This window comes from Streptomyces sp. Pv4-95 (genome assembly GCF_045782725.1).
Classification (GTDB): Bacteria; Actinomycetota; Actinomycetes; order Streptomycetales; family Streptomycetaceae; genus Streptomyces.
The window spans coordinates 7385458-7440880 of sequence record NZ_CP127172.1; the positions used below are offsets into that span (position 1 = coordinate 7385458).

The 55423-nt window shown below is 72.0% G+C and carries 55 protein-coding genes and 1 pseudogene (2 of these 56 running past the window's edge); 28 read left to right on the forward strand and 28 right to left on the reverse strand.

Features of this window, described 5'->3' with window-relative positions:
• On the forward strand, positions 1–526 hold the 3' portion of the coding sequence (locus QOM21_RS32390) for a chloride channel protein (protein ID WP_407554558.1). It extends 830 nt beyond the left edge of the window; the window shows 526 of its 1356 coding nt (coding positions 831–1356); its start codon lies off the left edge, out of view; it ends in the stop codon at positions 524–526.
• A gap of 88 nt (positions 527–614) precedes the next feature.
• Here QOM21_RS32390 and QOM21_RS32395 read toward each other — a convergent pair whose 3' ends face one another.
• Together QOM21_RS32395 and QOM21_RS32400 are read right to left on the reverse strand one after the other, a co-directional pair.
• Positions 615–1664 (reverse strand): PHP domain-containing protein, encoded by a 1050-nt coding sequence (locus QOM21_RS32395; protein WP_407554559.1) that lies wholly within the window; start codon positions 1662–1664, stop codon positions 615–617.
• A 71-nt stretch (positions 1665–1735) separates the two neighbouring features.
• Positions 1736–3028, reverse strand: a complete 1293-nt coding sequence (locus QOM21_RS32400) for a YeeE/YedE family protein (RefSeq protein WP_407554560.1) — start codon at positions 3026–3028, stop codon at positions 1736–1738.
• Positions 3029–4089: 1061 nt separating this feature from the next.
• Here QOM21_RS32400 and QOM21_RS32405 point away from each other — a divergent pair.
• The 4 genes from QOM21_RS32405 (at position 4090) to QOM21_RS32420 (ending at position 10508) form a co-directional block, all read left to right on the forward strand.
• Positions 4090–4296, forward strand: coding sequence for a type A2 lantipeptide (locus QOM21_RS32405; protein ID WP_393895107.1), 207 nt, complete (start codon positions 4090–4092; stop codon positions 4294–4296).
• Positions 4297–4529: 233 nt separating this feature from the next.
• Entirely contained in the window at positions 4530–5336 is an 807-nt protein-coding gene (locus QOM21_RS32410; protein ID WP_393895108.1) for an HlyD family efflux transporter periplasmic adaptor subunit, read from the forward strand.
• Positions 5333–7627, forward strand: coding sequence for an NHLP family bacteriocin export ABC transporter peptidase/permease/ATPase subunit (locus QOM21_RS32415; protein ID WP_407554561.1), 2295 nt, complete (start codon positions 5333–5335; stop codon positions 7625–7627). The genes QOM21_RS32410 and QOM21_RS32415 overlap by 4 nt, the downstream gene beginning before the upstream one ends.
• Before the next feature lies 1 nt (position 7628).
• Positions 7629–10508, forward strand: a complete 2880-nt coding sequence (locus QOM21_RS32420) for an NHLP bacteriocin export ABC transporter permease/ATPase subunit (RefSeq protein WP_407554562.1) — start codon at positions 7629–7631, stop codon at positions 10506–10508.
• A gap of 49 nt (positions 10509–10557) precedes the next feature.
• On the opposite strand, the gene QOM21_RS32425 is transcribed toward QOM21_RS32420, so the two are convergent.
• Together QOM21_RS32425 and QOM21_RS32430 are read right to left on the reverse strand one after the other, a co-directional pair.
• Positions 10558–11835 carry an extracellular solute-binding protein gene (locus QOM21_RS32425; RefSeq protein ID WP_407554563.1) on the reverse strand — a complete coding sequence of 426 codons (1278 nt, stop codon included), beginning with the start codon at positions 11833–11835 and terminating at the stop codon, positions 10558–10560.
• A gap of 156 nt (positions 11836–11991) precedes the next feature.
• Complete coding sequence (locus tag QOM21_RS32430) at positions 11992–12894, reverse strand: universal stress protein (protein WP_407554564.1); 903 nt, start codon at positions 12892–12894, stop codon at positions 11992–11994.
• A gap of 253 nt (positions 12895–13147) precedes the next feature.
• Here QOM21_RS32430 and QOM21_RS32435 point away from each other — a divergent pair, with 253 nt between their 5' ends.
• Positions 13148–13834 (forward strand): CBS domain-containing protein, encoded by a 687-nt coding sequence (locus QOM21_RS32435; RefSeq protein WP_407554565.1) that lies wholly within the window; start codon positions 13148–13150, stop codon positions 13832–13834.
• An 85-nt stretch (positions 13835–13919) separates the two neighbouring features.
• Here QOM21_RS32435 and QOM21_RS32440 read toward each other — a convergent pair whose 3' ends face one another.
• Positions 13920–14330, reverse strand: coding sequence for an STAS domain-containing protein (locus QOM21_RS32440; protein WP_407554566.1), 411 nt, complete (start codon positions 14328–14330; stop codon positions 13920–13922).
• Positions 14331–14728: 398 nt separating this feature from the next.
• Here QOM21_RS32440 and QOM21_RS32445 point away from each other — a divergent pair, with 398 nt between their 5' ends.
• The 3 genes from QOM21_RS32445 (at position 14729) to QOM21_RS32455 (ending at position 16606) form a co-directional block, all read left to right on the forward strand.
• Positions 14729–15388, forward strand: coding sequence for a CBS domain-containing protein (locus tag QOM21_RS32445; RefSeq protein ID WP_407554567.1), 660 nt, complete (start codon positions 14729–14731; stop codon positions 15386–15388).
• Between the two features lie 30 nt (positions 15389–15418).
• Positions 15419–15949, forward strand: a complete 531-nt coding sequence (locus QOM21_RS32450; RefSeq protein WP_407554568.1) for a flavodoxin domain-containing protein — start codon at positions 15419–15421, stop codon at positions 15947–15949.
• A 198-nt stretch (positions 15950–16147) separates the two neighbouring features.
• Positions 16148–16606 carry a Crp/Fnr family transcriptional regulator gene (locus QOM21_RS32455; RefSeq protein ID WP_407554569.1) on the forward strand — a complete coding sequence of 153 codons (459 nt, stop codon included), beginning with the start codon at positions 16148–16150 and terminating at the stop codon, positions 16604–16606.
• Between the two features lie 41 nt (positions 16607–16647).
• Here the strand turns inward: QOM21_RS32455 and QOM21_RS32460 are convergent, their stop codons facing one another.
• On the reverse strand, positions 16648–17223 hold the full coding sequence (locus QOM21_RS32460) for a hypothetical protein (RefSeq protein WP_407554570.1): 576 nt from the start codon (positions 17221–17223) through the stop codon (positions 16648–16650).
• Between the two features lie 194 nt (positions 17224–17417).
• Here QOM21_RS32460 and QOM21_RS32465 point away from each other — a divergent pair, with 194 nt between their 5' ends.
• On the forward strand, positions 17418–18122 hold the full coding sequence (locus QOM21_RS32465; RefSeq protein WP_407554571.1) for a response regulator: 705 nt from the start codon (positions 17418–17420) through the stop codon (positions 18120–18122).
• Positions 18123–18192: 70 nt separating this feature from the next.
• Here QOM21_RS32465 and QOM21_RS32470 read toward each other — a convergent pair whose 3' ends face one another.
• Positions 18193–19914 (reverse strand): GAF domain-containing protein, encoded by a 1722-nt coding sequence (locus QOM21_RS32470; RefSeq protein ID WP_407554572.1) that lies wholly within the window; start codon positions 19912–19914, stop codon positions 18193–18195.
• Positions 19915–20114: 200 nt separating this feature from the next.
• On the opposite strand from QOM21_RS32470, the gene QOM21_RS32475 reads away from it, so the two are divergent.
• Positions 20115–20993, forward strand: a complete 879-nt coding sequence (locus QOM21_RS32475; protein ID WP_407554573.1) for a universal stress protein — start codon at positions 20115–20117, stop codon at positions 20991–20993.
• A gap of 12 nt (positions 20994–21005) precedes the next feature.
• Here QOM21_RS32475 and ppk2 read toward each other — a convergent pair whose 3' ends face one another.
• From ppk2 to QOM21_RS32510, 7 genes are all read right to left on the reverse strand, one after another.
• Positions 21006–21827: a polyphosphate kinase 2 gene (gene ppk2, locus QOM21_RS32480; protein ID WP_407554574.1), complete on the reverse strand. Its 822-nt coding sequence runs from the start codon at positions 21825–21827 to the stop codon at positions 21006–21008.
• A gap of 9 nt (positions 21828–21836) precedes the next feature.
• Positions 21837–23207, reverse strand: a complete 1371-nt coding sequence (locus QOM21_RS32485) for a nicotinate phosphoribosyltransferase (RefSeq protein ID WP_407554575.1) — start codon at positions 23205–23207, stop codon at positions 21837–21839.
• Between the two features lie 56 nt (positions 23208–23263).
• On the reverse strand, positions 23264–23560 hold the full coding sequence (locus QOM21_RS32490; protein WP_407554576.1) for a DUF1876 domain-containing protein: 297 nt from the start codon (positions 23558–23560) through the stop codon (positions 23264–23266).
• 191 nt (positions 23561–23751) lie between these two features.
• Positions 23752–24495: a helix-turn-helix domain-containing protein gene (locus tag QOM21_RS32495; protein ID WP_407554577.1), complete on the reverse strand. Its 744-nt coding sequence runs from the start codon at positions 24493–24495 to the stop codon at positions 23752–23754.
• 130 nt (positions 24496–24625) lie between these two features.
• A complete protein-coding gene (locus QOM21_RS32500; RefSeq protein WP_407554578.1) occupies positions 24626–25513 on the reverse strand; it encodes a universal stress protein in 888 nt (295 codons plus the stop codon).
• A gap of 236 nt (positions 25514–25749) precedes the next feature.
• Positions 25750–27009, reverse strand: coding sequence for an NAD(P)/FAD-dependent oxidoreductase (locus QOM21_RS32505; protein WP_407555956.1), 1260 nt, complete (start codon positions 27007–27009; stop codon positions 25750–25752).
• Between the two features lie 291 nt (positions 27010–27300).
• Positions 27301–27534, reverse strand: a complete 234-nt coding sequence (locus QOM21_RS32510; RefSeq protein ID WP_393895126.1) for a hypothetical protein — start codon at positions 27532–27534, stop codon at positions 27301–27303.
• Between the two features lie 219 nt (positions 27535–27753).
• Between QOM21_RS32510 and QOM21_RS32515 the strand changes: the two genes are divergently transcribed.
• Both QOM21_RS32515 and QOM21_RS32520 read left to right on the forward strand, forming a co-directional pair.
• A complete protein-coding gene (locus QOM21_RS32515) occupies positions 27754–28380 on the forward strand; it encodes a DNA polymerase ligase N-terminal domain-containing protein (protein ID WP_407555957.1) in 627 nt (208 codons plus the stop codon).
• Between the two features lie 161 nt (positions 28381–28541).
• Positions 28542–29078, forward strand: a complete 537-nt coding sequence (locus tag QOM21_RS32520; RefSeq protein ID WP_407554579.1) for an isochorismatase family cysteine hydrolase — start codon at positions 28542–28544, stop codon at positions 29076–29078.
• An 82-nt stretch (positions 29079–29160) separates the two neighbouring features.
• On the opposite strand, the gene QOM21_RS32525 is transcribed toward QOM21_RS32520, so the two are convergent.
• Both QOM21_RS32525 and QOM21_RS32530 read right to left on the reverse strand, forming a co-directional pair.
• Positions 29161–29319: a hydrophobic protein gene (locus QOM21_RS32525; RefSeq protein WP_407554580.1), complete on the reverse strand. Its 159-nt coding sequence runs from the start codon at positions 29317–29319 to the stop codon at positions 29161–29163.
• A 187-nt stretch (positions 29320–29506) separates the two neighbouring features.
• On the reverse strand, positions 29507–29869 hold the full coding sequence (locus tag QOM21_RS32530; RefSeq protein ID WP_407554581.1) for a DUF6479 family protein: 363 nt from the start codon (positions 29867–29869) through the stop codon (positions 29507–29509).
• Between the two features lie 523 nt (positions 29870–30392).
• Here QOM21_RS32530 and QOM21_RS32535 point away from each other — a divergent pair.
• A complete protein-coding gene (locus tag QOM21_RS32535) occupies positions 30393–31208 on the forward strand; it encodes a VOC family protein (protein WP_407554582.1) in 816 nt (271 codons plus the stop codon).
• A 176-nt stretch (positions 31209–31384) separates the two neighbouring features.
• On the forward strand, positions 31385–32254 hold the full coding sequence (locus QOM21_RS32540; protein ID WP_407554583.1) for a SigB/SigF/SigG family RNA polymerase sigma factor: 870 nt from the start codon (positions 31385–31387) through the stop codon (positions 32252–32254).
• 240 nt (positions 32255–32494) lie between these two features.
• Here QOM21_RS32540 and QOM21_RS32545 read toward each other — a convergent pair whose 3' ends face one another.
• The 3 genes from QOM21_RS32545 to QOM21_RS32555 all read right to left on the reverse strand — a co-directional run bounded on the left by QOM21_RS32545 (position 32495) and on the right by QOM21_RS32555 (position 34174).
• Complete coding sequence (locus QOM21_RS32545) at positions 32495–32977, reverse strand: DUF5709 domain-containing protein (RefSeq protein ID WP_407554584.1); 483 nt, start codon at positions 32975–32977, stop codon at positions 32495–32497.
• Positions 32978–33027: 50 nt separating this feature from the next.
• Positions 33028–33681: a phosphoribosyltransferase gene (locus QOM21_RS32550; protein WP_407554585.1), complete on the reverse strand. Its 654-nt coding sequence runs from the start codon at positions 33679–33681 to the stop codon at positions 33028–33030.
• Positions 33682–33757: 76 nt separating this feature from the next.
• Complete coding sequence (locus QOM21_RS32555) at positions 33758–34174, reverse strand: DUF2795 domain-containing protein (RefSeq protein ID WP_407555959.1); 417 nt, start codon at positions 34172–34174, stop codon at positions 33758–33760.
• 310 nt (positions 34175–34484) lie between these two features.
• Here QOM21_RS32555 and QOM21_RS32560 point away from each other — a divergent pair, with 310 nt between their 5' ends.
• A complete protein-coding gene (locus QOM21_RS32560; RefSeq protein WP_407554586.1) occupies positions 34485–35621 on the forward strand; it encodes a Vms1/Ankzf1 family peptidyl-tRNA hydrolase in 1137 nt (378 codons plus the stop codon).
• Between the two features lie 349 nt (positions 35622–35970).
• On the forward strand, positions 35971–36963 hold the full coding sequence (locus QOM21_RS32565; RefSeq protein ID WP_407554587.1) for an SDR family NAD(P)-dependent oxidoreductase: 993 nt from the start codon (positions 35971–35973) through the stop codon (positions 36961–36963).
• Between the two features lie 67 nt (positions 36964–37030).
• Here QOM21_RS32565 and QOM21_RS32570 read toward each other — a convergent pair whose 3' ends face one another.
• Positions 37031–37606 carry a Dps family protein gene (locus tag QOM21_RS32570; RefSeq protein ID WP_407554588.1) on the reverse strand — a complete coding sequence of 192 codons (576 nt, stop codon included), beginning with the start codon at positions 37604–37606 and terminating at the stop codon, positions 37031–37033.
• A 263-nt stretch (positions 37607–37869) separates the two neighbouring features.
• On the opposite strand from QOM21_RS32570, the gene QOM21_RS32575 reads away from it, so the two are divergent.
• On the forward strand, positions 37870–38712 hold the full coding sequence (locus tag QOM21_RS32575) for a DUF4389 domain-containing protein (RefSeq protein ID WP_407554589.1): 843 nt from the start codon (positions 37870–37872) through the stop codon (positions 38710–38712).
• Between the two features lie 39 nt (positions 38713–38751).
• Here the strand turns inward: QOM21_RS32575 and QOM21_RS32580 are convergent, their stop codons facing one another.
• Positions 38752–39156: an ArsR/SmtB family transcription factor gene (locus tag QOM21_RS32580; RefSeq protein ID WP_407554590.1), complete on the reverse strand. Its 405-nt coding sequence runs from the start codon at positions 39154–39156 to the stop codon at positions 38752–38754.
• 96 nt (positions 39157–39252) lie between these two features.
• Between QOM21_RS32580 and QOM21_RS32585 the strand changes: the two genes are divergently transcribed.
• Positions 39253–41250: a heavy metal translocating P-type ATPase gene (locus tag QOM21_RS32585; protein WP_407554591.1), complete on the forward strand. Its 1998-nt coding sequence runs from the start codon at positions 39253–39255 to the stop codon at positions 41248–41250.
• A gap of 225 nt (positions 41251–41475) precedes the next feature.
• A complete protein-coding gene (locus QOM21_RS32590; RefSeq protein WP_393895145.1) occupies positions 41476–41757 on the forward strand; it encodes a hypothetical protein in 282 nt (93 codons plus the stop codon).
• A gap of 216 nt (positions 41758–41973) precedes the next feature.
• Here the strand turns inward: QOM21_RS32590 and QOM21_RS32595 are convergent, their stop codons facing one another.
• Entirely contained in the window at positions 41974–42189 is a 216-nt protein-coding gene (locus QOM21_RS32595; RefSeq protein WP_407554592.1) for a ferredoxin, read from the reverse strand.
• 4 nt (positions 42190–42193) lie between these two features.
• Complete coding sequence (locus QOM21_RS32600) at positions 42194–43384, reverse strand: cytochrome P450 (protein ID WP_407554593.1); 1191 nt, start codon at positions 43382–43384, stop codon at positions 42194–42196.
• 113 nt (positions 43385–43497) lie between these two features.
• On the opposite strand from QOM21_RS32600, the gene QOM21_RS32605 reads away from it, so the two are divergent.
• From QOM21_RS32605 to QOM21_RS32620, 4 genes are all read left to right on the forward strand, one after another.
• Positions 43498–44094, forward strand: coding sequence for a TetR family transcriptional regulator (locus QOM21_RS32605; protein ID WP_407554594.1), 597 nt, complete (start codon positions 43498–43500; stop codon positions 44092–44094).
• Positions 44095–44369: 275 nt separating this feature from the next.
• On the forward strand, positions 44370–44834 hold the full coding sequence (gene crcB / locus QOM21_RS32610) for a fluoride efflux transporter CrcB (RefSeq protein ID WP_407554595.1): 465 nt from the start codon (positions 44370–44372) through the stop codon (positions 44832–44834).
• A gap of 37 nt (positions 44835–44871) precedes the next feature.
• The gene (gene crcB / locus QOM21_RS32615; RefSeq protein WP_407554596.1) at positions 44872–45249 is read left to right on the forward strand and encodes a fluoride efflux transporter CrcB; all 378 of its coding nucleotides are present in this window, start codon (positions 44872–44874) and stop codon (positions 45247–45249) included.
• 189 nt (positions 45250–45438) lie between these two features.
• On the forward strand, positions 45439–46626 hold the full coding sequence (locus QOM21_RS32620) for a PP2C family protein-serine/threonine phosphatase (protein WP_407554597.1): 1188 nt from the start codon (positions 45439–45441) through the stop codon (positions 46624–46626).
• Positions 46627–46635: 9 nt separating this feature from the next.
• On the opposite strand, the gene QOM21_RS32625 is transcribed toward QOM21_RS32620, so the two are convergent.
• Both QOM21_RS32625 and QOM21_RS32630 read right to left on the reverse strand, forming a co-directional pair.
• On the reverse strand, positions 46636–46971 hold the full coding sequence (locus tag QOM21_RS32625) for a hypothetical protein (RefSeq protein WP_407554598.1): 336 nt from the start codon (positions 46969–46971) through the stop codon (positions 46636–46638).
• Between the two features lie 68 nt (positions 46972–47039).
• Positions 47040–48074, reverse strand: coding sequence for a methyltransferase (locus QOM21_RS32630; protein WP_407554599.1), 1035 nt, complete (start codon positions 48072–48074; stop codon positions 47040–47042).
• A gap of 454 nt (positions 48075–48528) precedes the next feature.
• Here QOM21_RS32630 and QOM21_RS32635 point away from each other — a divergent pair, with 454 nt between their 5' ends.
• From QOM21_RS32635 to QOM21_RS32650, 4 genes are all read left to right on the forward strand, one after another.
• Positions 48529–49086 (forward strand): hemerythrin domain-containing protein, encoded by a 558-nt coding sequence (locus tag QOM21_RS32635; RefSeq protein ID WP_407554600.1) that lies wholly within the window; start codon positions 48529–48531, stop codon positions 49084–49086.
• Between the two features lie 118 nt (positions 49087–49204).
• On the forward strand, positions 49205–49621 hold the full coding sequence (locus QOM21_RS32640; protein ID WP_407554601.1) for a CBS domain-containing protein: 417 nt from the start codon (positions 49205–49207) through the stop codon (positions 49619–49621).
• Between the two features lie 284 nt (positions 49622–49905).
• Positions 49906–51720 (forward strand): thiamine pyrophosphate-requiring protein, encoded by a 1815-nt coding sequence (locus QOM21_RS32645; RefSeq protein WP_407554602.1) that lies wholly within the window; start codon positions 49906–49908, stop codon positions 51718–51720.
• Positions 51717–52796 (forward strand): SDR family oxidoreductase, encoded by a 1080-nt coding sequence (locus QOM21_RS32650; protein WP_407555961.1) that lies wholly within the window; start codon positions 51717–51719, stop codon positions 52794–52796. The genes QOM21_RS32645 and QOM21_RS32650 overlap by 4 nt, the downstream gene beginning before the upstream one ends.
• Here QOM21_RS32650 and QOM21_RS32655 read toward each other — a convergent pair.
• The 3 genes and pseudogenes from QOM21_RS32655 to QOM21_RS32665 all read right to left on the reverse strand — a co-directional run.
• Positions 52726–53327 (reverse strand): annotated as a pseudogene (locus QOM21_RS32655) (flavodoxin family protein). The gene QOM21_RS32650 and the pseudogene QOM21_RS32655 sit on opposite strands and share 71 nt — an antisense overlap.
• Positions 53328–53377: 50 nt before the next feature.
• Complete coding sequence (locus QOM21_RS32660) at positions 53378–54358, reverse strand: iron-containing redox enzyme family protein (protein WP_407554603.1); 981 nt, start codon at positions 54356–54358, stop codon at positions 53378–53380.
• Positions 54359–54493: 135 nt separating this feature from the next.
• Positions 54494–55423, reverse strand: partial view of a glycosyltransferase gene (locus QOM21_RS32665; protein WP_407554604.1) — the 3' portion only. Its footprint extends 309 nt past the window's final position; only the last 930 of its 1239 coding nucleotides appear in the window; the start codon falls outside the window, past its right edge; the stop codon is at positions 54494–54496.

Here is a 55423-nt window from a genome sequence, read left to right on the forward strand (position 1 = left end):
CGCCCGTAACCGGGTGCCGGCCAGCGTGGCGATGGGACTGGTGGTGGGTGCGCTCGCGGTGCTCTTCGCGGCGGTGACCGACAAGCCGTCGTCCGAGGTGCTGTATTCGGGGCAGACCGCGTTGGGCGCCCTCTTCGGCAAGAGCGGCGACTATTCGGCAGGCGTGCTGGTACTGCTGGTCGCGTGCAAGGGGCTGGCGTACTCCGTGTCGCTGAGCGCTTTCCGGGGCGGCCCCATCTTCCCGTCGCTGTTCCTCGGCGCGGCCGGCGGCATGGCTCTCTCGCACCTCCCCGGACTGCCGCTCACCTCGGGCTTCGCCATGGGCGTCGGGGCGATGTGTGTCGCCATGCTCAAACTGCCGATGACGTCGGTGCTGTTGGCCACCCTGCTGCTCGGCCACTCCGGGCTGACCGTCATGCCGCTGGTGATCGTCGCCGTGGTGGTCGCCTACGTCACCATCCTGCGGCTCACCCCGGGCCCGGCTCCGCAGCCCGCTCCGCAGCCCGCTCCGCAGCCCACCGGGTGAGCGGAGGCGAAGGGGGGCGGAGGCGGCCTGCCGCCGGACCATGGAAGCGGCCCACTGCCGGACAGCGGGCGCGCCGGGCGCCTGGAGGTCAGCCCGCGCTCGGTGTCGTCGCGCGCGGTGTCCTTCCGGTGCGGGTCCAGGTCGCGAGTTCCGGGGCCGTCCAGGTGTTGATGATCCGGTCCGCCGGGACCCCGCACTCCTCGGCGCGGGCGCATCCGTAGATCTGCCAGTCCAGTTGGCCCGGGGCGTGCGCGTCGGTGTCGATCGAGAACAGCGTCCCCGCGTCGAGTGCCTGCCGCAGCAGCCTGCGCGGCGGGTCGAACCGGTCGGGACGACAGTTGATCTCCACCGCGGTGTGGTGCTCCGCACAGGCCGCGAAGACCGCCCCCGCGTCGAACTGCGACTCCGGCCGCCGCCTGCCGGTGATCTGCCGGCCCGTGCAGTGGCCCAGCACATCGACGAGCGGGTTGCGTACCGCCGCGAGCATCCGCCGCGTCATCGGCTCGGCGTCCATCCGGAGCTTGGAGTGCACCGAGGCCACCACCACGTCCAGCTCTTCGAGCAGTTCCGGTTCCTGGTCGAGTTCGCCGTCGGTGAGGATGTCGCACTCGATGCCCGTCAGCAGCCGGAAGGGTGCCAGCCGCTCGTTCACCTCCGCCACCAGCGCCAGCTGCTCGCGCAGCCGCTCCGGGCTCAGACCGCGGGCGATGGTGAGCCGGGGGGAGTGGTCGGTCAGTACGCACCACTCGTGTCCGAGGTCGCGGGCGGCCTCGGCCATCGCCGCCACCGGACTGCCCCCGTCCGACCAGTCCGAGTGCAGATGGCAGTCGCCGCGCAGCGCGCTTCGCAGCCGCTGCCCCAGCTCGCCGTCGACGAGTGGCCCGCCCGCTTCCTCCTCCAGACGGGTCAGGTAGGCGGGCACCGAACCCGACAGCGCTTCTTCGATCACCCGGACGGTCTTGGGGCCCAGCCCTTTGACGCGGCCGAGCGAGCCGTTCCGCGCGCGCTGCCCCAGCTCCTCGCCGTCCAGCGTGCCGACCGCCGCAGCGGCGTTGCGGAACGCCTGTACGCGGTAGGTCACCGCCCCCTGCCGCTCCAGCAGGAAGGCGATCCGCTCCAGCGCCTCGACCGGCTCCACCTGCCGCTCCTTCCGGGCGTCGGGCAGCTCCCTCCCACCGTGCACCGATCCGTGGCCGGCTGCCACCGGCGTCAGCAGATGCCGTCGCCCGCCTTGGGGTTGGCCAGCCCGAACAGCGGACGCAGCTTCAGGCCCGCCCAGGTGCCGAGCAGGGCGGTCGCGCCCCAGATCCAGCCGTGCAGGCTGCCCGAGGCGATACCGGCGAGGTACGCGCCGATGTTGCAGCCCCCGGCGAGACGGGCGCCGATGCCCATCAGGACGCCGCCCGCGACGGCGGCGACAGCGGTACGCCAGGGCGTGCCCCGGTGCAGCGCCCAGGTCCCGCCGAGGGCCGCGGCGACCGCCGCGCCGATCATGATGCCGATGTCGGTGAGGCTCGTCTTGTCGGCCAGGACCGGCCCGGCGAGCATCCGGGCGTTGTCCGGCTGCTGCCAGAACGTCCAGTTCTCGGGGTGCCCGCCGAACAGCCGGACCAGCTCCGACCCCCACAGGCTGAAGGCGCTGGTGACGCCCCAGGCGCCGCCGGAGACGAGCAGTACCCCGCCGCCGAGCAGCGCCAGGGCCGGCGCGCCGACCGCCAAGGGCCAGGAGCCGCGCAGGACACGAGCCACCGCGCTCCTGGCGGAGGGGACCGGGCCCATCGGCGGGGGATTGCGGCGGGCCTGGACGGCCCGGCTGACGACCACGACGACCGCCAGCGCGAGGATCGTCACGGCCCAGGACCCGAACCAGCCCAGGTGGTCGGAGAGGAGCACCGGGTCGAGCGCCGGGAGGTCCTTCCACAGGTCGAACTGCCAGGCGGCCAGCGTGGCGCCGGCCACGAATCCGCCGAGGGTGAGCGCGATGGAGGTCTGGCCCGCTCCCACCGCGAAGAGGGTGCCCGAGGCGCACGCGCCACCGAGCTGCATGCCGATGGCGAACAGGAACGAGCCGAGGAGCAGCCCGATCCCCAACGGTCCGCCCGAAGGCGCGGGCACCGCGCCGAAGAGACCGGTTCCGCTGCCGATGACGAGGGCGAACAGCGTGGCGGTGGTGCCGAGCAGCAGGGCGTGCGCGCGCAGGCCGGCGCCGTTGCCGACGGCGACGAGCTGCCGCCAGGCAGAGGTGAAGCCGAAGCGCGAGTGGAACAGGGCGATGCCAAGACCGAGTCCCAGCAGGAGGAGCACGCCCGGCCGGGGGCCGTGGGCGGCCCACACGAAACCGGTCAGGGCCACCGCGAGGCCGGTGCCGACGGCGAGGGGCAGCCGGCGCACGGGCGGCGCGGCGGGGGACTCCGGCCGGGGGGCTGAGGTGGGGGCGGGGGCGAGCAGGGCGGCGGACGCCCGGGGCGTCGCGGCCGTCGGATCGGGTGGTGCGGTGGTCACAGCGGCTCCGTGCAGGGGGTGAGGGAGGAAGGAGGGCTACGCGTCTTCGGGCCGGGCCCCGCGAGCGGAGCCGTCCGAGCGGGACGGGGACCTGCGCTCACGCCGAGTCAGGCGGGAGCGCGGGCAGCGTTCAGGGGCGACAGAGCCCGTTGTCGACGCACCAGGCCGAGGTCGCGAAGAGCGCGAGACCGAGGAGCCGTGCGGGTGCGGACATGCGTCCGAGGGTAATGCGTGCCGTATGCATGGGGTTTCGCCGGTCCGAAATGTGGACGTGGGCGGCTTGTGCGCGGGGCGAGTTCCGCGATGCGCCGGTCTCATGTGCGGCCGTCCGGCCGCGCGGATTTCCAAGCCGCCGCCGCGGAAACCACCCCAGTCGGTACGGCAGCCCCATCGCGGCAGGTACCGGCTCTTCAGCGAGAAATCGCCCATTTACCCTGGGTCCGGCCTCGCGGTGTTATGCAGCTATGTCCGTTCTCCGGGTGCCCAATCCGATTCCGCCGGAATGACGGACCGATTCTGCAGTGCATTACCGTCAATATCGCCCACGGCCGCCGGCTGGTTGATGTTCCGGTAATGCGGGAGCAACGTTCGCCGGGGTTCGGCGGAAACACTCACCGCAGTTCTGTGGACGCGCTGCGCTCAGAGGCCGTAAAAAATGACGGCCTTCAACGAATCTACACACCGAATGCGCAGGCGGCGCCGCGTCTCCGTGACTGCCACCAGGCTCTGACCAGCGCTTCAGCGAGTTGGTGCGGGAATGTCCAGTTCACAACTGGCAGGCTGCGGCCGCCTGCCCGGTTGAAACCGTAGATCGTGTGAAGAACCTGCCACCAATCCATGGACATGTGTCCACGTCAGGTAATTCGGCGGAGGGATGGCGTCCGGATCCGCGGTTCACGGATTAGCTGCACAACGCGCCTGCATGCTTTGATCCTTCGCACCGCGGAAGTTTCGAGGGTTCTCGCTTACGGGTACCCCCGGCTGCCGCAGCCGTGGCAGGATCGCCCTATCAGGCGGCCCAGTTGGGGCATTTCGAGTTATTCATTCCGAAGGGAAACATCATGAACGAGGTTCAGACCCAGGTAATCGCCGACGCCGAGCTCGACGCCGTGGCCGGTGGCCTCGTCGGTGAGGCGCTGGGCACCGCCACCTCCACCGTTGACTCCATCGCCCCGGTCTCCGGCGTCGTGGACACCGCCACCGGCCTGGTCGAGCAGACCACCGGTGTCAGCACCTCCGGCGTCACGGGCCTGGTCTCCGGTCTCTGAGACCCTCATGTGCCGCCACGCGGCACAGGCTTGAGCGGTGATGACGGTTCGCCGGCGGACTACCCCGCCGATGAACCGGGCCCTGTGCCCCGGACCCGCCCGGCTTCGGCCGGGTCTCCGGGGCACTCGGCCGCCGCGGCCCGGAGGTACCGACGGCCGAACGGCCCGGGTACCGGCCGGGCCCTGCCGCGTTGTCCAGACAGAGAACTTCTTGCAGTTGAGGGAAGAGTGTCGTGCAGTTCCGCCAACAGGCCCTTTCCAAGCTGCAGTCGCCCGAAGAGATCGACCTGCCGGTGCGCTTCGCCCGGCCCCAGGGCCTGCTCGTCCTGATCGTCACGGTCGCCGTCATGATCGCCGCAGCCGTATGGGCGGTGACCGGCACCGTGTCCTCCACCCTCAAGGCCCCCGGCATCCTCACCCACGGCCAGGGCAGCTACGTCCTGCAGAGCCCCGTCGCGGGACAGGTGACCGCCGTACTCGCCCAGGAGGGCAAGCGGGTCCCCGCCAACACGCCCGTACTGAAGGTGCGTACCGCGCAGGGCACCACCGTGGTCCGCACCATCGCCGCGGGCCGGCTGACGACCATGGTGGCCACCATCGGCTCCGTCGTCACCACCGGAGCGGACGTCGCCGCCGTGGAGCGCGTCCGGGGCTCCGACGACCCGCTGACCGCGACGCTCTACGTACCCGCCGACAGCGGTGCGACGGTCCCGGTCGGCGCCTCGGTGGACCTCACCGTCCAGTCCGTGCCGACCCAGCAGTACGGCGTGCTGCGCGGCAAGGTGAAGGCCGTCGGCAGGACTGCCCAGACGCGCCAGCAGATCACCGGATTCCTGGGCAGCAGCCAGCTCGGCGAGCAGTTCTCGCGCCAGGGCCAGCCCGTCGCCGTCCTCGTGGAGCTGGAGCGGGCGCCGGGCAACAAGTCCGGCTACGCCTGGTCGAACTCGGACGGCCCGCCGTACGCCGTCGACTCCATGACCCTGGCCGGCGGCTCCGTGCACCTGGCCGCGCAGCATCCGATCGATTGGCTGCTCCCGTGACCGCACCACACGACTCCGCGGCCCCGCCGCAGCAGCAACTGCCGCCGTCCGGGCGCCGGCGGCACCGCCCCGAGCCCGCGTCCGGCGGCCGCCGCCGCGCGCGCCGGGACGTCCCGCCGCCCACCAAGACCCCCAAGCGCAAGACGGTGCGCACGCCCACGGTCCTGCAGATGGAGGCCCTGGAGTGCGGCGCCGCATCGCTGGCCATGGTGCTCGCCCACTACGGCAAGCACGTCCCGCTGGAGGAACTGCGCATCGCCTGCGGCGTCTCCCGTGACGGCTCGCGCGCCAGCAACCTGCTCAAGGCCGCCCGTAGCTACGGACTGCAGGCCAAGGGCATGCAGATGGAACCCGCGGCGCTCGCCGAGGTGCAGGCCCCGGCCATCTTGTTCTGGGAGTTCAACCACTACGTCGTCTACGACGGCATGGGCCGCCGCCTCGGCCGCCGGGGCGTCCACGTCAACGACCCCGACAAGGGCCGCCGCTTCGTGGCGATGGAGGACTTCGACACCAGCTTCACCGGTGTGGCGCTGGTCTTCGAACCCTCCGACAACTTCCGCCGCGGTGGCCGCAAACCGGGCATCATGGGCGCGGTACCCGCACGGATGCGCGGCACCAAGGCCACCCTGCTGGCGGCGCTGCTCGCCAGCCTCCTGCTCGTCGCGGTCGGCGCCGCGGTGCCCGCGCTCAGCCGCACCTACATCGACATGTTCCTGATCGGACACCAGACGTCGCTGCTGGGTCCGCTGTTCGCGGCCATGGCCACCATGGTCGTGCTCACCGCCGTACTGACCGGTCTGCAACAGGCGAACCTGCTGCGCGGACGCATCATCTCCTCCACCCTCAGCAGCGCCCGGTTCCTGCGCCATCTGCTCAGACTCCCGGTAACCTTCTTCGCCCAGCGAAGTCCCGCCGACCTCGTCCAACGGCTCCAGTCCAACGACGCGGTCGCCGAGACACTGGCCCGCGACCTCGCGGCCGCCGGCGTGGACGGCATCGTCGTCATCCTCTACGCCGTCCTGCTGTGGACCTACGACCCGCAACTGACCGTCATCGGCGTGCTCATCGCGCTGCTCAACGTCGTCGCGATGCGCATCGTGATCCGGCTGCGGGCGACCCACACGCAGAAGCTGCGCGCGGACAGCGCCCGGCTGACCAACACCTCCTACACCGGCCTCCAGCTCATCGAGACCATGAAGGCCACCGGCGGCGAGAGCGGCTACTTCCGCCGATGGGCCGGGCAGCACGCCACCACGCTTGAGGTACAGCAGCGGCTCGGGGTGCCGAGCGCCGCGCTGGCCGTCGTCGCGCCCACCCTGGCCACCCTCAACAGCGCGATGATCCTCTGGATCGGCGGGCTGCGGGCGGTCGAGGGCCATATCTCGATCGGTCTGCTGGTCGCCTTCCAGGCCCTGGTCACGCGCTTCACCGCGCCGATCACCCGGCTGAACGGCGTCGCGGGCCGCATCCAGGACTTCGCGGCGGACGTGGCCCGGCTGAAGGACGTCGAGAACTTCCCCGTCGACACCCTGTACTCCCGCCGCGAGCCGGACGCGAGCACCCGCAGGCTCAAGGGCCATGTGACGCTGGAGGAGATCACCTTCGGCTACAGCCCGCTGGACAAGCCCCTGCTCACCGGCTTCTCGCTGTCGGTGGGCCCCGGCCAGCAGGTCGCCCTGGTCGGCGGATCGGGCAGCGGAAAGTCCACCGTCTCGCGCCTGATCTCCGGCCTCTACAGCCCCTGGGAAGGCACCATCCGCATCGACGGGCAGCGCCTGGAGGACATCTCCCGCAGCGCCCTTGCCGCCTCGGTCTCCTTCGTGGACCAGGACATCTTCCTCTTCGAGGGCACCGTCCGGGACAACGTGGCGCTGTGGGACCCCTCGATCCCCGACGACGCCGTCGTCACCGCCCTCCAGGACGCCGCCCTCTACGACGATGTCATCGCCCGGCGCCCCGACGGCATCCACAGCCGCGTCGAGCAGGACGGCCGCAACTTCTCCGGCGGTCAGCGGCAGCGGCTGGAGATCGCCCGCGCGCTGGTGCGACGGCCCAGCATCCTGGTCCTCGACGAGGTGACCAGCGCCCTGGACGCACAGACCGAACAGACCATCATCGACAACCTGCGGCGGCGCGGCTGCGCATGCGTCGTGATCGCCCACCGTCTGAGCACGGTGCGCGACAGCGACGAGATCGTGGTCCTCGACCACGGCGTGGTCGTCGAACGGGGGCGGCACGAGAACCTCGTCGCCGCCGGGGGACCGTACGCCGAGCTGGTCAAGGAGCACTGACGTGTCATCCGTACACCCGTCCCCGGCCGTGGGACCGGGCGAGCTCGACGCGGTGACCCACGCGCTGGGCGGCCTCGGCACGCCCGTCGACTGCACCGGTCTGCGCAGCGTGCCCCTGGAGGGCCCGCACGTGCTGTGGCTCGTCACCGGCGGAGCCCTCGACCTGTTCGCCGTCGACGCGGCGCAAGAGGGGCACTGGCACTTCCTCGGCCGTCTCGAAGTGGGCACCCTGCTGCTCGGCCCGGTCGAGGGCCCGCAGCACACCCTGCTCGGCAGGCCCACGCAGGACTGCCAACTGCGCCGCATCGCTCTGCGGGAGCTCCAGGTCCCCGCGTACAACGAGTACGACGAATACGGCGGCTACCAGAACGGCTACCAGAACGGCTACGCCGACCCCTACGGAGGTCAGGGCGAGGTCCATACGCCCCTGGAGCACGCCTTCGCGCTCGGCACCGCGCGCGGCCTGGGTGTGCTCTTCGAGGCCCCGCTGGACGGCCGGCCCGGCGACGAGGCCGTGGCGGACGACGACATCCTGTGGATGCCCGTACCGCCCGGCAGCGTGCAGTACGGCGCCACCTACAGCGCGGAGGCCGCCCTCGACCTGCTGGTCGACGGCACGCTGTGGCAGCGGATGGTCAACCAGCAGTACCGGCTGCTGTCCGCCGTCGACCGCTGGATCGAACAGCTGGAGCGGGCGCACGAGGACCGCACGGCGGCCGGCATCAAGGCGGGCGAGACCGTCCGGGCGAAGGCCGACCAGGCGCTGCTGGCCTCCATCGGCCGGCAGGGCGGCACCGGCCGGGGCGGGGCGGCGAACACCGGCGACGACACCACCTTCGCGGTCTGCCGCCGGGTCGCCGAGGCGGCCGGGATCACCCTCACCGAGCCCTCGAAGAGCGGCGCGGCCAACGACCGCATCAGCCCCGTCGAGCGGATCGCGGTCAGCTCGCGGATCCGCACCCGCGCGGTCCGGCTCATCGGCCGGTGGTGGCGGGTCAACACCGGCCCGCTGGTGGGCCACCGCTCCAAGTCCGGCGCCCCGGTCGCCCTGCTGTGGCACCGCGGCCGCTACGAAGCGGTCAACCCCGCCTCCGGGCTGCGGATGCGCATCGGCAAGGACAACGCCGACGAGTTCGAGCCGCGCGCCGTCATGTTCTACCGTCCGCTGCCCGAACGGCCCATGACCCTGTGGCGGCTGCTGCGCTTCAGCATGCGCGACGCCCGCCTGGACCTGCGCAACCTCGCCCTCAGCGGGCTGGTGACGGTCGGGCTCGGTGCCCTGGTGCCGATCGCGACCGGTCAGGTCCTCGGTGTCCTCGTGCCGACCGCGGAGCGGAGCCTGATCGTCCAGGTCTCTCTGGCAGTCATGATCACCAGCATCGTGACGGCCGCCTTCATGCTGCTGCAGAACCTCACGGTCCTGCGGATGGAGGGCCGTATCGAGAGCGCCCTGCAACCCGCCGTGTGGGACCGGCTGCTGAGGCTGCCGACGAAGTTCTTCACCGAACGCTCCACCGGCGAACTGGCCAGCGCCGCCATGGGCATCAGCAGTATCCGGCGGGTGCTGTCCGGCGTCGGCCCGGTGGCCGTGCAGTCGGTCACCGTCGGCCTCATGAACCTCGTCCTGCTCTTCTGCTTCAGCGTCCCGCTGGCGATGGCGGCGATCGGCATGCTCATCGTCATCGGCGCGGTGTTCCTCGGCATGGGGCTGTGGCAACTGCGGTGGCAGCGGCAGCTGGTCGAACTCGGCAACAAGCTCAACAACCAGGCGTTCCAGACCCTGCGCGGGCTGCCCAAACTGCGCGTCGCCGCCGCCGAGAGCTTCGCCTACGCGGCCTGGGCCCGGGAGTTCGCCCGCTCCCGCGAACTCCAGCAGCGGGCAGGTCGGATCAAGAACCTGACCACGGTCCTCGACGCGGTGTATCTGCCGCTCTGCTCGCTCACCATGTTCATGCTGCTGGCGGGCCCCGCCCGAGGCAGCATGTCGGCCGGGTCGTTCCTGACCTTCAACACCTCCGTGACCATGCTGCTCACCTCGGTCACCCAGATCTCCGGCGCGCTCGTCTCGGCCGCCGCGGCGCTGCCCATGTTCGAGCAGGTCAAGCCGGTGCTGAACGAGACGCCCGAAGTCCGCGTGGCCAGCGCCCAGCCCGGTCTGCTCTCCGGCGGCATCGAGGCGCGGAAACTCTCCTTCCGCTACAGCGACGACGGCCCCCTGGTGCTCGACGACGTCTCGCTGCAGGTCAAGCCCGGCGAGTTCGTGGCCGTCGTCGGCCCCAGCGGCTGCGGCAAGTCGACGCTCCTGCGGCTGCTCATCGGCTTCGACAAGCCGGCCTCCGGCAGCGTGCTGTACGACGGCCAGGACCTCTCCGCCCTCGACCAGGCCGCCGTAAGGCGGCAGTGCGGCGTCGTCCTGCAGAACAGCCAGCCGCTGACCGGATCGATCCTGGACTGCATCTGCGGTGCCGAGGCCTTCTCCCAGGAAGAGGCATGGGAGGCCGCCGAGATGGCCGGTCTGGCCGAGGACATCAAGCGGATGCCGATGGGGATGCACACCATGATCTCCGGTGGCGGTCAGATCTCGGGCGGGCAGCGCCAGCGTCTGATGATCGCCCAGGCGCTGGTCCGCCGCCCGCGCATCCTCTTCTTCGACGAGGCCACCAGCGCCCTCGACAACGAGACGCAGCGCATCGTCATCGAGAGCACCCGCAAGCTGAGCGCCAGCCGGCTGGTGATCGCCCACCGGCTCTCCACGGTCATGGACGCCGACCGGGTCATCGTGATGTCGGACGGCCGGGTCGTCGAGCAGGGCCCGCCCGCGACGCTGCTGGCCGACACCGCCGGTCACCTCCACGAACTCGTCCGCAGGCAGATGACCTGAGCCACCGGCAGGTGTGCGCCCGGCGCCCCGGCTCGGCGCCGCCCGCGCGTCAGGCCCCGCCGTCGGCCGCTTCCTCCGCGGCGCTCGCCGTCGCCTGCAGGGTGTCGAGCACGTGCCGGGGGTTGCCGTCCGCCGTGACCGCCTGCCCGATCCGCTTGCGGATCGCGTCCCGGACCGTCGGCCACGAACTCCTGCCCACCGGCGGGAACTCGGCCTTCGGCATCTGGTCGAGGAACTCCCACAGGGGACGCTGCGATGTCCGCGCCCGCAGGGACTCGGCCCCGGAGACCGTCACCGGCAGGGTTCCCTGGCCCGCGGCGAACCGCGTGGCCACCTGCTCGCTGTAGAGGAAGTTCAGGAACGCCCCGCACTCCGTGCGGTGCCCGTTGCGCCGGAAGGCCATCAGCCAGTCGCTGAGTCCGAGCGGCGGCGCGGCTCCGCCGCTGCGCCGGGGGAAGGCGGTGTGCCCGTACGGGAGCCGGGCGTGATCGGCGGCCTTGATCAGGACGGGGTGCGCGGTCATCATCCCGACCTCGCCCTTGAGGAAGGCCGCATAGGCAGCGGTACGGCTGAACCGTGTGGGGTCGGCGCCGGCCAGCCCGGGCTCCACGAGCCGGCTCCGCACCCAGCTCAGCGCCTCGATGTTCTCCTGCCGTACGAAGTCGTAGCCGGACGGGCTCGCGCAGCCGCCGCCGGCCGCGAGCATCCAGGCCATGGCCTCGTCCTCGGCCGCTTCGGGGCCGAATTGCAGGCCGTACGGTGTCCGCACCCCGCTCGCCTTCAGGGCGACGGCGGCGTCGCGCAGCGCGGACCACGAGGTGGGCGGGCCGCTGAGACCGGCCTGTGCGAAGAGGCGCTTGTTGTAGAAGAGCCGGGGCGTGCTGGCGAGGAAAGGTATGCCGTACTGCGTGAAGTCGACCTCGCCGGCCCGCGCGAAGGTGGTGATGAAGTCGGCCTGGGCGGGGATGCTGAACAGCTCCTCGGCGCCGTAGAGCTGCCGGGCCTCGGCGTAGTCGGCGAAGACGTACGACTGGGCGATGTCGGGCGCCTGCCCGCTCCTGACCCGCCGGGCCAGTGTCCTGTCGATCTCCCCGATGGGGACGAGTTCGAGGTCGATGGTGATGGCCGGGTGCTTCTTCTCGAAGGTGCGGATGCCCGCGTGCCACTGGTCGACGATCGAGGAGCCCACGCTCCTGCCGTAGCTCGCCGCCAGCACCTTGAGGGTGACGTTCCGTTCGGCCGCCTCCCCGGAGCCGCAGCCTGTGAGTCCGAGCGCCGCAGCGCCCGCCATACCGGCCGTGCGGGAGAGAAAGTGCCGTCGACGCACCGCAGTTGCCACCTTTGCCTGAGCTGCCCGTGGGGGGATGAGGGGCCAACGGTACGCGTCGGCTGGCACATTGTGCCAAGTGGGCGTGAACTGTCAGTCCGGTGGGGTGGGTAGCCGTGGGGGGCGTGGGCGCCCGGCCACCGCGGGCCGGGGGCTTCAGGGGTGCGGGACGACGGCGACCGGCGCGGGGCAGTGGTGCAGCACGCCGTGGGCGGTGTGGCCGATGCGTGGCGCCCCGGCCCACGAGCGTGCGGTGTGCCGGCCGATGACCACCAGCCCGGCCGTGGCCCCCGCCTCCACCAGATGATGTGCGGAGTTACCGGTCAACGATTGTTCGAGCACCTCGACACCGGGGTACCTCTCGCGCCATGGCCGCAGCGCGGTTCGCAGCTCCTCCGCCTCCTGCGCCGCCATTTCCCCCTGCCAGTTCTGCTCCGCGCCGACGCCGTAGGCGAAGAAGGCCGGCGGGCTCCAGCCGTGGATCACCTGGAGCGGAGCCGCACGCACCGCCGCCGCCTCGAAGCCGAAGCGGATCACCTCGTCACAGGGCCGGCTGAGGTCGAGGCCCAGTGCCACCGGGCGGCAGGGCATGGCCGACGCCGGCCGGTCGTCGGGGCCGGGGCGGTGCTCGTCGTCGGCCGTGGTTCCGGCGCGCACCAGGACCACCGGCCGCTCGGTGTGCGCGACGACGCTCATCGCGACGGAACCGACGAAGAACCCGGCCAGGCCGCCGATGCCCGCGGTGCCGACCGCCAGCAGCTCGGCATCCCGGGCGACATCGCACAGGACCTCCGACGGCGCACCGGTGAGGTGGTCCCCGGTGATCGTCAACTCCGGGTGGCGCCGGCGCAGTTCGGCCGCGGCCTCGCGGGCCACCCGCTCGGACCACAGCCGGGGGCCGTCCGCCCCCACCGGCGGGGCGTGCGCATACGGCTGCCACTCCCACGCGTGGACGAGGCGCAGGGGCAGTTCCCTGCGTCGCGCCTCCCGGGCGCCCCATTCCGCGGCGGCGAAGCCGGCAGCCGAGCCGTCGAGTCCGACGGTCACCGGGCGGGTCATGGCGCACCTCCGTGGAGAGAGGGGTGGTGCACTCTTCACGGTCGTCCTGTCCGGTCGGGACGGTCAGGGGCCGCAGGGCCTTTTCGCGGTCCGACCGGCCCCGCGGGGCGGAAGCCGGGCGGGCGGGAGCGGCGCCCCCTCCCCCGACCGGCCGGGGGAGGGGGCCGGACGGCCCCTGTCAGGTGCTGTCCGCCGAAACCACGCTGGGGGTGGGACAGCCTGCCGGGGAGGCGGTCCGTATCGAGGAGGCATCATGCGGCACACCCCGCACATCGTCGGCGACGTGATGACACAGACCGTGGTCGCGATCGGACAGGGCGCACGGTTCAAGGAGATCGTCGAGACCATGGAGCAGTGGCAGGTGAGTGCGCTGCCGGTCCTGGCCGGTGAGAGCCGGGTCGTGGGTGTCGTCTCCGAGACCGACCTGTTGCCCGAGGAGGAGTTCCGCGGGGCCGGCCCGAAACGCCTGGAGCGGCTGCGGCGGCTGGACGACATGCGCCAGGCAGGGGCGTTGACGGCCGGTGAGCTGATGAGCGCGCCCGCCCTCGCCGTGCATGCCGACGCCACCCTCGCCCAGGCGGCGCGGACGATGGCACGCCGGGCCGTCAAGCGGCTGCCGGTGGTGGACGGCGAGGGGATGCTGCAGGGCATCGTCAGCCGTGCCGATCTGCTGAAGGTCTACCTGCGCTCCGACGAGGACCTCGCGGAGGAGATCCGCAGGGACGTGGTCGGCCACCTCTTCGCGGTCTCCCGCGGGCAGCTGCGGGTCGCCGTCGCCGACGGCGTGGTCGCCCTCGGCGGACAGGTCAGGGACACCTCGCTGATACCGGTCGCGGCCCGTCTCATCCGGGCGGTGGAAGGGGTCGTGGACGTCGAGTTCGACGTGACGGGGCCGACGGCGGCGCGGATGGAGCCACCGGCCGCCGGCCCGCCGGTCTGACCTCCGCCGGTCCGGCGCGGGGTGTCGCGAGCGGGGTGGCACGAGGTGTGGCGAGAAGTGCGCGCGTGAGGACCGGGGGGAGGGCTCATCCGCGACGGGGCGGCGGTGCGGAAGTCCCTTGTGACGGCCGGTGCCGGACGCTGTAGCCCGCGCGGCCCGGTTCGGACGGGACCGAGTCGACAACCTCGAAGGTGTCGCCCAGGCCGACGGCGCGCAGGATCCGCAGATAGTGCGGGTCGGTGATGACCAGGACCACCCGGCCGCCACGTTCCCGTGCCCTGCGCCGGGCGCGGCACAGCACCCCGATGCCGCTGCAGTCCAGGAACGTCAGCCGCGCCAGATCGACCACCAGGTCGGGGGACGGCCCGGACGTCAGGGCGTCGAGGTGCTCGGCCGTGGAAGCGGCACTCAGAATGTCCAGCTCCCCCTGGAGCCGCACGACCATGGGCGTCGGCGGGCGGCTCTCACGCGCGCCCCTCGTCGGCTCCCTCAGCATGTCCTCACCCGTTCGTGTCGTCCGGCCTTCAGGCCGCTGGCTATATCGAAGGCTGCGGAAGGTGTCGTTACGAGTGCCGGACGGGTCCGATTGCTTGGGACTTTCGGCCCATCCACGGCGATCGCCGTTCTCGCGCCACGGTGCGGGTGCAGCTGCGCGGGCTCGGGGCCGGTCGGTCCCGGGACGGGCCCCGGACGGCCCTGTGAGCCGGCCGCGCCGTGTCCGACGGTGGGAGCACGATCCCCTGAAGGAGGGACCGCGATGCCGCCTATCGCCTCCGGCTCCCGTGCGGCCTCCGCCCGGACGGCCCGTGCTCCCGTACCTCCTGTACGGCCGGCGCGGTCGGCTGACGGCGTGTGGGGCGGAGCCGTCGGGCGTGGGCCGGGAGAAGGCGCGTGATGAAGCGACGGGTGGTGGGCAGCGTGATGACCGGCGACGTCGTGCCGGCGCGTGACTCGACCCCGCGGGCGGACCTCGAACGCTGGCTGGCCGAGTACGACATCAGCGGCCTGCCGGTGGTGGACGCCGACGACAAGGTGATCGGCGTCGTCTCCGCGACGGACCTGCGGCGCGCCGGGGAGCGTACGGGGCGCGCGGGGCCGCTGACCACCGGCGAGCTGATGTCCGCGCCGGCCATCACCATTCGCGCCGACGATTCGGTCGTCCGGGCCGCCCGCGTCCTGACCGAGCGAGGCATCGAGCGGCTGCCGGTCGTCGACGAGGAGGCCCGGCTGGTCGGCATCGTCACCCGCCGCGACCTGCTGCGGATCTTCCTCCGGCCGGACGCCGAACTCCGTGCCGAAGTGCTGGACGAAGTGCTGGTCCGGGCCCTGTGGCTCAGCCCGCAGAGCGTCGACGTCGTGGTCCGCGGCGGTCTGGTGACGCTCAGCGGGACCTTGGAGCACGGCGGGGACGTGGCCGTCGCGGTGCAGATGACGCGCCAGATCGACGGCGTGCTCGGGGTCGTCAACCGGCTCGGACACCGCCGGCAAGCGGTGCACCGGCCCGCCGGCCACGCCCTTGGCCCCGGCCCTGACCGCGCGTCCCACCACGCATGACCGCCCCGATCGAGAAAGAGGTGCACCGCGATGACCACCGACCGACGCGTGCTGATCGTCTACGGCAGCAGGAACGGTTCGACGGCCGAGATCGGCCGGTGGGTCGGCCAGGCACTGCGGGAGCGGGGCCTCGTCGTGGAGGTGCGGGACGTGGCCGACGCGCCGGCCGACCTCTCCGCGTACGAAGCGGTGGTGCTCGGCGCCGGCGTCTACATGGGCGGCTGGCACCGTGACGCCAGGCGCTTCGCCCGCCGGCACCGCAGGGAGTTGGGCAGCATGCCGGTCTGGCTGTTCAGCAGCGGGCCGCTGGACACCTCGTGCGACGAACGGGAGGTGCCGGCCGTGCCCGGTGTGGCCCGGCTCGCCCACCGGTTGGGCGTCCGCGGCCACGCCACGTTCGGCGGCAGGCTCGCCCAGGGGGCGCAGGGCTATGTCGCACGCCAGATCCTCCGCGACGGCAAGGGCGGCGACTTCCGCAACCAGGACGCCGTCCGCAACTGGGCCCGTCGCGTCGCGGCCGAGCTGACGTGGGAGCTCACCTGGGAGCCGCTGACGCTCTGACGCCGGGGCCTGCTGGGAGGGCGGCGGGTCGTCGGGCGGCCCTTCCGGGACTCGGAGCGGAGCTGCCGCGGCCACCCCGGTGGAGGATCGCCCCGTGCGGAGGGGCGGAACTCTGCTTATGGTTCACCGCAGGTGCCGTGACGACGGTCCGACGACCCGGTCTCCCGGGCCGCGGGGCGCCGGTGGACGGAGGACCGTATGCCAAGGACCAGGACCCTGCTCGACGCGCTGCCCACCGAGGCGGGCGAGCGGCTGGCCACGATCACCCGCGAGGTCTCGCTGCCGAGGGCTACCCGCCTCTTCGAGGAGGGGCGCCGCGCGGACCGGTTCTGGGTCGTCCGCAACGGCCAGGTCGCACTCGACCAGCATGTCCCCGGACGCCGTCCCGCGATCGTCGAGACCGTCGGCCGCGGCGACCTGCTGGGCTGGTCGTGGCTGTTCCCGCCGTATCTGTGGCACCTCGGAGCGGAAACCGTCGGGCCGGTGGACGCCGTGGAGTTCGACGCCGCGGCGGTCCGCTCGCTGTGCGAGACGGACCCCGAGCTGGGGCGTGCGGTCTACCGGTACGTCGCGGAAACCGTCGCGGACCGGCTGCACAGCACCCGCGTGCGCCTGATGGAGCTCTACGGTCCCCCGGGCAGCGTGGACGAGCGATGAGCCGGCGGGCCCCGCAGGGCGCCGACGCCGGGCCCGGCGCCTCACGGCTGCCGGTGGCCCCACTGCGTACCCGCTTCCGCCCACTCCCGCTCCCACTGCGCGTAACGCCTGCGGTTGAGGAGGTAGGCGCCGCCGCGCTGCGCGCCGACGAGCAGCAGGACGGTGCCGCCCCCGGCCACCGTGCCCAGCGCGATGCTCTCGAACTTGGCCTCGGTGGGGGTGAGCGGATCACGCAGCAGCGCGCCCTTCGCGTCGAGCCAGGCGGTGGTCCGGTCGCCGGCGCCGAGGCCCGGCGCCACGGCGGTCTCACCCGTGCGGTGCGTACCGTCCGGCTGGGTCCACCGCACCGTCGCATGGACCCGTCCTCCCACGCCGCCGGTGGTGTCCACGCCGATCCGGGCCGGCGGATTCTCGGTCAGCACCGCCGACACGCTGTGCCGGTCGCGGCTCTGCCCGGCGGACGCGTCGGCCACCGCGTCGGCGGTGGTCATACCGGCGATCGGGGCCGTCACGGCGATCAGTACACCGGTGGCCAGCAGCAGCCACGACTCCGCCACGTCGGACCGGCGCCGGAGCGGACTGTGCCGCCAGTGCCAGAAGAAGTTCCTGAGGGTCATCGCGCACCCCCTTTCACCTGTGCCCCCGACCGTCGCACGGCACGGGGCCGCGGAAGAGGGGCCGAACGGCCCTGCCGGTGGCCGGGTGGGCGTGCGCCCGGGGCGGGCACGGACCCGTTCGGCCCTGGTACGGCCCTGCGGCGAAGGCCACGATGGGTGGGCGGGAAGAGGCGTACGACAGGGTGGAGGGCACCATGAGCGAGGCAGGCGCATTCTCACCGCAACGGCCGATCCGGGTCTTCCTGCTGGACGACCACGAGGTGGTACGCCGTGGTGTGCAGGACCTGCTGGACGCGGAACCCGACATCGAGGTGGTCGGGGACGCGGGCACGGCCGATCACGCGCTGGCCCGGGGCCCCGCGCTGCGGCCGGATGTCGCGGTGCTCGACGTGCGGTTGCCGGACGGCGACGGCATCTCCGTCTGCCGGGAGCTGCGCTCGCGGATGCCGGAACTCGCGTGCCTGATGCTGACCTCGTTCGACGACGACGACGCGCTGCTCGACGCGATCATGGCCGGGGCCGCCGGCTATGTGCTGAAGGAGATCAAGGGGGCGGATCTGGTCGCCGCGGTGCGCACCATCGCCTCCGGCCGCTCGATGCTCGACCCGGCGACGACGGCCCGGCTGATGCACAGCCTGCGGGGCGAGGAGGCCGGGGCGCAGCCGGAGGCGGACGCGCTGGCGGGTCTGTCGCCGCGGGAGCGGGAGATCCTCGGGCTGATCGGTGAGGGCCTGACGAACCGTCAGATCGGTAAGCGGCTCTACCTGTCCGAGAAGACGGTCAAGAACCACATCTCCCGCCTGCTCGCCAAACTCGGCGTCGAGCGACGCATCCAGGCCGCCGTCCTCGCGACCCAGGCCGCCCCGCCCGCCGGGGGCCCGGGACCGCACCACGTCTGACGGCCCGGGACGGCATCACTTCCCAAGCCTCGTGCGCCCCGCGGCCCCTCGCCCGGCCGAGGAGCGATCCTCAGTCCGCGGGGAGCGGTGCGCTCCAGACCAGGCAGGTACCGCCCTGCTCCGGCACGTCGACGGTCAGGCCGCCGCCGACGCTCATGGCGCGCTTGGCGAGGTTGCTCAGGCCGCTGCGACGGCTGTCCGGCGCCATGCCCACCCCGTTGTCGGTGACGGTCAGGGCCAGTTGCCCGCCGCGCACGATCAGGGAGACGGCCGCCGCGTCGGCATGCGCGTGCCGCGCGGTGTTGCTCAGTGCCTCCACGAGCACCGCCACCACGTGCTCGGCGATCTCCGCCGGTACGTCGGTGTCGATCAACCCCTCCATGTGCAGGGAGGGGGTGAACCCCAGGACGCGGGCGGCCTGTTCCACCGCGTTGACGGTCCGCACCCGCAGTCCGCGGCCGGTCCGCTTGGTGTCGTGCGCGCGCAGCCCGAAGATCGTCGACCGGATGATTTTGATCGTCTCGTCGAGATCGTCCACCGCGCGCAGCAAACGCTCGCTCGCCTCGGGGTGATCCACGAAACGCACCGCGCTCTGCAGCGTCATACCGGTCGCGAAGAGCCGCTGGATGGCCAGGTCGTGCAGGTCGCGGGCGATCCGGTCGCGCTCCTCCAGCAACGCGAACTGCTCGGCGGCCTGGCGCTGTTCGGCCAGCTCCATCGCCAGGGCGGCCTGCCCGGCGAACGTCAGCATCGGCGCGGTCTCGGCCTCGGTGAACGGCTCGCCCCGGTGGAGGCGCGCCAGCAGCAGCACCCCGCGCACCCGCTCGCCGGTGATCATCGGCACCGCCACGGCGGGCCCCAGGCCCATCCACCGCGGCGGGCCCGCGGTGATGCGGGGGTCGTGCTCGGCGTCGAGGGTGATGACCGGCTTCCCGGCGTCCAGCGCGGCACCGACGAACGATCCCTCCCGGGGCAGGACCAGATCGCGGTGCTCGTCGGCGTCGACACCCGACGCCAGCACCACCCGCAGCGATCCGCCGTCGTCCGAGGGGACCGCGATGACGCCCATGTCCGCCGCGAGAATGCGCAGCGCATGGTCCACGATCATCCGCAGCACCTGCACCTCGTCCGCCCCGGGCAGCAGACTCGCGATGATCTCGCCGTTGGCCACCAGCCACCGCTGGCGGTAGCGGGCCTCCTCGTACAGCCGGGCGTTCTCGATGGCGACGCCCGCCGCCACGGCGAGCGTCGACAGCACCGTCTCGTCCCCGGCGTCGAAGGCACCGCCGCCCCGCTTCTCGGTGAGGTACAGATTCCCGAAGACCTTGTCGCGCACCCGGATCGGCACGCCGAGGAACGAGCGCATCGGCGGATGGTTCGGCGGGAATCCGTAGGACGAGGGATGATCGGACAGCTCCGCGAGCCGCAGCGGCTCGGGGTGGCGGATCAGCTCGCCCAGGATGCCGTGTCCGGCCGGCAGCCGGCCGATCGCCGCGTGCTGTTCGGGGCTGATGCCGACGGTGATGAACTGCGAGAGCCGGGTGCCGTCACCGACCACGCCCAGCGCGCCGTACTCCGCGTCGACCACCACCACCGCCGCCTCGACGATGCGGCGCAGTACCTGCGGCAGCTCCAGCCCCTTGCCGACCGACAGCACGGCTTCGAGGAGCAGATGGGAAGGCGCGCCGGAACCCTGCTGCACGGCGTCGAGGCGTTCTTGCAGGTCTGCCGGCAAGGCGTCCAGCCGCCGCCGTCCCACGCCGTCCCGTTCGGTGCCGCGGTCGTCGGTCACACTGCCTCCACCGTGGCCCGCGGGGAGCAGGGCACGAGCCACAATTCCCACGGTAGACGCCATGGCCGATCCGGCACCTCGGAGAGCCTCCGCGGGCACTCCCGGGGCCTTGGGCCTCTCGGGCCCGTTGCCGAGCCGGCCGGCCCCTGCCCGCCGCGCCGGCGTGCGTGCACGCTGGTGGTCGGAAGGCGGTGAGGGCGATGCAACTGCCCCTGGTCGTGGGAGTGGACGGCTCGGCCCCGGCGCTGCGCGCCCTCGACTGGGCGGTCGACGAGGCAGCGCTCCACGGGGTGCCCCTGCGCCTGGTCTTCGCGTCCAAGTGGGAACGCTACGAAGGGGTGGCCCCGGCGGGCAGCGCGGAGCGTCCCGCCGAGGAGATCTTCGCGGACAACGTCGTCGGGGCCGCCGCCGAGCACGCGCACCTGCGGAACGCCGACGTACCGGTATCGGTGCAGGTCCTGGCCGAGGACACGGTGACCGCGCTGCTGCAGGAAGGCCGCTACGCGTCGGCCCTGATCCTGGGTTCCAAGGGCCGGGGCGAGTTCGCCGACCTGCTGCTCGGATCGGTCAGTCTCGCCGTGTCGGCCCGCGCCCGCTGCCCGGTTGTCGTCGTGCGGGGCGACAAGGCCGCGCTGGCCCGGTCGCACGGCCGGATCCTTCTCGGGGTCGGTGATCCGGCCAAGGCGGCGGAGGCGGTCCACTACGCCTTCCGGGAGGCCGAGGCCCGCGGCTGCGCCCTGGACGCCGTACGGTTCTGGCGCTGCCCGGCCCACGAGGACACCGACCACCCGACGGCCGCCGACTACCCCGAGCGCTACCACGACGAGCAGGCGTCGCTCCTGCTCGACCAGGCGCTGGACGAGTTCGTCGAGATGCACCCGACGGTGCATCTGCGCCGGGTCACCGCCGAGGGGGCGGCCCACAAACTGCTGGTGCGGCGCTCCGCCGCGGCGGACCTGCTGATCGTCGGGGCGCGGCGGCGGCACGGCCATCACGGCCTCCAGCTCGGCCGGGTCGGACACGCCGTCCTGCACCATGCGGAGTGCCCCGTCGCGGTCGTCCCGCAGGCGCAGGAGTGACCGGAGGGGTCCCTACCGGCTGAGCCCGGCCGCGTGATCGGGAACGTAGGACTGCAGATCCCTGGGCGGCCGTTCGTAGCCGGTGGCCGGCGGTCGCTCGGGCAGTTCCAGCGGGGGCACGGGCAGCTCACGGTAGGGGACCGTCGACAGCAGGTGGGCGATCATGTTGATCCTGGCCCGTCGTTTGTCGTCGCTCTCGACGACGTACCACGGTGACTCGGCGACGTCGGTGTGCACGAACATCTCGTCCTTCGCCCGGGAGTACTCCTCCCAGCGCGTGATCGATTCGAGGTCCATGGCGGAGAGCTTCCACCGCCGGGTGGGGTCGTCGAGGCGGCGCCGGAACCGTTTCTCCTGCACCGCGTCGCTCACCGAGAACCAGTACTTGCGCAAAAGGATCCCGTCCTCGAACAGCATCCGCTCGAACGCCGGGCACTGGCGCAGGAACCGCTGGTGCTCCTCCCGTGTGCAAAAGCCCATGACCCGTTCGACGCCGGCCCGGTTGTACCAGCTCCGGTCGAACAGCACGATCTCACCGGCCGCCGGCAGATGCGCGGCGTAGCGCTGGAAGTACCACTGCGTACGCTCCCGTTCGGTGGGGCGCGGCAGGGCCGCGATCCGTGCGATCCGGGGGTTGAGATGCTCGGCGACGCGTTTGATCGTGCCGCCTTTGCCCGCCGCGTCGCGGCCCTCGAAGACGACCACCAGCCGCGCTCCCTCGGCGCGGATCCACTCCTGGAGCTTCACCAGCTCCGTCTGGAGCCGGAGCAGCTCCCGCTCGTACAGCGCCCGCGGCAGCTTCGCCGTCCCGCTGGTGCCCCGCTCTTCGGCCATGCGACGAGACTACGGAGAAATCGGCGAGGGAGGAGGGGGGCCTGGGCCGAACGGGGCCAGGACGGCACGTTCGATCCGGCGCCGCACGTCCACGGTCAGTGTCGTCAGCGGCTCCGAGACGCCGGCCCGCACCGGCGTCGGCGAACGCACCGACCTGGCGCTGTCCGGCAGATCCGCGACATCCGCCGCGAGACGCCGCCTGGCGTCCTCCAGCCGGTCCGGGGGCGTGCTGCGCTCCCCGTCCCGCATCAGCGTCACCAGCAGCGGCACGCTGCCCGGGAGGGGCGGCTCCTCGGCCAGCGCGATCACATCGGCGCACCCCGCGGCGCGGTGGACCTGCTTGCGCCCGGGGGCCGTCACCTTCGCCGCCGACAGCTTCATCACCGGCCGGCCGTCGTACGCGACGAGCTTGTAGGCCGTGTCCAGGTACGGCGCGTCGGCGCTGACACCGACGCGCGTGCCGACGGCGTAGTCGTCGATCGGGGCGCCCGCCCGCACGAGATCGTGCACCGCGTACTCGTCCAGCCCACCGCTGGCGATGATGCGCACCTGGGGCAGGTTCGCGCTGTCCAGCATGCCGCGCGCATGCGCCGCGAGCGCTCCGAGGTCACCGCTGTCCAGCCGGATCGCGGAACCCTCCGCACGGTCCAGCTCCTGCAGTACGCGGGCCGCCGCCGCGATCCCCGACTCGGTGTCGTAGGTGTCCACCAGCAGCGTCAGGGGGCCGGGGTGGGCGCGCGCGAAGGCGGCGAACGCCTGCTCCTCGTTCTCGAACGCCTCGATGTACGAGTGGGCCATGGTGCCGACGGCCGTGAGATGTTCGGCGTAGGCCGCAGCGACGTTGCTGGTGCCCGCGAAACCGGCCACGGCGCTCAGCCGCGCCGCCTGGAAGCCTGCCTCGGTCCCATGAGTGCGCCGCAGCGAGAAATCCACCACGGGATGCCCCTCCGCGGCGATGACACAGCGGACGCACTTGGAGGCGACGGCCGTCTGATAGCTGATCTGGTTGAGCAGATAGGTCTCCACGAGCTGCGCCTGGGGGAGCGGGGCGGTGACCTCCAGGAGAGGCTCCCCGGCCAGCACCACCCGGCCCTCGGGCACGGCCCGCACCTCGCCGGTGAAGCGCATGTCCAAGAGTGGTGCCAGGTCCTCGACGGGCCGCCGCAACGTCTCGGCGAAGGCTTCGATGTCCTCGTTGCCGATGTGGAATCCGGCGAGGTAGTCCAGTGCCGACTCGATGCCGCCGGCAACCAGGAAGCCCCGCTCCCGCGGCAGCTCGCGGACGAAGCAGCTGAAGGTGGCGGGCCGTGTCATCTCCTCACGCAGATAGGACAGGGCCATGGTCACTTCGTACAGGTCGGTGGTGGTCGCCTTCGACATCGACGGCTCCTTCCCGGACCCGTCCGATGCGGGCCCTCGACCGGTTCGCCGGCCGCTCAGGACATCGCGTCGCTCCAGCCGTAAGCGGTCCGCCGGTCGGCGGGCGCTCCGGCTCCGACGCTCTCCAGATCACGGTCGGCCACCCGCATCAACTGCCCGGCCAGATGCTCCATGGCCCGGCCTGCCGCCAACTCGTCGCCGATCTCGGGCACATCGACATCCTCGGGATTGCAGCGTGCGGTGCCGTGTCCGGTGAGGGTGTGGGTTCCGGCGTCCAGCACAGCCCGCGCCCGCGTCGTCCCGTCCTCCTCGTAGAGGTGCAGGCGGACGTCCCACTCCACGGTCCTTCTCATGATCCCTCTCCGCTCCTCCCCCCCGGTCGGTTCCCCTGATCGGTCCTCCCGGCCGCGCGCTCCCGTCCACGGTCGGGCGCCGGGCCGCACCCTCCCCTGTCCCGGCCGTCCCTTCCACTGTGTGCGCTTATCGGAGGCGACGGGCAGGGGCCAAAGGTCCCCGAAGCGGTCGGCGCGGCCCTCCGCGCCCCTCACACCGCCGATACGTGGTGACCTGCCGCCGTGGGGCCGCCGGACGGGGTGGCCATGCCCTGGACACGGATCCGGCGGCCGGTGATCCGGGCGGGCCTCATGGCGATCCACTGCTGGCGCCCGCCGCCCATCCAGGGACCCGTGAACGCGTACTCCTCCAGCGCGAGGACGTCGTCGAGATCGGTGACCACATGGGCCGGGCCCACGGCCAGCACGCTCCAGCCCTGGCTGAAGGCGTCGTCGAAGTGATCGACTTCCAGAGCGACCTCCCTGCCCGCCGCCTCGGAGGGGCCGCTCCCCGGGGCGGTGCGGTAGGCGATCCGTTCACCGGCGACCGTGTAGCTGACCGGGAACACGGCGGGTTCGCCGTCGACGGTCAGTGCCACTCTGCCCACCCCGTGGGTGGACAGCCGCTCCCGGCACTCGTCGATGCCCAGTTCCAGCAGCTGGGGGCGGTTGCCGGCCCGGCCGAAGCCCTCCGGCAGTTCCGCCGTCCCGCCGGTCAGCTCATCGACGGTGGTCTGCAGCGCATGCGCGAGGCGCAGCATGAAGCCGATTCCGGGTGCCGCCGCACGCTCCTCCACGTACTGGAGATAGCCGGGCGCCGCCGCGGCCCTGGCCGCCACCTCCTCGCGGGTCAGCCCCAGCTGCTCACGTCGGAAGGCCGCCCGGCGGCCCAGATCGGCCTGGCCCGCGGCAGCCGGGCCGGGACCGGGAGGGGAGCCGGTCTCGTGGTTGATCATCGTGGGCACATCCCTTCATGAGTGCGGGGGACAGCGGCCTTTGCACCAGACTGTGGCGGGCGAAGCAGCCCGGCACAGGGCCGGTCGGCCCACACCTGGGGGCGGCCGTCGGCCCCACCCAGGGCGCCGCTCACTCGTGGGGGATCACCGCGACCGGGCACGGGGCGTGGTGCACGGCCGCCTGCACCATGTGGCCGATGCGGGGAGCCAGCAGATGCCGCTTGTGCCGGCGGCCGACGACGAGCAGGCCGGCGCCCTCGGCGTCCCGCAGGAGCGCCTGCGCGGGGCTCACCAGCTCCACCCGCTCGTCCACCCGGACCTCCGGGTACTTCTCCCGCCACAGCGCCAGCGCCTCGCCCAGCTCCCGCTGCGCGTCCTTTGTCATTTCCTCCACCACGTACGGCTCCACGCCGCCACCGCGGTTGTACGCGTGCGCCGGGAGGTGCCTGCCATGGACCGCGCGCAGGACCGCGCCGCGCCGCTCGGCAGCGGCGAACGCGAAGTCGAGCATCGCCTCGCACGGTTCGTGCAGGCTCACCCCGACCACCACATCGCCCTCCGGGGCGGTCGCCGCGGCGTTCTGCCGGGCCCGGACCAGCACCGTGGGAGTGACGACGTGCGCCACCACCTTCAGGCCGATCTCGCCGAGGGTGTAGCGCGACATCGGCCCGAGGTCGCGTGAGCCGAGCACCAGCAGGTCCGACTGCGCGGCGGCGTCCTGAAGCGCCTTGAATGCGTCCTCGGCGACCAGTTCGTGGTCCACCGGCAGGCCGGGGTGGCGCTCCAGGATGGCCGCACGGGCGTCTTCGACGATCCGGTGCGGCCAGTAGTTGCGGTCCTCCGCGTCGGTGGGCGGCGGCTCGTCGGCGGCGTGCGGTGCCGGTTCCTGCGCGAGCATGACCCACGCGTGCAGCAGGCGCAGCCGAACCTTCCGCAGCGCGGCCTCCTGCGCCGCCCACACGGCGGCGGCCAGAGACTCGGGCGTACCGTCCAGACCGACGGTGATGACGTCCTTCATGGCGCGCTCCCTTTCTGCCGACCGGCCGTGCGCGGGTTCCCTCCACCGCCGTCGGCGCATCGCCGCTGTCTCAAGGGTGGCGGAGTACGCAGGGTCCCCGGCATGAGCCATTTGGCCCCTACCGTGGACGGCGGGCCCGACAGGGCGGTGGTGCGGCGTGGGAGCCGGGCACGAGCGTCAGGCGGGCGGGCCGCGTTTCCACGCGCACGCCCGGCCCGCCGCGATCGCGTCCGCCGTCACGAGGTCTTCTTCCGCCCCCTGGGCACCTGGGCCAGCTCCGGTGTGGCGGTGTCGATCGGCACCGACCCGGAGCGGACCAGCCCCAGCTGCACGCCCTGACGGGGCAGCGCGGCGTCCAGCAGCCAGTCCGCGGCGACACGGACGCGGTTCCCGGGCATCGCCATCAGGTGGTAGGCGCGGGTGACGGCATTGGCCACCGGGCCGGAGAGCGGCACGTGCAGCGGGTTCGCCGCGGCCTGGACGCCCCCCAGGTCGACCATGAACCCCAGGTCGTGGTGCTCGTACCGGCGCAGCTCGCCCTGCCCGCAGGACGCCGCGATGTTGCGGGCCGCGACCTTGCCCTGCCGCTGGGCGTGCTGAGCGGTCATCGGGGTCACCTGGCCCGGCCGGGTCAGGTCCGGTACGGCGGCGGCGTCCCCGCAGGCGAAGACGCCGGGCTTGCCGGGCACCTGCAGATACGCGTCCACGCACAGGCGCCCCTTGTCCGTGGGCAGTCCCATCGATTCGACGAGCGGGTCCGGGCGCACCCCCACGCACCAGATCAGTGACCGGCTGTCCACGAACTCACCGTCGTCGAGCAGCACCCCCTTCGACGTGGCCTCCTTGACCGACGTGCCGGTACGCACCTCCACGCCCCGGCCGCGCAGGACCTTGTCGGCGGTGCGCGAGAGCCGCTCGTCGAGTTCGGGCAGGACCCGGTCGGCGATGTCCAGCAGCAGCCAGCGGGGCCTGGGGCCGTCGATCAACCCGGCGTTCTGCCGGGCCAGCTCTTCGGTGAACAGCGTGCCGTGCGCGGTGACTTCGGTGCCGGTGTAGCCTGCGCCGACGACCACGAACGTGGTCCGTGCGGCCCGCTCGTCCCGGTCGTCCGTCGCACCGGCCAGCTCGATCTGGCGGGTGATGTGGTCCCGGAGATAGAGCGCCTCCGGCATACCGCGGAAGCCGTGGGCGTGTTCGGACACGCCGGGGATGGGCAGCAGCTTGTTGACGCTGCCGACGGTCAGCACGAGCCGGTCGTACTCCAGCGAGCCCTCCCGGCCCTCGGGGTCGGTGAAAAGGACCCGGCGGCCGTCGAAATCCACCTCGTCCGCCTGTCCCAGGACCAGACGGACGCCCGGGATCGTCCCGGTGATCGATACCGAGATGCGGCGGGGCTCCAGAATTCCGGCCGCCACCTCGGGCAGCAGCGGCACATACAGAAAATAGTCGTGCGGATTGACGAGGATAATTTCGGCCGCGCCCTTGGCCTGCTTCATCAGGGTGCGCGCGCATTCGTAACCGGCGAATCCGGCTCCGACGATGACGATGCGGGGACGACGTCGGGTCACAGGGGCTCCTGCGGTCGAGGCGATGCACCCTCGGAGCGGTATGGCCGCCCGAACTGCATCGGATACGGAAAGGGCAGTGATCTCCGGTACCGCACCGGGGCCGATCGTCCGGCCTCCCCGGGCGGCGGTGGTGCCGGCTTCGGCCGCTACGGCCGAAGCGCGTGGCGCGGCACCCTCGGGGCTTCGGCTCCGGGGGCGTACGCGGCCGCGGCGGCGAACTCAGGAACTGTCGGCCAGTTCTCTGACACCTCGCATACGTGCGCAGTGCGCACAGCAGAAGAACTGGCCCTCTGCCTGAAGGCCGTGCCCCAGAATGCGGCACTCGCAGTTGTCGCACACCGGCGCCATCTTTTGTGCGGCACATTCGAAGCTGTCGAAGATGTGGACCTCACCGGCAGCCTTGACCTCGAAGGCCAGCTCGTAGTCGTTTCCGCAGACTTCGCACACGGCCATGGTGTTCCCTCCTCCACACAGATCCTGTGTCCGGTGCGGGTTACCGGCGGGACAACCGCGTACACATGGATTTCCGGGTGATTTTTCGCCGCGCGGGTGGTCGAAAGCGCAACGAAAGGAATGGGCGTGCGCCGCCCTCGCAGGCACGCCACAGTGAAAGGACGGCGGGACGGGCAGGCGTCCGAACAGCAGGAGCGCCCCGACGGAAGGGAAGGTCTCGTGCAGGGCAAGGACGAGCTGACGACGTACCGCGGCAAACGGCACTTCGACCGGACCGAGGAGCCGCAGGGCAGCCCCGCGCAGCCGGGCGACACCCCGAGCTTCGTCGTGCAGATCCACGACGCGAGCACCATGCACTTCGACTTCCGCCTGGAGGTGGACGGCGTCCTGAAGTCGTGGTCGGTACCGAAGGGCCCGCCCGCCGACCCGCGCGACAAGCGGCTCGCCGTGCCCACCGAGGACCACCCGCTGGACTACCGGGAGTTCGAGGGAGTGATCCCGGCGGGGGAGTACGGGGGCGGCACCGTCATCGTCTGGGACCAGGGCACCTACCGCCCGCACACCCGGAAGAAGAAGGGCAGGACCGTCTCCTTCGGCCAGTCACTGGCGGACGGTCATGTCTCCTTCCGGCTCGACGGGCGGAAGCTCCGCGGTGGCTATGCGCTCACCCGGTTCCGTGGCGGGGGAGACGGCGGAGGGCGCGAGTACTGGCTGCTGGTGAAGGAGACGGACGACCAGGCGGGGCGGCACGCCGCCCCCGACCCCCGGCGCGCACGCTCCGCGCTCAGCGGCCGGACCCTGAAGCAGGTGGCCGCCGAGGAAGAGGCGCGGGGCGCGAAAGGATGACGGGGCTCCTGGACGCGCTGCCTCCGGAGCAGCGCAAACCGCTGACCGACGCGGACAGCCATCTCGCGGAACGGCCGCTTCGGCGCGGTCGAGGACGTCCCGGTCGGGCCAGGCCCCCGTACGCCCGCGCCGTCGGGCACCCCGTGTGGTGAACTCGCAGCATGTCCGCAAAAGCCCTCATCGTGATCGACATGCTCAACTCGTATGAGCATCAGGACGCCGAAAGGCTGCTGCCATCGGTGCGAGAGGCGCTGCCGAACATCACCCGCTTGATCGAGCAGGCGAGGGAACACGATGCCGAGGTCATTTACGTCAACGACAACTTCGGGCTCTGGCGCTCGCACCACGACGAACTCCTGGACGTCGTCCTGCGCGGGCCGCACGCGGATCTCGTCGAGCCGATCCGCCCGGACGAGGAATCACTGTTCGTCGTGAAAGCCCGGCATTCGATCTTTTTCGAGACGCCGTTGGAATACCTGCTGCGTCAGCACGGCATCGACACGATCGTCCTGTGCGGCCAGGTCACCGAACAATGCGTGCTCTATTCGGCGCTCGACGCCCACATCAGGCACCTCAACGTCATTGTCGCCGAGGACGCCTGCGCGCATATCCATGGCGATCTCGCCACGGCGGCGCTGCAGATGATGGAACGCAATATGCGGGCCCGCCTCGCGGACAGTGCCGAGGAGATCTTCTGACGGTCCCGCACGCGGCGGCCGGCACCTGTTCAGCCCGGCACACGCGCCCGCCGGGGCCGGTCGGTGATGTGCAGAGGTCCGGCTACCAGCGATACCACCGTCCGCCCCTGCTACCGCTGCCGGACGACCTCGCGACAAAGCCGATCAGCCAGACCGCCAGCAGGACCATCGCCACGATCCACAGCGCCTTCACCACGAAGCCCACGCCGAAGAGGATCAACACGAGAAGCAGAGGGACCATCGGTATCCACCTCCGAACGGGCTGCGCCCTTCGTGTCACCATCATGCGCCCGGCCCGTGCCTTGGGCCAACCGCCCCGGACGACGGACACGGCCCCGCATCCGGGTGGACGGAAGGCCGGTGTGCGGTGCGTGGGGCGCATGCCCACACTCCGCACACCGGCCTGCCCTGCCGATCGATTCGCCGCGTCAGGGGCCGGCGTCCCCGCTGCCGAAGGAACCGCCCGAGTTCTCGTCCCGCTGCTGCCGCTCCGGCGACGGGCTCGGCCGGGACCCGACCGTTCCGCTGCCCTTGAGTTCATGCGGGGTGAGCCGGTTCTCCCGCTGGGGCACGGGGTCCGGCTCGCGCTCCTCCATCACCTGGCGGACCGGTCCGTCCGCGGGCAGCCTCGGCTGCTCCTGCGGCAGCGGCGGGCCGGGTTCGCGCGCCTTCCTGCGGCGCCCCCAGATGAAGGCGGCGATGAGCACACCCACAATGACCAGGCCGACGACGGCGAAGCTCATGGCCGCCGTGTTCTGCGTCTCTGCCAGCTCCCATTTCGATGTGTCCATGGAACGGGCGTACCCGGCGAAGCAGGGGTCATTCCTCGGCCGATATCCAGAGGGCCGGTGCGGAAACCATGGCGGGGCGTGCCCTGCGTGGAGATTCACCTCGCGCATTCGACTGCGGATTCGGGGCGACCGGTAAGTCCGCGCCCGCGCTCTCGGGCCCAGCGGAAACGGAGCGGGAAAAGGTACTGAGGCGGCGGGAAATGTGGACGGAGGGCGCCGCGGATACCGTCGTCACAGGTCCTGGGAATGCCGTGCGGCCCTTATCGGGAGCAACATCACCGGTGCGCCTGGGGAGGGGATCCGGTGCTGCGCCGGGGGCAGCCCGGGAACTCAGACGCACCGGTGATGGTTGCTCCGCGAGTCCACCTCATGGACCCACCGATGCCAAGCTTCGGCGGGCCTCGGCGTGGCGGAGCCGGGAGCTCCCGGCCTGCCGGGCGACCCGTCCGGCGTCCGGCTCATGCGCGGCCCCGGCGTGGCTGGCAGAGTGAAGAGGGGTACTCGAACCAGGAGGCGGATCCCCATGTCGGCCACGGTCCCCGTCACAGGTCCCGCCGCCGCCGGTGCCGTCCCGGGCGCGCCGTGCTGGGTGAGCTTGATGACGCACGATCTCGAAGGCGCCCAGACCTTCTACGCGGACGTCCTGGGCTGGAGCTTCCGGCCGGGCGACATGGGCGAGGACTTCTCCGTCGCGCTGGCCGACGGCGAGCCGGTCGCCGGCATCGGCGCGCTGGCGCCGCGCTGGCAGGTCGCCGTCGCCTGGATGCCGTACTTCGCCGTCGAGAGCGCGGACGAGACCGCTGCGCGGGTCCGCGAGCGCGGCGCCACCGTCGCCGTGGGCCCCATGGAACTGGGCGATGGCCGGATGGCTCTCGCCGCCGACCGCGACGGCGCGGTCTTCGGCCTGTGGGCGGGACAGATCCTGGCGTGGACCATCGGACACGGCGGCGCGCCCGCCTTCCTGGAGCTGCGCACCCGGGACGCCTTCGACGCGGCCATCTTCTACGCCGAGGTCTTGGGATGGGCGTCCGGGAAGCCCGGCAGCTGCGACGTCACCTATGAGCACGAGGAGGTGATCGTGCGCGACGGCACCCAGGTCCTGGCGGCGCTGCGCGGCGGGGGCGTCGAAGCGGCGCCCGACCCGCGCGTCCGGCCGCGCTGGCACGTCCACTTCCCGGTCGACGACATCGAGAAGGTCACCGCTTCCGCGGTGGCGGCGGGCGGCGTCGTCACGCCGGTCACTCCCACGCCTGACAGCCGCGGCAGTCAGGCCGTGATCCGCGACCCGGACGGCGGACTCTTCACCGTTTCGACTTCCCGGGCGCCGCACGGTCACTGAGCGCGAGGCCCGCCGGAGGCACGGCGCAGCGGGGACGGGAATCCTCCGATGGTCCGTGGCTGACAACTTGCCGTGTACGCAAGGAGTTTGGGCGGCCGGGGGAGGGAAGGCGCCAGACAGTCGACGCTGTCGCAGCGCAACTGACCGCACGCACCGACCGCAAGGAGTGATGGCACATGTCCTCGTCGTCCACGGCCCGCGGCACGGGACGAGAGAACATCCCCGACACCGCGGCCGCGTTCGCGGAACTCGCCGACCTGCCGCAGGAAGCGCCACGGCGGCGAGAGGTCCGTGAGGGCATCGTGTGCGCGTGGCTGCCGCTGGCCCACCGGCTGGCCGGGCGCTACGGGGGGCGGGAGGAGGGGGACGACGACCTGCGGCAGGTCGCCGCCCTCGGTCTCCTGAAGGCCGTCGACCGCTACGACCCGCGCACCGGCTGTCCCTTTCCCGGCTACGCGATCCCCACCATCCGCGGGGAGATCAAGCGCTATTTCCGCAACGACCTGTGGGCCCTGCACGTCCCCCGGCGCACCCACGAACTGCGCGCGCAGGTACACCGGGCCCGCAAGGAAGTGGAGATCCGCCCGGGAGTGACGGCACCGAGCGTGCGCGACCTGGCCGAGCACACCGGACTCACAGAGAACGAAGTCCTCCAGGGAATGCAGGCGCAGGAGTCCCTCAGCACACTGTCGCTGGAGCGGCCCTTGTCCACCGAGGCGGGCCGTCCGCGCACGCTCGCCGACACCCTCGGCGCCGACGATCCGGCGTTCGGCCTCATCGAGGAACGCATCACCGCGACGCCCGCCCTGCACCGCCTGCCGCGCCGCGAGCGGACGATCCTGTACCTGCGCTACTTCCGGGACCTGTCCCAGCGCGAGATCGCCGCCGAATTGGGAATCTCGCAAATGCATGTCTCGCGGCTGCTGGAGCGCTCCTGCGCCAGGGTCCGGGCCCGGGTGCTCGTCGATGGCTGCCGGCCCGCGGACGGCGGTTCGTGGGCCGGTCGGCGAGTGGTCCCCGTGCGGCGCCGGGGCGCCCGCGCCTGACCCGTACGCCGCGCCGACGCCGTCACGAAGTTTGGCGTCCCGGCCGTCTTGGGGTGGACTCGTGGGGCGGCAATCGCCGGTGCGTCGGGGCTCCCGGCCGGCCCGGCGCGGCACCGGCCCCCAACCCCGGGCACACCGGCGATGCCGCGCCAGGCGGGCCGGGATCCGCGCACGGCAGTCAGGGAAGTCAAGGCATGCACGCCGCCGGACGATCCGCGGGGGACGGCCCGTGCACCGTGCTCAAATGTCCTCGACCGTCGTCTCCTCGCCGCTGAACGGCGTGAGGTGCACGGCGGCTTCCTCCGCCGAGGCGGCCCCGCCGTCGATGCCCACGTCCCGCGCGACGATGTCGTTGCTCGACATGCGCGGGACTCCCTCGTCCGCGCCGACGATCCGCCCGGCGCGCTGGGAGGCGGCCTCGCCGTCGATCGGCTCCCCGTCGCCGCCCGGCTGGTCGCCGATCCCGTCCCCGTCCGGTGCCGTGATGTCCGGCACCTCCTCGCTCAGCCGCTGGTCGAGGGACTCCCGGTCGTGCTGTTCGCGGGCCGTGGTTCCCACGCCGTTCACCGCGTAGGGGCGTTCGGGCGGCGAATAACCCTCGTCCAGGATTTCGTCGAGCCCCGGCTCGTCGAGGGCGTCTTCCATATCGAGGTCGTCGGGGTTGTCCTGTGGATCGGACGCGGAAGGTTGATAGACCTCGTCGCCCATCGCTGCGTCTGACATGGCTGCCCTCCTTCTCCCGTAGGCGGTGATTCCCGTAGGCGATAACAGGCTCAGACCGCGCTGCCGAGTCTGTGCAGGATGTCGATGACTTCACTGTCCTGCACCTGATCGAAATTCTCGTACCACTCGCCCACCCCGCGAAAGTCGGGCGGCTGGTGCACGGCGAGGAATTCGTCCGCCTCCTGACGCGGATCGGCGGCGGACGCGGTACCGCATACGGGGACCGCCAGGATCAGCCGGGCGGGCTGCCGGCCCCGCAGGTGCCGCAGGGCGGCGCGCGCGGTCACCCCGGTGGCGAGCCCGTCGTCGATGAGCAGGACGGTTCTGCCGTGCACGGCGATCGGGGGCATGCCCGGGCGGTAGAGGTCCTCGCGCCGCCGCAGCTCGGCCCGTTCACGGGCCACGTCGGGCGCGAGCTGTGCCTCGGTGAGCCCGATCGCCTCCAGTGCACGTGGGGCGAAGAGCGGCGGGTCCGCGCCGACCACCGCGCCGATGCCGACCTCCGGGCGACCCGGCAGGCCGATCTTGCGGGCGACGAGCACATCCAGCGGCGCGTGCAGGGCTCGTGCCACCTCGGCCGCCACCGGAACACCGCCGCGCGGCAGCGCCAGGACGAGGGGATCGACGAGCCCTCCGTCGACTTGCCGGGCGCGCAGCCGGTCGGCCAGGGCTCTCCCGGCCTCCCACCGGTCGGCGAACTTCATTCGCTCGCTCCCTTCGCCCTCGGTCCGCTCCGGCCGCGCGGCGAGTTCGGGGGCGACGCCGCCGGAAACGGACGCGTCAGTTGCGGCGGTCCTCGGTGCCGAGCCCGAGAGACTCGACGATGTTCTGGACGTTGCCGAAGCGTTCGTGTGCCGGAAGGCTCTCGGCCAGTTCGATCAGCCGGTCCGGCGCGTGGTTGGTCCGCAGGGTCCGGAGGAGGGCGCTGCGTTCGGCCGGGTACACGCTCCGGCCGAGATACTGGGCGAGTTCGGAGCGCACGCCCACGTCGGTGGCGGTCATACCGTGCGGTGTGCCGCCGGTGAGGACGGTGTCGGGGGCCCGCGTCGCCATGGGCTGGTCCTCGCCCGCCGGCTGCAGCTCCTGCTGCTCCTCGGCCCGCAGGGACCGGCCTGCGGTCAATTCGCCCCGCAGTTGCTTCTTCATCATTTCGTCCCGGGCGGGGCCGATCTTGTCCGCGCCGTGTTCCATGGCCAATTCTCTGCCCTCCAGGGTCGTGCCGACATCACCCGGCACGCCTCCCGCCGTGCAGGCCGGTGTCTGCGTACCGAGTTCCCCCTATCCCCCCGCAATAACAGCCGTACGGAGCAGATTCAACGCCGGGCACAGAGGCCGTACGGGCGTACACCGTGGGTGACCGCACATCGGTTTCGGCGAGAGCGCATACGGGTTTCGATAACGGGCACCTGGGGGCTGTCCGACGAAACCGAGAGACCCCGAACAACCCCGGGCCACTCCGAGAACCCCCGAATCCCGAGAACCCCCCGAAAACCGAGGAGGCAGCGCCATGCGACTCTCGCTCCTTCAACCGGTCATCGATCGGCCGGGCCCCTGGGCGTCCGTCTACGCCGACATGTCCCACAGCACCGCGGACGCGGCGAAACAGCAGGAGCTGACGGCGACCGCGATCGCCGACAAGCTGTTCGGGCTCGGCGCGGACGAGGCCACGGTCGGAGCCGTCCACGAGACGCTGGCCACGCTGCGCACCGGAGAGCCCGGGGCAGCGGTCGGACGTGCGCTGTTCGCCACCCATGGCGAGGTCGTCGTGGACACCGCGCTGCCCGGGCGGCCCTCCGCGCCGTTCGCGACCTGGGGCCCGCTGCCCCGGATCACTCCGCTGCTGGAGGCGTTCGGCGACGACCCGGTCTGCCTGGTCGCCTACGTCGACCGCACCGGAGCCGACTTCGTGGTGCGCAGCGACCGGGGCAGCGACGACGCGGGACGCATCGAGGGCGCCGACTGGCCGATCCACCGCACCGCGTCGGCGGACTGGTCCGAGCGCCACTTCCAGACCAAGGTGGAGAACACCTGGGAGCACAACGCCGGGGAGATCGCGGACGCGGCAAGGGAGGCGTTCGAGAGCTGCGGGGCAGAGGTCATGCTGCTGGCGGGCGATCCGCGCGAACGCCGAGCCGTGCACGACAAGATGCCGGAACCGCTGCGCGCCGTGACCTACGAGAGCGATCACGGCGGCCGGGCCCCCGGCGCGGAGAGCGAGCGTCTGGAGCGGGACATCGCCCACGTCCGCGCGGCGCACGAGCAGGAGCACGTCCACGAGGTGGCGGGCCGCTTCCGTACCGGCTCCGGGCCCGGCGGCAGCGGCGCGCCCTATGCCGCGGCCGGGGTGCCCGCCCTGGTCGAGGCGGCGCGCGAACACCGCATCGACACCCTGCTGGTCAGCCCGGAGAGCGCGGACGCCGGCCAGGAGATCTGGGTCGGGCCGGGCGCCGACCAGATCGCCGTACGCGGCTCGGAGTTGCAGTACCTGGGTGAGGTGCACCCGGCCGCTGCCCGCGCGGACGACGCCTTGGTGCGCTCGGCCGTGGCGAACGGCGCGGAGGCCGTTGTGGTGCGCGACCCCGAGGAGGTGCCGGCCGGCGGGCTCGGGGCCATCCTGCGGTGGTCGGAGCCCCGGAACGCCTGAGCACGAAGGCGGAGCGGCCCTCCCCGCGGAAGCGGCGGACGCGAGATCGTGTTCGGCGCGCGACGGGTACCCGGAGGGCCCGTTGCATGGCCACGGGCCCTCCGGGCGGAGGAACGTGTCCGCCGGCGGGCGCAGGAAGCGAAGCCTGCACCCTGGCCGTACCCGAAGGACGAGGGGAGCACGTCATGACCGTGCCGCAGCCCCCGGGGCCGCCTGCCCCCGGCCAGGGCCCGACCCCGGGGCCGCCACCCGATCCACAACCTCCGCGCACACTCCGGGCCGTGGGGGAGAGACGCCACGGCACGACCCCGGCCTGACCGCCCACGCCGGCACAGAGGGAGGGTTCGTCATGCGCATGTCTTCCAGCGCTCCGAGTATCGAAGGGCTCACCGCCGTCGTCACCGGTGGCTCCCGTGGGCTCGGGCTGCTCATGGGCCGCCAACTGGCCCGGCGGGGTTGCGATGTCGTGCTCCTCGCCCGGGACGAGCCGGAGCTCGCCAGAGCCGTCGGCCAGTTGGCGAACACCGTCGGCGGGTCGGTGCGCGGCGCGGTCTGCGACGTACGGGACAGGGCGGCGGTGCAGGAGCAGTTCGAGAGCATCGCCGGCCGCCACGGCGGGATCGACATCGTCATCGCCAACGCCGGCATCATCCAGGTCGGGCCCGCCGACGCGTTGGGCCGCGAAGGATTCGAGGACGCGGTCGACTCCATCTTCCGCGGTGCCCTCAACACCGCGCTCGAAGCCCTGCCCTACCTCCGCCGCAGCGAGGCCGGCGGCAGGCTGGGGCTGATCGGCTCCATCGGCGGCCTGATCGCGGTGCCCCACCTTCTGCCGTACTCCTGCGCGAAGGCGGCGGTCGCCGCGCTGGCCGAAGGACTGCATGCGGAGGAGTCCCCGCACGGTGTGACCGTGACCGGCGTGCATCCGGGGCTGATGCGCACGGGCTCCCATCTGCACGCGCACTTCGGGGGCGACAAGCGCCGCGAGTACGCCTGGTTCTCGGCGCTGGCCGGCGCCCCCGTGCTCTCCATGGACGCCGAACGCGCAGCGGAACGCATCGTCTCCGGACTCCAGCGGCGGCGCACCCGCATCGTTCTGACCCCGGCCGCGCGCCTCGGTGCGGTGATGCACGGGGTGGCGCCCGTGACGACGACGCGCCTGATGTCGGTGGTGGTCCGCGCGCTGCCCGGCGGTGACGGCCGGGGAACGGACGAGGGCGCCACGGTGGAAGCCCTCGACCGGCCGCCGGCCCCGCGGCTCCGCGCGGTGGTCGGCGCCCTCAACGAGCGCGCAGCCGACCGATTCAATCAGCGGGGCGGCCCGGCCACCGGCAACAGGTGAACGGTCCGCACGAGGTGACACGGCGCCATGCCCACCGGCCCGTCGGCCCGGGCATGCGCCCGCGGGCTCAGGGCTCCTTGCGTGCCTTCGCGGCGGCTGCGCGGGCCGCGCTCTTCTCGCCGGTGGCGTCCGCCGTGCTGAGCTTTCCCCCGGCACTCTCCAAGTGGGCCCGCACGAACCACTGGAACAGCTCCAGCGACCTCAAGTGCTCGATCAGCAGGTCCTGGGTGACGAGATCGGTCTCGTCGGTCGCGGCCACCGCCGCACGGTGGTCCCGGATGACGCCGGTGTAGACGATGTCCAGTGCGCCCAGATGCTCGATGGCCTGGGCCCGGCCGATGGCGTAGTCCTCCCAGGTGCGCTCCGCGACCAGCGCGCCGGGAGTGCCGGCCGGTGAGCCGCCCAGCGTCGAGATGCGCTCCGCAGTGTCGTCGATCATGCCGCGCACCGCTTCGACCTGCGGGTCGAGCATCTCGTGGACCGCGATGAAATGGGGCCCCACAACGTTCCAGTGGACGTGCTTGAGCGTGAGCGCCAAGTCGTTGAGCGCGTGCAGCCGCAGCCGCAGCCGCTCGATGACCTGGCCGCCCTCCGACTCCGTCATACCGGGGACCGTGTAAGCAGGGGTCTTGCTCGCGGCCATCGTGACCTCTCCTCTTCGCAGGCATCCGAGTCCGGACGCGTGCCACCGCGGGTGGCACGACCGCAACCCACACCAGCACCGGCAGTGGGGCCGCGCCATCGCCACTAGGCCGACTGCCGGGCGGGTTCATACCGACCGCACCGCGGGCGCCCTGCCAGGGGCCCGCCCTCTCGACGGCCCCGCCACCCCATTGGCCCCGGCCGCATGCGGGCCCGCCCGTGATGGCGCAGCATCGCAGCAACCCGACCGGAAGGAAGCGTGCGATGACAGATCGCCCGTGGGGCCCGGATCGCGCGGCGGAGAGCAGCCCCGAATGGCTGCCCGTCCTGGACGTCCCCGAGCCGGGGCGGCAGCGCAGACTGACCGTCCTGCTGCGGCTGCTCCTGCTGATCCCGCACTTCGTCGTGCTGTTCGTCCTCTACATCGCGGCCTTCTTCACGGTGATCGCCGGGTGGTTCGCCGCCCTGGTGCTCGGACGTCTGCCGGAGCCGATCTTCCGGTTCCTGGGCGGGTACCTCGGCTATCACACCCGTATCGGTGCGAGCGCGATGATGCTGGTGGACAGCTACCCGCCCTTCGCGCTGACGCCGCCCCCGGATTACCCGGTCCGGATCGCGCTGCGCCCCGAGCCCCTCAACCGCCTCGCCGTGTTCTTCCGCATCATCCTGCTGATCCCGGCCGCCATCGTGGAGAGTCTGGTCACGTGGGGCTGGTGGGCCCTGTGTCTGATCTGGTGGCTGATCACCCTGATCCTCGGGCGCATGCCGCGTCCGCTGTTCGAGGCGTCGGCCGCCACCCTGCGCTACCAAATGCGCTACTACGCCTACGTGATGATGCTGACGTCGGCGTATCCCAAGAGGCTCTTCGGCGACCAGGCGACCGCCACCGGGGAACCGGCCAGGTCCGCCACCAGGCCCCTGCTCGTCAGCGATCCCGGCAAGGCGCTGCTGGTGCTGTTCCTGGTGGCCGGCGTCGCCTGCGGCTCGTCGTCCTCCTTCGCGTCCCGCACCGAGGACGACGAGTTCAAGTACACCGATCAGCGGGCCCAGCGGCAGCTTCCGCCGCACCCCGGTTGTCCGGCCGGTACCACGTGCGCTCACAGGTGATCCGGCGCTGCCGGTGAACTGCCTTCGCGCGACGGACCGTTACGGCTCGACGGGCCCGGGGCGCCGGGCCGCCTCCGCCGCTTCGACGGGGTGGTCGCGCATGCCGAGCCGCAGATGCTCGACGTGGAACAGCGCCTGGTCGAGGAGTTCGGCGACGTGGTTGTCGTACAGGGCGTAGATGATCGAGCGGCCCCGGCGCTCGCCGGTGACGAGGCCGAGATTGCGCAGCAGCCGGAGCTGATGGGAGCAGGCGGACTGCTCCATGTCCACGGCCTCGGCGAGATCTCCGGCCGGGCAGGGGCCCTCCTGGAGGCGGGCGAGGATCCGCAGCCGGGACGGGGTGGCCAGCGCCTGGAGGGTCGCGGCGACATCGGCGGTGCCCACGGCGTCGAGACGTTCGCGCGTCGTGGCAGCGGTGCTCTTGTCGTCGACTCCATGGCCCATGGGCGTCATCCTACAAGAGACACATGAAGAGCTGTTCATTCATTCCTGTATGGTGGCCAGGTCGCGCCCGCCGTCTGCGAATGGGGCTCTCTCGTCATGTCTTCCACCGTCACCGAGCGCCCCGCACCGGCGGCGGGCGGCCGTGGGCCCTCGGCCCCCCGGCGGCGCACTCGTCTCTTCGCTCTGCCCGAAGTGCGCTGGGCCGCCGCGTCGTTGGTGCTGTTCCTGATCGCCCTGCCCCTGCAACTGGCCGGGGCTCCCGCCTGGCTGTCCGGGCCGCTCTGTGCGGCGGCCTATGTCACCGGCGGCTGGGAGCCGGCCTTGGCCGGGCTCCGGGCGCTGCGCGACAGGACGCTCGACGTGGACCTGCTGATGATCGTCGCGGCGATCGGCGCCGCCGCGATCGGGCAGGTGATGGACGGTGCGCTGCTCATCGTCATCTTCGCCACCTCCGGCGCCCTCGAAGCCCTGGCCACCGCGCGGACCGCGGACTCGGTACGCGGCCTCCTCGACCTCGCCCCGGCCACTGCCACCCGCCTCTTGGACGACGGCGGCGAGGAGACCGTGCCGACCGACGGCCTCGCGGTCGGCGATGTCATCCTCGTACGCCCCGGTGAACGCGTCGGCGCCGACGGCCGGGTGCTGGACGGCGCCGGGGAGGTCGACCAGGCCACCATCACCGGCGAACCCCTGCCGGTGGCGAAGGAAGCGGGCGACGAGGTCTTCGCCGGCACCCTGAACGGCACGGGCGCGCTGCGCGTGAAGGTCGAACGGGACGCCGCCGATTCGGTGATCGCCCGCATCGTGGCGATGGTCGAGGAGGCTTCCGAGACCAAGGCCCCCACCCAGCTCTTCATCGAGAAGGTCGAACAGCGCTACTCCGTCGGCATCGTGCTGGCGACCCTGGCCGTCTTCGCCGTCCCGCTCGGCTTCGGCGACGACCTGACGGGGAGCCTGCTGCGGGCCATGACCTTCATGATCGTCGCCTCACCGTGCGCGGTGGTGCTGGCCACCATGCCGCCACTGCTGTCCGCCATCGCCAACGCCGGACGCCACGGCGTCCTGGTCAAGTCCGCCGTCGTCATGGAGCGCCTCGGCCAGATCGACGCCGTCGCGCTCGACAAGACCGGCACGCTCACCGAAGGGACTCCGCGCGTCACCGCGATCCGATCCCTGGAGGGCGGCGCTCTGACCGAGGACGCCCTGCTGACGGCGGCGGCCGCGGCGGAGCACTCCAGCGAACACCCCCTGGCGCGCGCCATGGTGCGGGCGGCCCGCGAGCGCGGTCTTCAGCTGCCCGTCGCGGAGGGCTTCGGTTCCACACCCGGGACCGGAGTGACCGCCACCGTCCAGGGCCATGCGGTCGCCGTCGGCGCGCCGGCCCGGCTACGGCGTACGGCAGACGGTCCCTGGCCGCACCAAGTGTCCTCCCTCGTACGCGACTTGGAGGAGGATGGCCGCACCGCCGTCCTCGTCCTGCGCGACGCCGTCCCGGCCGGGGTCCTGGGGATCGCCGACCGGCTGCGCCCCGACGCGGCTGCCACCGTCACCGCGCTGCGTACGCTGACCGGCGCCGCCCCCGCCCTCCTGACCGGGGACAACCCGCGTGCCGCCGTACGCCTGGCGGCCGAGGTCGGCATCGCCGACGTACGGGCCGGGCTGCTGCCCCAGGACAAGGTGGCGGCCGTCCGGGAAATGGCGGCCACCGGGCACAAGGTGCTGGTCGTCGGCGACGGCGTCAACGACGCCCCGGCGCTGGCAGCCGCGCACACCGGCATCGCCATGGGGCAGGCCGGCTCGGACCTGGCCCTGGAAACCGCCGACGCCGTCATCGTCCGCGACGAACTGGCCACGGTCCCCGCCGTGGTGGCCCTCTCCCGCGCCGCCCGCCGCCTGGTGGTGCAGAACCTGGTCATCGCCGGGGTCTTCATCTCCGGCCTGGTCATCTGGGATCTGGCCGGCACGCTGCCCCTGCCGCTGGGTGTCCTCGGCCACGAGGGCTCCACCGTCATCGTCGGCCTCAACGGTCTGCGCCTGCTGCGGGACGCCGCCTGGCGCCGGGCCGCCGCACCGTCACCGTCCGGCACTCCCTGACGTGGCACCGGGCAGCGACGCACCGCGCGTCGCTGCCGTGGGCCGGGGCCGGGCCACGTGCCCCCTGTTCGCTCCCGGAGGGGCCTGAGGACGCCATCGCTCCCGCGCGACCGCCATCAGGGTGACGTCGCGAGCGGCCCGTTCACGTGCGGATCGGCGGTTCCCGCCCGTCGCGGTCCGGCGTTCGGGTGGGCATGTGGGGCCTCTGGTTGATAGGGAGGGGGTATGAGCGAAATACCTCCGGTTTTGACCGTGACAGCTGTCAGCACCATCGGGGCCACCGATCTCCAGGACGACGACGCCTCGGACTCGTGGATGGTGATCGAGACGGCTGAGGAGGGTCAGCTGCTGCTGAACCTTCCCGGCCCCCTCTACCGCGCCATGCGCCAGGCGACCGAGCTCCCCGCCGACGAGCCCGGCCCCGGCCGCCTGGCGCTCACCGACCGGGAGATCGCCGCCTACCGCGCCCGCATCGCCGAGCTGACCAGCGCGGAGCGCAGCAGGTAACACCTCAGGCCCGGGCCCCTTTCCGGGTACGCGGGCCGAGCGGCTCGCCGACGTGTGGAGTCGCGGGCCGGGTCGCGTATGCCCCGATCCTTCCGTCGTGTGGCTGCGCGGGCCGGCCGCCGTCGCCGAACACGACCCCGGGCCGAGGCGGTTCGGGCCCGAGACCGTTCGGGCCCGTAAGGTGCAGCTCCGGGACGGGATATCGCCGCGGGTGTTCTATGGGCGGGGCCCGATGATCGCGTCCCCCTCCCGGACGGTGATGGCCATGGCCGGGCAGACGTCGGCGGCGTCCAGCGCCCTGTCGTCGTCCGCGATCTCGGGATGCAGCGGACGTGAGTGCGGACCGTCCAGCGTGAACAGGTCGGGCGCGATCCCTGCGCACGCCCCGGACGCCATGCACTGGTGCGCGTCCACCTCCACCTTCCACGTCATGTGCTCACCACCCCACCGGCATGACGCGCGGCCCGCGCACCAGCATCTGGCTCTTCCACGCCACGTCCCCGGCGAGGTGCAGGCCGGGGAAGCGGGTGAGCAGCGCCCCGAGCGCCTCCTGGAGCTCCAGGCGCGCCAGCGGCGCCCCCAGGCAGTGGTGCACTCCGTGGCCGAAACCGAGGTGCTGGTTCGCGGCGCGGGAGATGTCCAGCGTCCCCGGGGCGCCGAAGCGCAGCGCGTCGCGGTTGGCGGCTCCCACCGCGACGAGGACGGGCGTGCCGGCGCGGACGAGTGTGCCGCCGACATCGATGTCCTCCTTGGCGTAGCGCGGCTGGCTCGCCCCGCTGCCCAGTGGGACGAACCGCAGTAACTCCTCCACGGCGCTGCCGATCAGCTCCGGTTCGGCGCGCAAGCGGGCGAGTTCGTCCGGGTGGTCCAGGAGGGCGAGCACGAAGTTGGGGATCTGGGTGGCGGTGGTCTCATGGCCCGCGACCAGGATCCCGACGCACAGATCGACGAGTTCGAGTTCCGAGAGCCGGTCGCCGACGTCCCGGGCGTCGATGAGCGCCGTCATCAGATCGTCCTGCGGGTGCTTGCGGTGCTCGGTGATCAACTGGCCCATGTACGCGCGGAGTTCTTCGAGATTGGCGTCGAACTCCTCGGCGGTCAGCGAGCTGGTCGACAGTGCCGCGTCGCTCCACACCCGGAACCGCGGCCGGTCCTCGGCCGGCACGCCGAGCAGCCGGCAGATCACGGCGACCGGGATGGGCAGGGCGTAGCGGTCCACCAGATCGGCCGGCGGGCCGGCGGCCGCCAGCTCATCGAGGAGTTCGTGGGTCAGCTCCCTGACCTGCGGCCTGAGACGCTCGACCTGACGGACGGTGAACGCCTTGGCCACCAGGGAGCGCAGGCGGGTGTGGTCCGGCGGGTCCATGCCCAGGATGCCGCTGGTGCGGCGGCCTTCGGACTGCCGCGGCTCGTCGTGCAGGGCGCTGTCGGCCCGGCTGAAGCGCTGATCGCCCAGGACGAGCCGCGCCTCGTCGTAGCGGGTGACGAGCCAGGCGGGCTCGCCGTAGGCCATCCGTACCTTCAGCAGGCCGGGGCGGCTGCGGGCCTGCTCGTACTCCTCGGACAGCTCAAGGCTCTCGGCGACGTTGAACGGGTAGGAGACGGGTGCTGCGTCGGCTGTGGTCATGGCGACCTCCCTTGTGTAAGCACCTGCTTACACAAGGTAGGACGCTCCCTCGGAGCGGTCAACGACGCATAGTGGCCGTCTGTGTGACGGCCCGTCGGAAAGGAGCTCGGCGAATGGGGCAGTCCCCGCACCACGGCTCGGCGGACGCACCCCGCCGGGACGCCCAAGGCACCCGCCTGCTGTTGCTCGACGCCGCCTCGGCACTGTTCGCCGAACGCGGCTACGAACGGGCGACGGTCCGCGACATCGCGGCGCGGGCCGGCGTCAACCAGGCCCTGCTCTTCCGCTACTTCGGTTCGAAGAAGGCCCTCTTCGGTGAGGTGATGGCACGCGGCGGCCACGAGCAGCTGCGTACCACGCCCGCGGAGCGGCTGTTCGAGGTCGCGCTGCGCGGCATGCTGGACGGCGGCGGGGGATCGGCGGACCGGGCCCTGGAGGTGTGCCTGCGCTCCATCGGCGGCAGCGACGAGATCGCGGAGGCGCTGCGGGGGCTGGGGGAGGAGTACGCCGAGGTCCTGTCGACGCTGGCCGAGAGCGATGACCGCGGTCTGCGCGGAGACCTGGCGCTGTCCTGGCTGCTGGGCATCGGCCTGATGCGGGTGGTGGTGGGGAAGGAGCCGCTGGCGAGCGCGGATCCCGACACCGTGTGCGGGCTGGTCGAGGGCGCGCTCGGACGGCTGATGGAGGGGCCGCCCGAGGAGAAGGCGTAAGGTGCCGCGTCCTGGGCGCGCACGCCGCCGGGTGGCCGGTTCCCACCCATGCGCCCCGGCCTCCCGGAGGGCGAGGCGCGTGGGAGGTCGTACGCGGCCGCGGGAGGCAACCGGGTAATCTGGATCTCTGCGGGGCCGGTCGGCCACCGCGCGGCGGTGGGGCCCGCCGTTGACGAACCGCAGCGAAGAAGCTGCCAACGGTCCCTACTTGCAAGGAAACGCGCCCGCATGCGGCGCACGGCGAGTAGGAGGCACACGGTGAAGGCCCGCAGCGCATGAGGAACGAACCCGTCGACCCCGATGTCGACCTGCACGTGCCCGCTCAGCGCCGGGAGCTGCTGCGGGACCATTGGTCGGTACCGGCCGTCATCGCGTTGGGCGGCGCGGCAGGGGCTGCCGCCCGCTACGGCGCCTCGCTCTGCTGGCCCACGGCCCGCGACGCCTTTCCCTGGACCACGCTGGGCGTCAACGTCGTCGGCTGCGCGGTGATCGGTGTGTTCATGGTCGTGATCAGCGACCTGTGGGAGGCGCACCGCCTCGTCCGCCCCTTCTTCGGCACCGGAGTCCTCGGTGGTTTCACCACCTTCTCCACCTACGCGGCGGACATCCGGCATCTGGTGGCGGCGGGCCGGGCCCGCACCGGTCTGGCCTACCTGGCCCTCACTCTGACCGCGGCCCTGCTCTCGGTGTGGATCGCCGCGACGCTGACCCGTCGCGCGGTGAAGTGGAGGCAGCGATGAGGACAACCGGGCCGGTGCTGAGCGGGGAGGAGAAGCGGTGAGCTGGCTGCTGGTCATCGTCGGGGCCGCGCTCGGTGCCCCGTTGCGCTACTTCACCGACCGGCTCGTGCAGTCCCGGCACGACACGGTCTTCCCGTGGGGCACCTGCGCGGTCAACGTCGCCGGGAGTCTCGTGCTCGGTCTGCTGACCGGCGCCGTGGCCGGCGGCGCAGCCTCCTCCTCGCTGCAACTGCTGCTGGGCACCGGCCTGTGCGGCGCCCTGACGACCTATTCGACCTTCTCGTACGAGACGCTCCGCCTGGCCGAGGACGGCGCGCGCTTCTTCGCCGTGGCGAATGTGGTGGTCAGTGTGGTGGCTGGTCTCGGCGCGGTCTTCGCGGGCGTGGCGCTGGCGGAGGCGGTGTGGGGCGGCTAGGGGCCGGCCGTCCCGTCCGGCGGCCGGCGCGTGACGCCGGCCGTGCTCCCGCGCCCGCCCAGCGGCGGCAGGGTGCGCGCTTCCGCCGGATGGTCGTTTCGGATGGCGCCCACGGGCGAACCGGGACTTGGATTTAGCCAGCATGCCTCCGGCCGGAGCCCGATTCGACACAGCAGGAGGTGAGTGCGCGTGGACGGGAGGCTCGCGGTGGACAGCGGCGAGAGTCTGCTCCAGGAGTTTCTGACGGACGTGCACACCACCGCGCCGATGAACCTGCCCGCCCTCGTCGACCGGTACGCGGCGAAGCTCGGCCTGCGACGGGTGGTGATCTACCTGGTCGACCTCCAGCAGCGACGGCTGACGCCCCTCCTGGGCGGGGACCAGCTCGCGGTGGACGCCTCGCTGGCCGGCTGGGCGTATCGCACCCTCGCGCTGCGCGTGGAGGAGACCCGCTCCGGCGCGTTGATCGTCTGGCTGCCGCTGGTCGACGGCGTGGAACGACTGGGCGTCGTCGGGATGCACATGGAGTCCCTGGACAGTGCGCGGCTTCGCCGCTGCCGGACGCTCGCCTCGGTCCTCGCGATGGCGATCACGTCCAAACGGGCCTTCAGCGACCGCTTCGTCCAGCAGGCCCGCACCGAGACGATGACGCTCCCCGCCGAGATGGTGCGCGCGCTCCTGCCGCCACGCACCATCGGAAGCGACCGGGTCGTCTCCACCGCAGTGCTGGAACCGGCCTACCGGCTGGGGGGCGACGCGTTCGACCACTCGCTGACGGAGTCGACCCTGCACGCCGTGATCCTCGACGCGATGGGGCACAACCTCGCGTCGGGCATGACCACGGCCATCGCCATGGCGGGCTGCCGCAGCGCCCGTCGCATGGGCGCAGGACTGCCCGAACTCGTCAAGACCGTGGACGACGTCCTCGCCGAATGGCTCCCCGACCAGTTCTGCACCGGCATCGCCACCCAGCTTGACCTGGCCAGCGGCGTGCTGAGCTGGTGCAACTGCGGCCACCCGCCACCGCTGCTCATCCGCGATCACAAGGTTCTGGAGAACGCCCTGGACCGGCCGGGCGAACCGCCCATGGGCACGCCGGCGAAGTTCGCCGGCACCGGGCGCGAGGTGCACCGGTCGGCGCTGGAGCCCGGGGACCGGGTCCTGCTCTACACCGACGGTGTGACCGAGGCGCGCACGGCGGGCGGGGCGCAGTTCGGGCTGGAGGGCTTCACCGACTCCATCATCCGGGCCACCGCCGCCGGTGAACTGGCCGCCGAGGCACTGCGACAACTGATGCACTCGATTCTGGAGCACCAGGACGACACCCTCAAGGACGACGCCACGATCCTGTTGATCGAGTGGTGCCCGCCGACCTGATGGGGCCGCTCACCGGCGCGACCGGGGCCCGGTGACGCCGGCCGCCCCCGTCATCCGGTGCCCGGGATGGGCGAGCAGTACGCCCGGTCCCCAGCGGAAGGTCCGCTCGCCCCCGGGAGAGTCGCCGGTCAGCAGTACCTGGAGATTCACCGCCCCGTCCGGGTACCGGTGACGTGCCCGGACGCACGCCCGGTGCCAGGCATCGTCGACCCAGATCCACGCGGCCGGTTCGTGCCCCGCCGCGTACACATCGGTGCGGACGCCGGCCGGGTCGTGCGCGGCGCGAGCCGTCACCTCGACGGGCTCGATGGCAGGGCGGTGCTGCGGACGTTCCCAATAGAACATGGGTTCGATATTAGAGTCGAGGGGTGCCCCGGGCGAGCACCGGGGGTCCGTGTCCCGGGGGAATCAGGTCAGACGGCCTCGGCTTCGAGGATCGAGGTCAGCGCCGGGGTCGGCAGGACGCGGTGGAGGCGGAACCCGGACCGGTTCAGCAGGTCCTCGAACTCACCGGCGGTGCGTTCGCGTCCCTGGAGCGTCATCAGCATCACGATGTCCGGTGCCACGGCGGGGTGCGGCGTGCCGTCCTCGGGCAGCACCGCGTCGATCACCAGCAGCCGGGCACCGGGAGCCATCGCGCGGCGGACGCCGGTCAGGATGCGCAGGCAGTCCTCGTCGGGCCAGTCGTGAAGGATGTTCTTCAGCAGGTACAGGTCACCGCCCTCGGGGACGGCGGTGAAGATGTCCCCTCCCTGGACGCGCCCGCGGTTTTTGAGGTCTTCGGTGTCGAGGAGGTGGTCGGTGACCGTCTCGGGCCGGTCGAAGAGGACGCCGGTCAGGCCGGGATTACGGGTGAGCACCTCGCGCAGCAGTCCGCCCCGGCCCCCGGCCACGTCGACGACCGTGCCGGCGTCCGGGAACCCGAAGCTGCCGATGATCTTCTCGTTCACCCCGCTGGTGAGCGAGGACATGGCCGTGTCGAAGAGGCGGCTCTCGTCGGGGGCGGATCCCAGGTGCTCGAAGAACGGGAGGCCGAAGGCGGCATCGAAGCCGGTGCGGCCGGTGCGGAGGGTGTCCTCGATGCCCTCGGCGGAGCGGCGGAACATCTCGTCGGTGAACAGCAGGACGGCGGGCCGCTGGGAGCCGGGCACGTCCGCGCGCAGGGCCTCGCCGCTGTCCGCCAGGGCGTAGGTCCCCTCGGCGTGCCGGCGGAACAGCCCGCGCATGGCGAGCAGCCGCAGTACGCGGTGCAGCGGGTCGGGCCTTGTGCCGGAGCGGGCGGCCAGCTCGTCGACGGTCAGCGGCCCGTCGGCCAGGAGGTCGGGAATGCCGTGGACCACGACGGCTCGCAGGGCGGAGGCGTGTATGTGGCCGTACATCAGGTCGTGGAGCGGCGAAGCGGGACGGTGGCTGTTCGGGGTGGTTGCGTCCGGGGTGGCGGCGGACAAGGGGGTGCTCCTGTCGTTGTGCCGGGGGATTTCCGGACCTCCGATTATCCCGTATCTGCGCAGCTCAGGGCCTGTTTGAGCGCAGGCGGGGAGCGGCTGTCGGGACGCTGGAGCGCCGGCTGGGGAGGGGGCCGCCCACCCCCCTTCGGGGGCGTTCCAAGGAGGCTCGCAGCCCCGCCCCCGGGGCGGCGCTGGGCCTTTCCCGGAAGATCCTGCGTCCCTTTCTCGGGTGCGTGCGCGACTCTCAGGTACTGACGCGACTGATCCCCGACGGCGGTTCCACGGAGGCCGGCCGGCCTCCGTGGCCGAGCGAGCAGGGGGCCAGGGGCGCACGCCGGAGCATCCGGCGTAATCCGCGCGGATGAGGCGTTAAGGGTCCGGAGGGAGGGGGCACCCGTGACGTGGCGCCCCGGACGGTCCGGTCGCGCGACATCACCGGAAGGCGGAACCATTCATGGGTCACGGCGGAGATGTCATCGCCGAGCTGACCAGCGACCACCGCGAGATGGACGGACTCTTCGCGCGCATCGAGCAGACCGTCCCGGGGCACACCGAGCGCAAGCGGCTGGCCGACCGGCTCACGATCGAACTGGTACGGCACTCCGTGGCCGAGGAGCAGTATCTGTACCCGGCCGTGCGCAGGCACCTGGCGGACGGCGACGCCCTCGCAGACAAGCAGATCGCCGACCACGTGCGGGTGGAGGAACTCCTCAAAGCCCTGGAGGGAGTTGACGCGGGCAACCCCGACTTCAACCACCTGATCGTCAAGCTGCGCACCGAGGTCTACGCACACGTCAAGGACGAAGAAGGTCGGGTGTTCACGGAGTTGCGGGCCGCCTGCCCTCAGGCGGACCTGGAGGACCTGGGGGACAAGGTCCGTACGGCGAAGAAGATCGCCCCCACCCGGCCGCACCCAGGAGCCCCCCTGACCCCGCCGGCCAACAAACTGCTCGCGCCCGGGGCCGGGTTGGTCGACCGGGCGCGTGACTTCGTCACCGGCCGGGGGAGGTAGGGCCCGTCGGCAGGGCGCCAACAGGCCCCGGAACGCACCTCCGGGGCCCAAGCAGAACCCAGTGGAGAAGCCCGGGAGGCGACCACAAGCCTCCCGGGACGAGGAAGGTGGAATACGAATGCCTACTGCTCGCGGAATCATGACGCCCGGTACGGAGTGTGTCGGGGCGGAGGACAGCGTGCTGGACGCGGCACGCAAGCTGACGTCGCTGGGCGTGGGCGCACTGCCGATCTGCGGATCGGACGACAAGCTCACCGGAGTGCTGACGGACCGGGACATCGTCACCAAGGTGCTGGGCGAGGGGAAGGATCCCGGCACGACCAAGGCCGGTGACCTCGCGCAGGGCAGGGCGGTGACGATCGGTGCCGACGACGACGCCGACGAGGTCTTCGCGACCATGGCCCGCCACCGGGTGCGCCGCCTGCCGGTGATCGACGGGCACCGGCTGGTCGGCATGATCACGCTGGCCGACGTCGCCCGCGCGCTGCCCGATCCGCAGACCGGCGACCTGCTCGAAGCCCTGTCGACGAACTGACGCACAGGGCGGTGCCGGCCGCGGCATGAGAAGCCGTTGCAGGACGCATCCGCGCCCCACCTGCACGCGGGGCGCGGATGCGGTCCGACGACCGCGACGCCCGAACCGAGCACCGCCAACTCGACCGCCACACCACACCGTTCGGGTCGGCCCGGCCGCCCGGCCGCCCGGCGGCGCACCCGCTGCCCGCCGGTCACCGGGCCGTCCGCCGCACCAGGCGGCCCAGAGTGCCGCCCCGGCTCGTGGGTGCTTCGCCCGGAGCCGGTGAAACGAGAGGACAAACCGTGTCGACCAAGGTTTCCGACCACCTTCTCCAGCGACTGCGTGAATGGGACGTGGAGCATGTCTTCGGCTATGCCGGTGACGGCATCAACGGCCTGCTCGCCGCGTGGGAACGTGCCGACAACAAGCCGGTGTTCGTCCAGGCTCGGCACGAGGAGATGGCCGCTTTCGAGGCCGTGGGATACGCCAAGTTCTCCGGCAAGGTCGGTGTGTGCGCGGCGACTTCGGGGCCCGGCGCGATCCATCTGCTCAACGGTCTGTACGACGCCAAGCTCGACCATGTACCGGTGGTGGCGATAGTCGGCCAGACCAACCGCAGTGCGATGGGCGGCTCGTACCAGCAGGAGGTCGATCTGCTGAGCCTCTACAAGGACGTCGCCTCCGACTTCTGCGAGATGGCGACGGTGCCGGAGCAGTTCCCCAACGTCCTGGACCGAGCCATCCGCACGGCCTACGCCAAGCGGACCGTGACCGCCGTCATCATCCCCGCCGATGTGCAGGAACTCGACTACTCGCCGCCCACTCACGCGTTCAAGATGGTGCCCTCCAGTCTCGGGGTCGGTTCCTACGCACCGGTCCCGGCCGACGCCGAGATCGCGCGCGCCGCCGAGGTGCTCAACGAGGGCGAGAAGGTCGCCGTCCTGATCGGGCAGGGCGCCCGCGGGGCCCGCGCGGAGGTCGAGCAGCTCGCGGACGTGCTCGGCGCCGGGGTGGCCAAGGCCCTGCTGGGCAAGGACGCGCTCCCGGACGACCTGCCCTATGTGACCGGGGCTATCGGCCTGCTCGGTACCCGGCCGTCCTACGAGCTGATGCAGGGCTGCGACACCCTGCTCGTGGTGGGATCCAGTTTCCCCTACACGCAGTTCATGCCGGAACTGGACCAGGCCCGCGCCGTGCAGATCGACATCGACCCGTTCATGGTGGGCCTGCGCTATCCCTTCGAGGTCAACCTCGTCGGCGATGCGCGCGAGACGCTCGGCCGGCTGCTGCCGCAGCTCAAGCGGAAGAAGCACGGCGCGTGGCGCAAGAAGATCGAGAAGGACACCGCCCGCTGGTGGGAGGTCATGGAGCGGCGCGCCGCCGTGGAGGCCGACCCCATCAACCCGGAGTACGTCGTGCACGCCCTCGACGCTCTCCTGCCCGACGATGTGATCCTCGCCGCCGACTCCGGTTCCGCGGCCAACTGGTACGCGCGCCACCTTCGCCTGCGCGGCTCGATGCGCGGCTCGCTCTCCGGGACGCTCGCCACCATGGGGCCGGGCGTGCCGTACGTCATCGGTGCGAAGTTCGCGCACCCCGACCGGCCGGGGCTGGCGATCGTAGGCGACGGCGCGATGCAGATGAACGGTCTGGCCGAGCTCATCACCGCGGCCAAGTACTGGCACGAGTGGCAGGACCTACGGCTGATCGTCGCCGTACTCAACAACCAGGACCTCAACCAGGTCACCTGGGAGATGCGGGCGATGTCCGGAGCCCCGCAGTTCCTGCCGTCGCAGGCGCTCCCGGACGTGCCGTACGCCGACTTCGCCCGTTCCATCGGCCTCGACGGCATTCGTGTGGAGAAGCCCGGTGAGGTGGAATCGGCATGGCGGCAGGCCCTCGCGGCCGACCGGCCGTTCGTCCTCGACTTCCGTACCGACCCGGCCGTACCGCCGATCCCCCCGCACGCCGACTTCGACCAGATCGAAGCCGCCGCCGCATCCATCGTCAAGGGTGACAGCGACCGGGCGGCCGTGATCCGGCAAGGGTTCAAGGCGAAGGTGCAGGAGATGCTGCCCGGACACCGCCACAAGGGCGAGGGGCCGGGCAAGGGCTGAGGACCGGTGGAGCGCCCGGCCGGCGCCGCGCCACGGCGCGGCTCTTCGCCCGCCGCGGTGCGCGGATCGCCCTGCTCGCACGTGGCCGGGCGGGCCTCGACACGGTCGCCGCGGAGGTGGAGGACCTGGGAGGCAGGGCACTGGTACTGCCCACCGACGTCGCCGACTTCGCACAGGTCGACGCGGCGGCCGAGGAGACAGAGCGGGCCTTCGGCCAGATCGACGTCTGGATCAATGTGGCGTTCACCTCGGTGTTCGCCCCCTTCACCGAGATCCGGCCGGAGGAATTCCGGCGCGTAACGGAGGTCACCTACCTTGGCTACGTCCACGGCACCAAGGCGGCCCTGAGCCGGATGCTGCCCCGGGACGAGGGGGTGATCGTGCAGGTCGGATCCGCACTAGGATCCCGCTCCGTCCCGCTGCAGTCGGCCTACTGCGGCGCCAAGCACGCCATCAACGGTTTCACCTCCAGCGTGCGCACCGAACTGCTGCACCGTCGTAGCCGGGTGCGCCTCACCGTGGTGCAGATGCCGGCCCTCAACACCCCGCAGTTCTCCTGGGTGCTCTCCCGGCTGCCGAACGAGCCCCGGCCGGTGGCGCCGATCTACCAGCCCGAGGTCGGCGCCCGTGCGGTGCTCTACGCGGCGGATCACCCCCGTCGCAAGCAGTACTTCGTGGGGGCGAGCACCGTTGCGACGATCCTCGCCGAGAAGGTGGCGTCAGGGCTCCTCGACCGCTGTCTCGCTCGTACCGGATACGCCGCACAGCAGGGGCCCGAACGGGCGGGGGCCGGACGACGGAGCAACCTCTGGGAGCCGGTGGACGGCGAGGACGGCCTGGACCACGGTGCCCACGGCGCCTTCGACGACCGCTCGCGAGCCCATTCCCCGCAAGCCGTCCTCGCCCGCTATCCGGCCCTGCTGTCCGCCGCACTGACGGGTGCCGCGGCCGTAGGAGGCGCCATGCTGCGCAGGCGACGTGGGCGGCCGGGCCCCCGCAACGGACTCACGAGCGGGGGCTGCCGGGCGGCGGGCAGGATCTCTCCCGCAGGACCTGGACCAGATGGGTCGCGTTGACGGCAAGGGTGCGCGTGGTGGCGGCGACGCCCCCGGGCCTCCGGCAGGTCCTGGTAGTCCGTGCCGTGCTGTGCCTCGCCCACCCAGTAGGTGACGGCGTTCGGCGCGAGGGAAGAGCAGAGGTCGCTGAGCCCTTGGAAGAGATCGGCACTCACCTTGTGCGCGCCGCCCTCGTTACCGACGACGGCTACGGCGCCGACCTTCCCGGTCATCAACTGCCGCCCCTCGTCATCGGTTTCCGAGATGTCCGCGTTGAGCCGCTCCAGGACGCACCGGCACACGCTGGAGGGGTGGCCGAGCCAGATGGGGGTGGCCGGCAGGAGGATGTCGGATGCCAGGACCTTCTCGCGCAGCGCTGGTCAGGCGTCGCCGTCGCCCACATCCGGGGCGACCCCCGGGGCGGACGTCGTGATCGGCGATGCGGACGGTCTCACCCTGCACGCCCAGATCCGCGAACTCGGCCATGACCTGATCCGCCAACAGCCGGCTGCTGGAGCGGGCCGGGGAGGTCTGTCCGTGGTCGGTCGTCAGAGGCGTGGTGGGTGAAGGGCACGCGGGGGCCGGATTGGCTGCCCGGTCGGCTACAAGGGCGTACGCAGCGAAGACCGGCCCGCTCGCCAGGAGTTGAGGAGGTGTTTCTCCATGCGGTCCTCCACCCATCCGGTGGCCGCGATCCCGAAGGCCACATCGGCGGCGAGCGCCGGTTCGTCGCGCAGAAGCCCCGCAACGACCTCTCGCCGCACGACTTGCTCATGAACGGCGTCCGCCTCCACGTGCTCGGTGTAGAAGTGCACGGCCGCCGGGCCGGCACCCAGCCGCTCCATCGCCTGCGCGAGCCTGCGTGAGCCGGGCGGGGAGGTGATCTCGACCCAGGCGAAGTGGCCGACCAGCGCTCCACGGTGTTCCCGGTGCAGGCCGAACAGCGACATGAGATTGATGACGGCGAGCATCTGCGGCGCCCCCGCGTCGAGGTAGCGCCCGTAGGAACTGTCCAGTTCGAGGTCTTCCATCAGATCCGCGAAGAGCCGGGCGTGCACCCGGTCGGCGCGTCCCGCCCCGAACTCGTCGTACTCCACCGCGGCCATCCCCGCCTTGGCCGCGCCGGTCAGCCGAGGGATCACCCACAGCTGCGGGTCGGCTTCCTTGAGGTGATAAAGGGACCGCTGTGCGGCGTACTCCCGTAGATGCCAGAGTCTCCCCTCGTCCTTGAGGAAGTGGGACACGCCCGTTCCGTCGACGGGTTCGAGCTGGAGCTGGGTCAGCAGGTCGTCGACGGTGCTGGGCTCGGACACGTCCTCGCGCAGGGCGCCGAGGAAGGCTCCCTCCAGCGCCGCTCGGAAGCGCAGCAGTCCGGGGCCCCACTCCCATCCGTCGTCCACCTCGTCGAACCCCCGATAGTGGAGTTCGTAGCAGAGGGTCAGCGCCAGCTGCAGGTCGTCGCCGTAGGGGTCGCAGCCGCGCAGGGCGCCGTCGTCGGGTGGTTCGGTGCTGCCTGGGGGCGTGCGCAGTGCCGAGATCACTGCCGCTGACAGATCTCCACGTGCCGCTGGAAGATCCACCATGCCTCCTTGAGGTGTGACGCCGTGACCCGTCCTCCGGACCGGCGTGCGCGGGAGCGCGTGATGTACAGGCCTGCGGCGAGTACCCCGGGCCGGAGGGTGAAAACGCCGCGCCGCCCTCCGTCGCCGGCGCCTGCGTCAGGCGACTTCCGTGACTTCAGGCAGGGGAGAGAGCAGTCCGCGATAGACCGTTTCGGTCGCCGCCGCGACGGTGTCCCAGCCGTAGCGCGCGAGGACGCGCCGCCGTCCCGCGACGCCACAAGCGGCACGATGCTCCGGGTCGGCGAGCAGTTCGCCGATGGCGTGTGCCAGCGCGCTCGGGTCGCCGGGCGGCACCAGCAGGCCGGAGACGGTGTCGACGACCGTGTCCAACTGGCCGCCGACGGCGGTGGCCACCACCGGGGTACCGCACGCCATGGCCTCCAGCGGCACCATCCCGAACGGCTCGTAATCCCCTGGGCACAGCACCACATCGGCCGCGCGGAGCAACGCCGGTACGTCCTCGTACGGCACGCCGCCCGCGAAGTGGACCCGTTCGGTGACCCCGGCCGCCCGGCTCAGGACGCGCAGCCGCTGGACCTCGGGGTCCTTGTCGATGTCCTCGACGGGTGGCCCGCCGGCGATGACGAGTTCGGCCTCGGGCAGCCGGGCGAGTGCGGCGACCGCGATGGCGGCACCCTTGCGGGGCACGAGCCGGCCCAGCTGGAGCAGCAGCGGACGGTAGGAACTGCGGTCCGCGACCGGGCCTTCGGGGGTGAAGACGTCGGTGTCCACCCCACAGGGCACCACGCTGATCTTCCTCGGTGGCAGGCCCATCCGCTCCAGTTCCGTGACCTCGTCCCGGCAGGTGGCGATCACCTGGTCGCAACCCTCGCCGACCTCGACCTCGTGGATGATGCGGGTGCGCGGGCTGGTGTCGACGTCCTGCCGGTAGCGGCGCTTGACCGTGCCCAGCGCGTGGTACGTGTGGGCCAGCGGCAGACCCAGCTCGCGCGTCGCCTGAAGCGCGGCGAGCCCGGACATCCAGTAGTGCGAGTGGACGATGTCAGGTGGCCGGGTGCGCCATTC

Bases quoted from the DNA above. Each gene is read 5' to 3' on its own strand.
- QOM21_RS32405 (WP_393895107.1), top strand. From the start codon at position 4,090: ATGAACGAGGTTCAGACCCAGGTAATCGCCGACGCCGAGCTCGACGCC.
- QOM21_RS32430 (WP_407554564.1), bottom strand. From the start codon at position 12,894: ATGACCCGCCCGGTGACCGTCGGACTCGACGGCTCGGCTGCCGGCTTC.
- QOM21_RS32435 (WP_407554565.1), top strand. From the start codon at position 13,148: ATGCGGCACACCCCGCACATCGTCGGCGACGTGATGACACAGACCGTG.
- QOM21_RS32440 (WP_407554566.1), bottom strand. From the start codon at position 14,330: ATGCTGAGGGAGCCGACGAGGGGCGCGCGTGAGAGCCGCCCGCCGACG.
- QOM21_RS32445 (WP_407554567.1), top strand. From the start codon at position 14,729: ATGAAGCGACGGGTGGTGGGCAGCGTGATGACCGGCGACGTCGTGCCG.
- QOM21_RS32450 (WP_407554568.1), top strand. From the start codon at position 15,419: ATGACCACCGACCGACGCGTGCTGATCGTCTACGGCAGCAGGAACGGT.
- QOM21_RS32455 (WP_407554569.1), top strand. From the start codon at position 16,148: ATGCCAAGGACCAGGACCCTGCTCGACGCGCTGCCCACCGAGGCGGGC.
- QOM21_RS32460 (WP_407554570.1), bottom strand. From the start codon at position 17,223: ATGACCCTCAGGAACTTCTTCTGGCACTGGCGGCACAGTCCGCTCCGG.
- QOM21_RS32465 (WP_407554571.1), top strand. From the start codon at position 17,418: ATGAGCGAGGCAGGCGCATTCTCACCGCAACGGCCGATCCGGGTCTTC.
- QOM21_RS32475 (WP_407554573.1), top strand. From the start codon at position 20,115: ATGCAACTGCCCCTGGTCGTGGGAGTGGACGGCTCGGCCCCGGCGCTG.
- ppk2 (WP_407554574.1), bottom strand. From the start codon at position 21,827: ATGGCCGAAGAGCGGGGCACCAGCGGGACGGCGAAGCTGCCGCGGGCG.
- QOM21_RS32485 (WP_407554575.1), bottom strand. From the start codon at position 23,207: ATGTCGAAGGCGACCACCACCGACCTGTACGAAGTGACCATGGCCCTG.
- QOM21_RS32490 (WP_407554576.1), bottom strand. From the start codon at position 23,560: ATGAGAAGGACCGTGGAGTGGGACGTCCGCCTGCACCTCTACGAGGAG.
- QOM21_RS32495 (WP_407554577.1), bottom strand. From the start codon at position 24,495: ATGATCAACCACGAGACCGGCTCCCCTCCCGGTCCCGGCCCGGCTGCC.
- QOM21_RS32500 (WP_407554578.1), bottom strand. From the start codon at position 25,513: ATGAAGGACGTCATCACCGTCGGTCTGGACGGTACGCCCGAGTCTCTG.
- QOM21_RS32505 (WP_407555956.1), bottom strand. From the start codon at position 27,009: ATGAAGCAGGCCAAGGGCGCGGCCGAAATTATCCTCGTCAATCCGCAC.
- QOM21_RS32510 (WP_393895126.1), bottom strand. From the start codon at position 27,534: ATGGCCGTGTGCGAAGTCTGCGGAAACGACTACGAGCTGGCCTTCGAG.
- QOM21_RS32520 (WP_407554579.1), top strand. From the start codon at position 28,542: ATGTCCGCAAAAGCCCTCATCGTGATCGACATGCTCAACTCGTATGAG.
- QOM21_RS32525 (WP_407554580.1), bottom strand. From the start codon at position 29,319: ATGGTCCCTCTGCTTCTCGTGTTGATCCTCTTCGGCGTGGGCTTCGTG.
- QOM21_RS32530 (WP_407554581.1), bottom strand. From the start codon at position 29,869: ATGGACACATCGAAATGGGAGCTGGCAGAGACGCAGAACACGGCGGCC.
- QOM21_RS32535 (WP_407554582.1), top strand. From the start codon at position 30,393: ATGTCGGCCACGGTCCCCGTCACAGGTCCCGCCGCCGCCGGTGCCGTC.
- QOM21_RS32540 (WP_407554583.1), top strand. From the start codon at position 31,385: ATGTCCTCGTCGTCCACGGCCCGCGGCACGGGACGAGAGAACATCCCC.
- QOM21_RS32545 (WP_407554584.1), bottom strand. From the start codon at position 32,977: ATGTCAGACGCAGCGATGGGCGACGAGGTCTATCAACCTTCCGCGTCC.
- QOM21_RS32550 (WP_407554585.1), bottom strand. From the start codon at position 33,681: ATGAAGTTCGCCGACCGGTGGGAGGCCGGGAGAGCCCTGGCCGACCGG.
- QOM21_RS32560 (WP_407554586.1), top strand. From the start codon at position 34,485: ATGCGACTCTCGCTCCTTCAACCGGTCATCGATCGGCCGGGCCCCTGG.
- QOM21_RS32565 (WP_407554587.1), top strand. From the start codon at position 35,971: ATGCGCATGTCTTCCAGCGCTCCGAGTATCGAAGGGCTCACCGCCGTC.
- QOM21_RS32570 (WP_407554588.1), bottom strand. From the start codon at position 37,606: ATGGCCGCGAGCAAGACCCCTGCTTACACGGTCCCCGGTATGACGGAG.
- QOM21_RS32575 (WP_407554589.1), top strand. From the start codon at position 37,870: ATGACAGATCGCCCGTGGGGCCCGGATCGCGCGGCGGAGAGCAGCCCC.
- QOM21_RS32580 (WP_407554590.1), bottom strand. From the start codon at position 39,156: ATGGGCCATGGAGTCGACGACAAGAGCACCGCTGCCACGACGCGCGAA.
- QOM21_RS32585 (WP_407554591.1), top strand. From the start codon at position 39,253: ATGTCTTCCACCGTCACCGAGCGCCCCGCACCGGCGGCGGGCGGCCGT.
- QOM21_RS32590 (WP_393895145.1), top strand. From the start codon at position 41,476: ATGAGCGAAATACCTCCGGTTTTGACCGTGACAGCTGTCAGCACCATC.
- QOM21_RS32595 (WP_407554592.1), bottom strand. From the start codon at position 42,189: ATGACGTGGAAGGTGGAGGTGGACGCGCACCAGTGCATGGCGTCCGGG.
- QOM21_RS32600 (WP_407554593.1), bottom strand. From the start codon at position 43,384: ATGACCACAGCCGACGCAGCACCCGTCTCCTACCCGTTCAACGTCGCC.
- QOM21_RS32605 (WP_407554594.1), top strand. From the start codon at position 43,498: ATGGGGCAGTCCCCGCACCACGGCTCGGCGGACGCACCCCGCCGGGAC.
- crcB (WP_407554595.1), top strand. From the start codon at position 44,370: ATGAGGAACGAACCCGTCGACCCCGATGTCGACCTGCACGTGCCCGCT.
- QOM21_RS32625 (WP_407554598.1), bottom strand. From the start codon at position 46,971: ATGTTCTATTGGGAACGTCCGCAGCACCGCCCTGCCATCGAGCCCGTC.
- QOM21_RS32635 (WP_407554600.1), top strand. From the start codon at position 48,529: ATGGGTCACGGCGGAGATGTCATCGCCGAGCTGACCAGCGACCACCGC.
- QOM21_RS32640 (WP_407554601.1), top strand. From the start codon at position 49,205: ATGCCTACTGCTCGCGGAATCATGACGCCCGGTACGGAGTGTGTCGGG.
- QOM21_RS32660 (WP_407554603.1), bottom strand. From the start codon at position 54,358: ATGGTGGATCTTCCAGCGGCACGTGGAGATCTGTCAGCGGCAGTGATC.